This is a genomic window from Lewinella sp. W8 (assembly GCF_004375085.3).
Taxonomy (GTDB): Bacteria; Bacteroidota; Bacteroidia; order Chitinophagales; family Saprospiraceae; genus Neolewinella.
Genome location: NZ_SNAQ03000026.1, coordinates 1 through 57671 on the forward strand (window position 1 = coordinate 1; position 57671 = coordinate 57671).

General features: G+C 57.1%; 51 protein-coding genes (1 of these 51 running past the window's edge). 21 read left to right on the plus strand and 30 right to left on the minus strand.

The window, feature by feature from the left end; all coding sequences use genetic code 11:
- Positions 1–327: 327 nt before the first annotated feature.
- The 4 genes from E1J53_RS21890 to E1J53_RS21905 form a co-directional block, all read right to left on the minus strand.
- On the minus strand, positions 328–2037 hold the full coding sequence (locus tag E1J53_RS21890; protein WP_134274564.1) for a GMC oxidoreductase: 1710 nt from the start codon (positions 2035–2037) through the stop codon (positions 328–330).
- 269 nt (positions 2038–2306) lie between these two features.
- Positions 2307–2906, minus strand: coding sequence for a gluconate 2-dehydrogenase subunit 3 family protein (locus E1J53_RS21895; RefSeq protein ID WP_134274565.1), 600 nt, complete (start codon positions 2904–2906; stop codon positions 2307–2309).
- A gap of 1 nt (position 2907) precedes the next feature.
- Positions 2908–4635, minus strand: coding sequence for a GMC oxidoreductase (locus E1J53_RS21900; RefSeq protein ID WP_134274566.1), 1728 nt, complete (start codon positions 4633–4635; stop codon positions 2908–2910).
- 153 nt (positions 4636–4788) lie between these two features.
- On the minus strand, positions 4789–6051 hold the full coding sequence (locus E1J53_RS21905) for a lytic transglycosylase domain-containing protein (protein ID WP_173021601.1): 1263 nt from the start codon (positions 6049–6051) through the stop codon (positions 4789–4791).
- A 486-nt stretch (positions 6052–6537) separates the two neighbouring features.
- On the opposite strand from E1J53_RS21905, the gene ssb reads away from it, so the two are divergent.
- Entirely contained in the window at positions 6538–7017 is a 480-nt protein-coding gene (gene ssb / locus E1J53_RS21910; RefSeq protein ID WP_134274568.1) for a single-stranded DNA-binding protein, read from the plus strand.
- A 182-nt stretch (positions 7018–7199) separates the two neighbouring features.
- Here ssb and nadC read toward each other — a convergent pair whose 3' ends face one another.
- A complete protein-coding gene (nadC, locus tag E1J53_RS21915; protein ID WP_134274569.1) occupies positions 7200–8069 on the minus strand; it encodes a carboxylating nicotinate-nucleotide diphosphorylase in 870 nt (289 codons plus the stop codon).
- Positions 8070–8123: 54 nt separating this feature from the next.
- Here nadC and E1J53_RS21920 point away from each other — a divergent pair, with 54 nt between their 5' ends.
- Positions 8124–8753 (plus strand): hypothetical protein, encoded by a 630-nt coding sequence (locus E1J53_RS21920; protein WP_134274570.1) that lies wholly within the window; start codon positions 8124–8126, stop codon positions 8751–8753.
- Here the strand turns inward: E1J53_RS21920 and E1J53_RS21925 are convergent.
- The 12 genes from E1J53_RS21925 to E1J53_RS21980 all read right to left on the minus strand — a co-directional run bounded on the left by E1J53_RS21925 (position 8750) and on the right by E1J53_RS21980 (position 22776).
- Positions 8750–9445, minus strand: coding sequence for an SCO family protein (locus tag E1J53_RS21925; RefSeq protein WP_134274571.1), 696 nt, complete (start codon positions 9443–9445; stop codon positions 8750–8752). The genes E1J53_RS21920 and E1J53_RS21925 overlap by 4 nt on opposite strands.
- Before the next feature lie 281 nt (positions 9446–9726).
- Positions 9727–12255, minus strand: coding sequence for a M56 family metallopeptidase (locus tag E1J53_RS24560; RefSeq protein ID WP_134274572.1), 2529 nt, complete (start codon positions 12253–12255; stop codon positions 9727–9729).
- Positions 12252–12614 carry a BlaI/MecI/CopY family transcriptional regulator gene (locus E1J53_RS21935; RefSeq protein WP_134274573.1) on the minus strand — a complete coding sequence of 121 codons (363 nt, stop codon included), beginning with the start codon at positions 12612–12614 and terminating at the stop codon, positions 12252–12254. The genes E1J53_RS24560 and E1J53_RS21935 overlap by 4 nt, the downstream gene beginning before the upstream one ends.
- A gap of 94 nt (positions 12615–12708) precedes the next feature.
- Complete coding sequence (locus E1J53_RS21940) at positions 12709–14052, minus strand: PAS domain-containing sensor histidine kinase (RefSeq protein WP_134274574.1); 1344 nt, start codon at positions 14050–14052, stop codon at positions 12709–12711.
- An 80-nt stretch (positions 14053–14132) separates the two neighbouring features.
- A complete protein-coding gene (locus tag E1J53_RS21945) occupies positions 14133–14576 on the minus strand; it encodes an Hsp20/alpha crystallin family protein (RefSeq protein WP_134274575.1) in 444 nt (147 codons plus the stop codon).
- Between the two features lie 113 nt (positions 14577–14689).
- Positions 14690–16048: a sigma-54 dependent transcriptional regulator gene (locus E1J53_RS21950; protein ID WP_134274576.1), complete on the minus strand. Its 1359-nt coding sequence runs from the start codon at positions 16046–16048 to the stop codon at positions 14690–14692.
- A 30-nt stretch (positions 16049–16078) separates the two neighbouring features.
- Positions 16079–16471: a hypothetical protein gene (locus tag E1J53_RS21955; RefSeq protein WP_134274577.1), complete on the minus strand. Its 393-nt coding sequence runs from the start codon at positions 16469–16471 to the stop codon at positions 16079–16081.
- Positions 16472–16638: 167 nt separating this feature from the next.
- Positions 16639–17817, minus strand: coding sequence for an ABC transporter permease (locus tag E1J53_RS21960; protein ID WP_134274578.1), 1179 nt, complete (start codon positions 17815–17817; stop codon positions 16639–16641).
- A gap of 31 nt (positions 17818–17848) precedes the next feature.
- Entirely contained in the window at positions 17849–19177 is a 1329-nt protein-coding gene (locus tag E1J53_RS21965) for an ABC transporter permease (protein WP_134274579.1), read from the minus strand.
- Positions 19178–19225: 48 nt separating this feature from the next.
- A complete protein-coding gene (locus tag E1J53_RS21970; protein ID WP_134274621.1) occupies positions 19226–19891 on the minus strand; it encodes an ABC transporter ATP-binding protein in 666 nt (221 codons plus the stop codon).
- A gap of 133 nt (positions 19892–20024) precedes the next feature.
- Positions 20025–21521: a TolC family protein gene (locus E1J53_RS21975; RefSeq protein ID WP_134274580.1), complete on the minus strand. Its 1497-nt coding sequence runs from the start codon at positions 21519–21521 to the stop codon at positions 20025–20027.
- Positions 21522–21528: 7 nt separating this feature from the next.
- On the minus strand, positions 21529–22776 hold the full coding sequence (locus E1J53_RS21980) for an efflux RND transporter periplasmic adaptor subunit (protein WP_134274581.1): 1248 nt from the start codon (positions 22774–22776) through the stop codon (positions 21529–21531).
- 334 nt (positions 22777–23110) lie between these two features.
- Here E1J53_RS21980 and E1J53_RS21985 point away from each other — a divergent pair, with 334 nt between their 5' ends.
- Entirely contained in the window at positions 23111–23572 is a 462-nt protein-coding gene (locus E1J53_RS21985; RefSeq protein ID WP_134274582.1) for a hypothetical protein, read from the plus strand.
- An 8-nt stretch (positions 23573–23580) separates the two neighbouring features.
- Here the strand turns inward: E1J53_RS21985 and E1J53_RS21990 are convergent, their stop codons facing one another.
- Entirely contained in the window at positions 23581–24918 is a 1338-nt protein-coding gene (locus tag E1J53_RS21990; RefSeq protein ID WP_134274583.1) for a hypothetical protein, read from the minus strand.
- A gap of 137 nt (positions 24919–25055) precedes the next feature.
- Between E1J53_RS21990 and trmB the strand changes: the two genes are divergently transcribed.
- Entirely contained in the window at positions 25056–25796 is a 741-nt protein-coding gene (gene trmB / locus E1J53_RS21995; RefSeq protein ID WP_134274584.1) for a tRNA (guanosine(46)-N7)-methyltransferase TrmB, read from the plus strand.
- A gap of 359 nt (positions 25797–26155) precedes the next feature.
- Here the strand turns inward: trmB and E1J53_RS22000 are convergent, their stop codons facing one another.
- Complete coding sequence (locus E1J53_RS22000) at positions 26156–26704, minus strand: hypothetical protein (protein ID WP_216650087.1); 549 nt, start codon at positions 26702–26704, stop codon at positions 26156–26158.
- Positions 26705–27033: 329 nt separating this feature from the next.
- Between E1J53_RS22000 and E1J53_RS22005 the strand changes: the two genes are divergently transcribed.
- Complete coding sequence (locus E1J53_RS22005; protein WP_134274586.1) at positions 27034–28608, plus strand: glycine--tRNA ligase; 1575 nt, start codon at positions 27034–27036, stop codon at positions 28606–28608.
- Between the two features lie 115 nt (positions 28609–28723).
- On the opposite strand, the gene E1J53_RS22010 is transcribed toward E1J53_RS22005, so the two are convergent.
- The 5 genes from E1J53_RS22010 to pyrH form a co-directional block, all read right to left on the minus strand.
- Positions 28724–29980: a coproporphyrinogen-III oxidase family protein gene (locus E1J53_RS22010; RefSeq protein WP_134274587.1), complete on the minus strand. Its 1257-nt coding sequence runs from the start codon at positions 29978–29980 to the stop codon at positions 28724–28726.
- A gap of 1 nt (position 29981) precedes the next feature.
- Positions 29982–30593: a hypothetical protein gene (locus E1J53_RS22015; protein WP_134274588.1), complete on the minus strand. Its 612-nt coding sequence runs from the start codon at positions 30591–30593 to the stop codon at positions 29982–29984.
- Positions 30594–30698: 105 nt separating this feature from the next.
- Positions 30699–31565 (minus strand): twin-arginine translocase subunit TatC, encoded by an 867-nt coding sequence (gene tatC, locus E1J53_RS22020; RefSeq protein ID WP_134274589.1) that lies wholly within the window; start codon positions 31563–31565, stop codon positions 30699–30701.
- 36 nt (positions 31566–31601) lie between these two features.
- On the minus strand, positions 31602–32483 hold the full coding sequence (locus E1J53_RS22025) for an SDR family oxidoreductase (RefSeq protein WP_134274590.1): 882 nt from the start codon (positions 32481–32483) through the stop codon (positions 31602–31604).
- Between the two features lie 167 nt (positions 32484–32650).
- Positions 32651–33373, minus strand: a complete 723-nt coding sequence (gene pyrH, locus E1J53_RS22030; RefSeq protein WP_134274591.1) for a UMP kinase — start codon at positions 33371–33373, stop codon at positions 32651–32653.
- A gap of 259 nt (positions 33374–33632) precedes the next feature.
- Here pyrH and E1J53_RS22035 point away from each other — a divergent pair, with 259 nt between their 5' ends.
- Entirely contained in the window at positions 33633–34175 is a 543-nt protein-coding gene (locus E1J53_RS22035) for a hypothetical protein (RefSeq protein ID WP_134274592.1), read from the plus strand.
- A 523-nt stretch (positions 34176–34698) separates the two neighbouring features.
- On the opposite strand, the gene E1J53_RS22040 is transcribed toward E1J53_RS22035, so the two are convergent.
- A complete protein-coding gene (locus tag E1J53_RS22040) occupies positions 34699–37302 on the minus strand; it encodes a ligase-associated DNA damage response DEXH box helicase (RefSeq protein ID WP_216650088.1) in 2604 nt (867 codons plus the stop codon).
- 39 nt (positions 37303–37341) lie between these two features.
- The gene (locus E1J53_RS22045) at positions 37342–38691 is read right to left on the minus strand and encodes a cytochrome-c peroxidase (protein WP_134274593.1); all 1350 of its coding nucleotides are present in this window, start codon (positions 38689–38691) and stop codon (positions 37342–37344) included.
- A gap of 304 nt (positions 38692–38995) precedes the next feature.
- Between E1J53_RS22045 and dprA the strand changes: the two genes are divergently transcribed.
- The 4 genes from dprA to E1J53_RS22065 all read left to right on the plus strand — a co-directional run bounded on the left by dprA (position 38996) and on the right by E1J53_RS22065 (position 43466).
- Complete coding sequence (dprA, locus tag E1J53_RS22050) at positions 38996–40096, plus strand: DNA-processing protein DprA (RefSeq protein ID WP_134274594.1); 1101 nt, start codon at positions 38996–38998, stop codon at positions 40094–40096.
- A gap of 43 nt (positions 40097–40139) precedes the next feature.
- Positions 40140–41315, plus strand: a complete 1176-nt coding sequence (locus E1J53_RS22055; RefSeq protein ID WP_253932258.1) for an alkaline phosphatase — start codon at positions 40140–40142, stop codon at positions 41313–41315.
- 48 nt (positions 41316–41363) lie between these two features.
- Entirely contained in the window at positions 41364–42194 is an 831-nt protein-coding gene (locus E1J53_RS22060; protein ID WP_134274595.1) for a Spy/CpxP family protein refolding chaperone, read from the plus strand.
- A gap of 213 nt (positions 42195–42407) precedes the next feature.
- Entirely contained in the window at positions 42408–43466 is a 1059-nt protein-coding gene (locus tag E1J53_RS22065; RefSeq protein WP_154640275.1) for a fatty acid desaturase, read from the plus strand.
- A 115-nt stretch (positions 43467–43581) separates the two neighbouring features.
- Here the strand turns inward: E1J53_RS22065 and E1J53_RS22070 are convergent, their stop codons facing one another.
- Together E1J53_RS22070 and E1J53_RS22075 are read right to left on the minus strand one after the other, a co-directional pair.
- A complete protein-coding gene (locus E1J53_RS22070) occupies positions 43582–44820 on the minus strand; it encodes an FtsX-like permease family protein (protein WP_134274597.1) in 1239 nt (412 codons plus the stop codon).
- Between the two features lie 294 nt (positions 44821–45114).
- Positions 45115–45570: a MarR family winged helix-turn-helix transcriptional regulator gene (locus E1J53_RS22075; RefSeq protein ID WP_134274598.1), complete on the minus strand. Its 456-nt coding sequence runs from the start codon at positions 45568–45570 to the stop codon at positions 45115–45117.
- A 289-nt stretch (positions 45571–45859) separates the two neighbouring features.
- Here E1J53_RS22075 and E1J53_RS22080 point away from each other — a divergent pair, with 289 nt between their 5' ends.
- The 11 genes from E1J53_RS22080 (at position 45860) to E1J53_RS22130 (ending at position 56880) form a co-directional block, all read left to right on the plus strand.
- Positions 45860–46546 (plus strand): outer membrane lipoprotein carrier protein LolA, encoded by a 687-nt coding sequence (locus E1J53_RS22080; protein WP_134274599.1) that lies wholly within the window; start codon positions 45860–45862, stop codon positions 46544–46546.
- A gap of 111 nt (positions 46547–46657) precedes the next feature.
- Complete coding sequence (locus E1J53_RS22085; RefSeq protein ID WP_134274600.1) at positions 46658–48037, plus strand: NAD(P)H-binding protein; 1380 nt, start codon at positions 46658–46660, stop codon at positions 48035–48037.
- A 202-nt stretch (positions 48038–48239) separates the two neighbouring features.
- Positions 48240–49052 (plus strand): aldo/keto reductase, encoded by an 813-nt coding sequence (locus E1J53_RS22090; protein WP_134274601.1) that lies wholly within the window; start codon positions 48240–48242, stop codon positions 49050–49052.
- A gap of 26 nt (positions 49053–49078) precedes the next feature.
- On the plus strand, positions 49079–49561 hold the full coding sequence (locus E1J53_RS22095; RefSeq protein ID WP_134274602.1) for a GNAT family N-acetyltransferase: 483 nt from the start codon (positions 49079–49081) through the stop codon (positions 49559–49561).
- A gap of 50 nt (positions 49562–49611) precedes the next feature.
- Complete coding sequence (locus E1J53_RS22100; protein WP_134274603.1) at positions 49612–50145, plus strand: hypothetical protein; 534 nt, start codon at positions 49612–49614, stop codon at positions 50143–50145.
- Between the two features lie 282 nt (positions 50146–50427).
- Complete coding sequence (locus E1J53_RS22105; protein WP_134274604.1) at positions 50428–51726, plus strand: citrate (Si)-synthase; 1299 nt, start codon at positions 50428–50430, stop codon at positions 51724–51726.
- Between the two features lie 342 nt (positions 51727–52068).
- Positions 52069–52458 carry a glycine cleavage system protein GcvH gene (gene gcvH, locus E1J53_RS22110; RefSeq protein WP_134274605.1) on the plus strand — a complete coding sequence of 130 codons (390 nt, stop codon included), beginning with the start codon at positions 52069–52071 and terminating at the stop codon, positions 52456–52458.
- A gap of 27 nt (positions 52459–52485) precedes the next feature.
- Positions 52486–52875, plus strand: coding sequence for a VanZ family protein (locus tag E1J53_RS24485; RefSeq protein ID WP_134274606.1), 390 nt, complete (start codon positions 52486–52488; stop codon positions 52873–52875).
- A 50-nt stretch (positions 52876–52925) separates the two neighbouring features.
- Entirely contained in the window at positions 52926–53855 is a 930-nt protein-coding gene (locus E1J53_RS22120) for an energy transducer TonB (RefSeq protein WP_134274607.1), read from the plus strand.
- A 302-nt stretch (positions 53856–54157) separates the two neighbouring features.
- A complete protein-coding gene (locus tag E1J53_RS22125; RefSeq protein WP_134274608.1) occupies positions 54158–55510 on the plus strand; it encodes a deoxyribodipyrimidine photo-lyase in 1353 nt (450 codons plus the stop codon).
- 125 nt (positions 55511–55635) lie between these two features.
- Positions 55636–56880, plus strand: coding sequence for a hypothetical protein (locus E1J53_RS22130; protein WP_134274609.1), 1245 nt, complete (start codon positions 55636–55638; stop codon positions 56878–56880).
- A gap of 114 nt (positions 56881–56994) precedes the next feature.
- On the opposite strand, the gene secG is transcribed toward E1J53_RS22130, so the two are convergent.
- Together secG and E1J53_RS22140 are read right to left on the minus strand one after the other, a co-directional pair.
- On the minus strand, positions 56995–57246 hold the full coding sequence (gene secG, locus E1J53_RS22135; protein WP_134274610.1) for a preprotein translocase subunit SecG: 252 nt from the start codon (positions 57244–57246) through the stop codon (positions 56995–56997).
- A 6-nt stretch (positions 57247–57252) separates the two neighbouring features.
- Positions 57253–57671, minus strand: the final stretch of a protein-coding gene (locus E1J53_RS22140) for a hypothetical protein (protein WP_134274611.1). Its footprint extends 448 nt past the window's final position; the window shows 419 of its 867 coding nt (coding positions 449–867); the start codon falls outside the window, past its right edge — the gene reads right to left on this strand; the stop codon is at positions 57253–57255.

Consider the following 57671-nt stretch of genomic DNA (forward strand, 5'->3'; position numbering starts at 1 on the left):
ACAAGCAATCAATGCCGTACGTAACAAAATCATCAAAGTCCTTTATGCCTGCCTGGAAAAAGACACTATGTATTGCAAAAAGTATCATCAAAACTTGCAAGGACTATAGTAATCGGAGCAGCTCGTTACACTCGACAGCTTCGAGGAGCGCTCTGAGGAAGATCGTGAAGCCGGTCCTCGGAGCTGTCTTAGCGGGGCCATCGGCCCAGTTGCTGCTCAGAGGTCTCGGTTCTTGAAACAAGAAGCCTTGTAATTTTTACAAACTGAACAGCAATCAGCCGACAAGCTTCTAGCGCCTTCTGTATCCTTCAGCCTCAAACCTAAATCCTAAATCACCCCCTCCCGCTTCAACTCCTTATCCGCAAAGTCCACCGCCCGGGCCGTCAGGGCCATGTAGGTGATGGAGGGGTTCTGGGTGCCGGCGCTGGTCATGCAGGCGCCGTCGGTCACGAAGACGTTCGGTACGGCATGCACCTGATTCCACTTGTTGAGCACGCTGGTCCTGGGATCGCGGCCCATCCGGGCCGTGCCCATCTCGTGGATGCAGGCGCCGGGCGCCGTGGGAGCATTGTAGACGCTCACGTCTTCACAGCCCGCCGCCACTAGCATTTCTTCCAAACAGGCAATGCCGTCTTCGCGGAGCTTCCGCTCGTTCTCCTTCAAACTGGCGTCAAAGCGGATGACGGGAATCCCCCACTGATCGGTATTCTCGGTGAGGTACATCCGGTTTTCGTGGTAGGGCAGCAGCTCGCCGAAGCAGGTGATGTTGAGGCGCCATTCGCCCGGACTGGTGATGGCCTCCTTCAGCTCCGCCCCGGGGGCGGCGTTCGTGTTGATGCCCCGGGCCGCACCGCCCTGGTAGCCGAAGCCCCGTACGTAATCGTCGCGGCGGGTCGCCTCGTCGATGTTCCGGAAGCGGGGGATGTAGAACCCACCCGGACGACGGCCCTTGTAGTACTTGTCTTTGAGGCCCGTGAAGACCCCGGAACCACCCATGCCGTAGTGGTGGTCCATCATATTGTGGCCCAGCTCTCCGCTGTCGTTGCCGAGGCCGTTGGGGAAGCGCTCGGATTTGGAGTTGAGCATGATCGCCGTACTGCCGATCGTGCTGGCGTTGCAGAACACGATGGTGCTGAAGTATTCCCGGCTTTCCTTCGTTTCGGTGTCGATGACGTTCACGCCCGTCACGCGCTGGGTGGCGTCGTCGTACTTCAGGCTGTGCACGATGCTGTTCGGGATGATCGTCAGGTTGCCCGTTTCGTTGGCCACGGGAATGGTGGCCGAAACGCTGCTGAAGTAGCCACCAAAGGGACAGCCCCGCCAGCAGCGGTCGCGGGCCTGGCACTGCCCCCGCGAGCCCTTGTGCAGGTCGGGATTGTACTGCGAGAGGTTCGCCACCCGGCCGGGCGTCACCGTCCGCTCGGGGAAGGCCGCTTCCACGGCCTGCTTGAAGTGATCCTCCATGCAGTTGAGCTCAAAGGGCGGGAGGAATTCTCCGTCCGGAACCTGCTTGAGCCCCTCCTTCTTACCGGAAACGCCCACGAATTTCTCGACGTAGCTGTACCAGGGAGCGATGTCCGCGTAGCGGATGGGCCAGTCGACGGCGATGCCCTCCTTCATGTTGGCCTCGAAGTCAATGTCGCTCCACCGGTAGCAGTGGCGCCCCCACATGATGGATCGCCCGCCCACGTGGTGACCACGAATCCAGTCGAAGCGCTGGTCCTCCTCGTAGGGGTATTCATCGTCCTTGTTGATCCAGTGCAGATTATCGGCGTTGACCCACCAACTGAGGCGGTTCTGCTTTTTGTAGTGCGCCTGAATTTCTTCCCGCGGAACACTGCCCTGGAACTCAAAATCCCAGCTGTCCATATTGGCCGTTGGGTAGTCACCGTGCTTCACCATCCGGCCGCGCTCCAGCATCAGGACTTTGTAGCCCTTCTTGCAGAGTTCCATGGCGGCGAATCCTCCACTGATGCCCGAGCCAATCACGATGGCATCGTAGGTGACTTCCGCTTTTCCCTGGGAATTGAAATTCATGATCTGATTGACTTTAAGGATAATGTGTAGTAAAAAAATCAGGGCGACGACCCCGAGTTTTGCTTCGCAGCTACCTTCGGTGGTCGTAACTCGTCGGGGCCATCGATTCTAAATAGCATGCGACGGAGCGCAGGTGCCAGGGGACAAGGAATGAAGGAAAGAATGATTGAAGGATTGAATAATTCAGTCATTCACTCCTTCAATCCTTCAGTCACTTCCTTGGCACCTGCGCGCCGTCGCCCTCAGTAATCTGACAAAAGAACCGTGGCTTAAATCGCCCAGGCCTTACCGCCGGTGAGTTCCTGCAGATCACCACAGGGGATGTACTCACCCGGAACCGGCTCGTAGGCCAGCATTGTCGTGGCAACTTCCTCCGAACCGAAGTAGCTGCCGATCACGGAAGACTTGACCTCGAAGTAGGTGTCGCGAATGGCCTGTTCATTCTCCGACTTGGCGGCCCAGTCCGTGTCCCGATTTTTAAACATCTCGTCCATTTCCTGGAGATAGGCGAGTGCCTCATCGTCCGATTTTTCGGCGAACCCGTCGGCGTTCATTTTGGCCATCAGCAGACCGATGCCCTCGCGGGAGGCTGCCTGGGCTTCAGCGCCAAATACTTCGGCCACCATTTTGTCCATCGTAGCGGGTACACCGACGTCGAGCGCCCCCGGCGTGCCGTCGGAAGGAATCATCAGGTCGGCCACCCGGGAGATGAAACCGAATTCATCCTCACCAAAGAATTTTGGCGTGTAGGCTTCCGCCGCCATTGCCGTATCGGCCTTACAGCCCGACAACAGGGCCGAGGCCACGGGCGCACTGATGGCCGCCCCGGTCAGGTAGGCGGTGTAGCGTAGAATTTCTCTTCTGTTCATCTTAGATATTCATCTTTTTGAGCTCATTCACCGCGTGGTCCGCAGCGCGGGCAGTAAAGGCCATATAAGTTAAGGAAGGATTGACGCAGGCCGCCGAGGTCATGAAGGCACCGTCCGTCATGTAGACGTTGGGGGCCGCCCAGAGGCGGTTATGCTTGTCCACAACGCTGTTGCGCTTGTTGGTTCCCATACGGGCCATCCCCATTTCGTGGATGCCCAGTCCGGGGTAACTGTGCGCGTTCCAGGTGTTGACGTTTTTGAAGCCGGCGGCTTCCAGCATTTCGGCCGCGTCGTTCATCATTCGGTCCACCATGGCGTATTCGTTCTCCTTCCAGGAGGCGTTGAAGGTCAGCGTCGGCAGTCCGTCCTTGTCCAGTTCGTCGCGGTTGATCGTCATCCGGTTATCGGAGTACGGCAGCGTCTCGGCAAAGGCCGTTACGCCCATTTGCCAGGGACCGGGAGCTACCATGGCCTCCTTCAGTCCGGGACCAACCTTGACGTTGAGTTCCCGTACGGAGCGCATCCAGTTCGTCCGGCTCGCCCCGCCCTGGTAACCCCAGCCGCGCACAAAGTCCTTGCTCTTGCTGGCGGCGTCTCCGAGGTTCTGGTAGCGGGGAATGTACACGCCGTTGGGCTTCCGCCCCTTGTAGTACTTATCACCGTACTCGTCCAGCACACCCCGGGCGCCCACCCGGAAGTGGTGGTCCATGATGTTGCCGCCGAGTTCACCACTGACGTCCAGGGGCATTTCTTCTTCGTGCTCCGTGTTCATCACGATGTAGCTGGAAGGAATGGCCGAGGCGCAGAGGAAGACCACCTTGGCGTAGAATTCGAGGTCCTCGCCGGTTTCGGTATCCCGTACGCGGACGCCCTTGGCCTTTCCGTTCTCCTTGTCCATGATGAGGCTGTAGACGGAGGAGTTGGGGCGCAGGGTCATGTTGCCGGTAGCTTCGGCTACTGGAATCGTGGACGACACACTGCTGAAGTAGCCGCCGTAAGGACAACCACGGATACAGCGGTTGCGGTACTGACACTGTCCGCGGGTCCCCTTGTGGATGGCGGGGTCGTAGGCCGTCAGGTGAGCTACCCGACCGGCGGTGATGACCCGGCCGCCCATGTTCTTGGCTACTCCCTGGCGGAAATGATCTTCGGCGCAGTTCAGAGGCATCATGGGCAGGAACTTCCCGTCGGGAAGTTGCGGAAGTCCCAGTAATTCTCCACTGATGCCGGCGAAGGTTTCTACGTAGTCGTACCACGGAGCAATATCGTCGTACCTAATGGGCCAGGGAGTACCAAAACCATCCTTAGCGTTGGCCTCGAAGTCCATTTGGCTCCAGCGGTAACTGTGCCGGCCCCACATGATGGAGCGCCCACCGACGTGGTAGCCACGAATCCAGTCAAATCGTTGGTCTTCGGAGTAGGGATGCTCATCGTCCTTGACGAACCACTTCTTGTGGGCCTGGCGGACGGTGTATCCCGTACGAATTTGCTTGAAGTAATGTTTTTCAATTTCTTCCTGGGGGACCTGGTTGTTGTGGGGTAGATCCCAATCGTCGAGGCTGGCCGTTTCGTAGTCTGCGACGTGCTTAACCATGCGTCCCTTTTCCAGGACGAGGGTCTTTAACCCTTTCTCACACAGTTCTTTTGCTGCCCAACCTCCGCTGATCCCAGTACCCACCACGATGGCGTCGTAGGTGACTTCGTTGTCACCCTGAGAGTTAAACTTCATATTAAAAAGATGCTTTATGCTTTTGCGGATACGTTCACTAATGACGACGGCAATTTACGAATAAAGTTTTGTCATCCTAAACCCCATGGGTATGAATGACGGCCGCCCAACTTTAGGCACCGAAGAATTATTGGGAAACTCCCGTAGAATCACCTACTGAAACCAACTCCTTACCCGTTCCCATACACCGGGTTTCTTTACCCGTGCCCGGGCGGGCGGGACCGAAATCTGCAAATGGATAAATTCGTCTGTGAAACCCCGGTTGGGGATGGATACGGGTGCCGGAGGGTGATCATTCAGGATGGGCGCCGGTGGTGGTGTATCCCTTTTACGGGGATCTAGTGGGCGAAAATTGTCCACCCGGAAAAAATACAGCTGATCGTATTCCGCCAGGGTATCCCGTACGCCTCGGTTACTCCAGATGGCTAGCTGATCCACGGGAACCCCGTAAATGGCGGCGATCTGCTGCAGGCTGGTGTCGGCGTTTCCGGCTACGGTGCTGTACTGATTGTAGTGGCGGTCTCCGTTCAGTTCACCCCGGTCGAGTAGCGGCGAGGACCACGGGAGGTGGAAGGAGCTTTCGGGACGGTCAGCGGCATACGTTTTCAGGTACTCCTTCATGGCGGGCATTACCCGGCTGGGGAGCCGGAGGCGATGGCCCCCGCGCATCCCCGGAAGATACCCCTTCAGGTACTGGGGGTTGAGCTCGATCACGACCTCCGGCCGCAGGCCGGTCACCTGGGCCACCCGGTGCAGGCTGATTGTCCGGTAAACGGTGATGGCCTCCGTGATCTGGAGGTCCAGCTCCATGGACGCAGCCTGGATATCGTGCTCGTGAAAGAAGGTCATGAGGTAGGTGGCCGCAATGATGTTGGGCACGTAGTTGCGGGTTTCGCGCGGAAGGTGCCGACGTATTTTCCAGAAATCCCTGCTTCGACTCCGACGGAGGGCACGGTTGACGTTTCCCGGGCCACAGTTGTAGGCCGCCAGTGCCAGGGCCCAGTCTTCGTAACGTTCGTACTGGATTTTGAGGTATTCCAGTCCGGCGGCACACCCCAGCTCCGCATCCAGTCGCTCGTCGAGCAGTTCATTGACGATCAGCCCGTGCTCCCGGGCGGTTCCGGGCATCAGCTGCCAAAGTCCGCCCGCTCCGGCGTGGCTGGTGGCGTAGGGCCGCAGAGCACTCTCCTGCACGGTGATGTATTTGAGGGAGAGCGGCATACCCGCCGCCCGCAGCTGTTCTTCAAAAACCGGAAAATAGCGGATGGCCCGGGCGAGCAATCGCCGACTGGTGCGGGGCCAGTGTTCCAGATAGTTGATGATGCGGCGTTTGACTACGTCGTCCAGCCGGTGTTCCATCAGGGCGGTATCCAGTAAGGACAGACGGGCTTTGACCAGCGAATCGCTGATGGCCATGATGTGTGTTGCCTTAGCCTCCGTTGACATCCGCGCAAAACCCGTTCCGGTTAGCGTGGGTAAAACACAAAAACAGAAGCCCATCAACAGAAGAATCCGTTGGGGAGATCTCAAAGCTGGGGAAGAATAGTTCGGTGGACAAGATAACAAGGATTGGGAGAAGTAATGCTCCTCCTCCCGGTGCCGTCCCGGAATCTTTCCGAAAAAAGGTGAAATAATCATCAATTTCCGAAAAACCACAAATGCCTGATAATCAATATTTTGATGTTTCATTATCCGTTTTTAAACGTTTATATACGTATAAAAACGTAAGTATCCGTTTAATTGACGACTAGTGCTTGCGGCTGCCTTCACCTTTGCCATGTCACCAATGGGAAGGTTCTGATGCACTCAGATACCAACCGCTGGCGGCGCCTTCATCACGGGTCGCGTCAAAATGGATACCCACCCGGCGCGGCTATTAAATCATCGCATAATTCATTTATCATGCAAGTACGTAATTCCATCACCCTCATCGGCAACCTCGGCAGTGATCCCCAAATGACTACCCTGCCCTCGGGCACCCTGGTCACCGAATTCTCCCTGGCCACCAACGACTACTACCGGGACCGGGAAGGCAACCGCCAGACCCGTACGGAATGGCACCGCGTCAAGGCCTACGGCAAGTTGGCGGAGCTGTTTGACCAGTACCTGGAGCGGGGCTCCCAGGTGGCCATTGTGGGCAGTATGCGCTACAACAAGTGGATCGACAAATACGACCAGACCCGCATCACGGCCGAGGTAGTGGCCAATTCCTTCACCTTCCTGAGTCCGGGCAAAACGCAGGAAGCCGCCGAGCAGGAAGCGGCCCTGGTGGCCGAGCCCGAGCCCGCCAAGCCCGCCCCCAAGCGGGCTAAACGCTCGGCGACGAAAAAAGCCAAAGCCGTGGCTACCGCCCCGGCTGACGGCGACGATCTCCCCTTCTAAGCAACGGCTTGGGGGACCCCTTCTAACCTATTTTTTAACCCAGCGGTACTGGAAGGGACATTTTGCATCCGTTTGGTTCATCCGCCGCTACTTACGCCAAACTCAAACCTGGTAAGTCTTATCAACGTAAACAGCAGGATGGCCACACCACCGGTATTTTCCTTCGGGGAAATGCCGGTTTTTTATTTGACCACCTTGAGGCTAAGATCCAGGCTCGTGGCGGAGTGCGTCAGTGCCCCTACGGAAATGAAGTCGACCCCCGTCTGGGCGATCTCCCGGATGCTCTCCAGGGTGATGCCACCACTGGCTTCCACCTCATATTGTTTGTTGATGTGGGCCACGGCTTCGCGCATGATGGGCACCTCGAAATTATCGAGCATGATGCGGTCTACCTGACCGACCTGAAGGACTTCCATGAGCTCCACGAGATTCCGCACCTCTACCGTGATGGGGAGTTCCATATTGTTTTCCCGGAAGAACTTCTGCACCCCCTCAATGGCCGCAGTAATGGAGCCCGCCGCATCAATGTGGTTATCCTTGATCATGATGCGGTCGTAGAGTCCGTCGCGGTAGTTGTGGCAGCCCCCCAGGCGGACGGCCCACTTCTCCAGAAAGCGGAGATTCGGCGTTGTCTTGCGGGTGTCCAGTACCTTAACGGGAAGATCTTCCACTTCAAAGGCGTAGCGATTGGAGAGGGTGGCAATACCGCTCATCCGCTGCATGGTGTTCAGCACCAGACGTTCGGCCCGGAGAAGGGCGCGGGAATTGCAGGTAACGAAGAAGGCTTCGTCTCCCACGTGCATCAGGTCGCCGTCGTTCATCCGCTGATCGAATTCAGCGGTAGGGTCAACGGCCTGAAAGATCATTTTGGCCACTTCCACGCCGGCAAGTACCCCGACGTCCTTGACCAGCAGTCGGGCGGTATCCCGGTTGGTGGCGGGAATGGTGGCTTCACTCGTGAAGTCGCCGGGGCCGACGTCTTCGGCAAGCGCCTCATCGATGAATTGCAGGATTCGTTGGCGGAAGGTTTCTGATATTTGAGAATCTGACATAAGCACCAGCCGGTTTACTCGTATATTTATTTGGAAGCGCAAAGGTACGCGGAGATGAAGGAAGTAGCCGAATTTTACCAGGACGCCCGCCGCCAGTGGGGAGAGGCAATCCACGATCAGTGGCCCGCCATTGCGCGGGCCTACCGGGGACGCGCCTACCATAACCTGGAGCACCTCGGGGAAATGATTACCCACCTCACGGCCCTACCGGTTCTGCCGGCACCCGCGTCCTCGCCCACCTTTGCCATGGCCCTGATCTACCACGATTACGTGTACCGGCCCACCCGGGGAGATAATGAAGCGAAAAGTGCCGACGTTTGCGTGGAACACCTGAGCGGTACGGACGCTTCACTGACGCAGCTAGAGCGCTGCCGGCAACTCATCATGGCCACCAAAACCCATCGGCCCTCCGCCAGCGACGATGGCGGAGAAGCCCTCCTGATTGACTTGGACCTGGCGGTGCTGGCCCGTCCGGCCGAAAAATACCGGCAATACGTGAAGGCCATCCGCAAGGAATTCTGGATGTACCCCGGAGTGCTTTATCGCCCCGGCCGCATCAAGGTGCTGCGGCACTTCCTCGACCAGGAGCACATCTACAAAACGGCCTACGGCCGCGAACATTACGAAGCGCGAGCCAGAAAAAATCTGACCGCAGAACTCCGGCAACTCGGTGGGCAGCCCTAATTATTGAGCAGCAGTTCGATGTCCTTCATGAGGTAGTTTACTTCTTCCTCGTCCAGCCCGCTGGCGTAGGAGCGGACCCTACCCTCGCGGTCCAGGAGTACAATGTATCCACTGTGGTCAAATCCGCCGGGAGCCGCCGCGTTTTCCTCGGCGATGCTCATGTAGTCCTGATCCAGCTCGTAGATCTCGAACTTGTCGCCGTGCACAAAGCGCCAGCGATCCATGTCCGTAATGCCCAGTTTTTCGGCGTAGGCCTTCATCTTTTCCGGGGTATCCCGCTTAGGATCCACGGTGAAGGACAGCAGGGCAAAGTCGGGGTGATCGCCAAATTCCGCTTCCAGGCGTAACATCTGGCCCTTCACTCTGGGGCAAATCGTCGGGCAGGAGGTAAAGAAAAATTCGGCGACGTGTACCTTCCCGAGGAAATCTTTATTCGATACCGGCCGGTTGAGTTGGTCCACGAACTGCCAGTCGCGCACGGGTTGCGGGTCAATTTTGCCCGTTACGGGGTCCGTCGGGTGATTTCCGGGGAAGCCCAGCGAGTCAATCAGGTACTCTCCGGTTTTCGGATCCTGGGCGTGACGTCGGTAGTAGTCGGGCAAGTCGTTGTTTTCCCGGGTAATCAGGTTGCCGTCTCCGCACGCAAAAAACAGTACGGAAAAGCACAGGGGCAGGAATTGAGTAAGGCGCATGGTGGTAATGGAAGATTCAGTGCAAGAACCCCATTTTCCGGCAACTGGTTGTCAGGGAAACCTCATATCCTCCAACGGTTACGGATGGTCCATTATGGATTCGGACTTTTCCGGCGTCCCTACGGAAAACCACATGGAACCCTCTCCGAAATTTGCGTCCATCATTTTTCTGGTGCTGCTGGCCATTGTCCTTTGCCTGTAGCCCAAAAGACGAATGCACCGTCGAGTGTCCTCAACGGTGCATGCTTCCTAATAACTCAACAACAATTCAACGGTCGTGACTACCGCCCGTGAATTTTCATTTTAATGAAGTCCTCGGCGGAACTTCCTTTGTCTTTACGATTTTTGATGAACTCACCCGTCACGCCATGGATGCGCAGCTTGACCAGTTCCTTGGCGGTAACGTTCTTCAGGCCCGCCTCCTGAATGGACTGGGCGAATCGGGGAGTCACGCCATGAATTCTGGCGCTGATGAAGTCCTGCATCCCCATGTCGGTGTAGCCCAGTTTACGCAGACCGTCGATGAACTCACCGTCCACGCCGTGGATGGTCGCGCTCTTCACGTCTTCGAAATTGGTGACTTCCAATCCGGTGGCCATGATGGCGTCCAGGCGCCGCTGGCTCACCCCGTGGATTTTAGCTCCGACGATTTCGTCCACCGTCAGGCTGGTGAAGCCATTTTTGCGCAACATCTGCACGTATTCACCGTCCACGCCGTGGATGGTCATCTGCTTGGCCTGATCCAGGGTAAGGTCACCGAGACCGGCGGACTTCATGTCCGCAATCCGTCGGGTGGATACGCCGTGGATGCGGGCGGCAACAACCTCCTGGGCACTCAGGTTTTTGTAGCCCAGCTCATTGAGCTCATTCACGTAATCAACGTCAACGCCGTGAATGGACATCTCCAGTACCTGATCAAAATTGAGTCCCGTAAACCCGGCCTTGGCCATGCCTTCCAGGTAGCCGGGCTTAACGCCGTGGATTTTTGCCTTCACGAGGTCGTTCAGGCTCAGTTTCCCGAATCCGGCGTCGGCCATGTAGTTGATGTAATCTTCGGTGACGCCGTGAATCTGTAATTCCACCAGCTTGTTGAAGGGTACCTGTCCGTAGCCCCGCTGACGCAGTGCGGCCACCCGGCCCTGAATGTCCTTCAGGTCCTTGAAGAAGATGGCGGCTTCGAGCAGCGCCTCCTTGTCACCACCGTAGCCCTGGTTGTCGAGGTAGGTCAGGTATTCCTGATCCACGTCGGCCATGAACAGCAACATCATTTCCTGGTCGTCAAATCCGCGGTATCCGAGGCGGTCCAGTTCCCGGGAAAAGGTGGGACTGGCCGTCCAGGTGAAGGTGCCGAAACCTTCGTTGCCTTCAAAGGTGCCCTTCATGCTCATCTCACCGGCCGTACGCCGGATGGCAAAGGAACCCACTTCCCCTCCCCGGGGCAGCCCTCCGGAGATTTCGCTCATGGCGAAACAGCGTTGGCTGTTCCAGTTCCAGTTATTACCGTTGCTGCGGTTCTTGGACATGAACTGGATGCAAATCTCATTACCCTCGATTTCTGCCGTCCAACTGTTCAGGGCGGCGTTAACGTCGGTGATCCGGGGGCGTACGGGCATCGGTGCCGGAGCGGGTACCGGCACAACGTTAAGGGTTGGCGTCGGGGCAGGAGCCGGCACGGTGGGCACCCCGGGGCTGACGGGTACCGGAGGAGCCGGCGTAGCGTTCGGGGTCTCCGCCGGGGAAACGGTCGGAGCCGGAGCCACCGAGACCACGGGGGCGGGTGCCGGCACCGGAGCGGCCGTCGGCGCGGGCGGCACCGGTGGTGCCGGAGATTGGGCTACGGCGTTAAATTGCAACATCGACAGCAGGAACAGGGGCAGAATGCTCAGGTATTTCCAACCCGAGCGTAGGGAGGATCTTTTAGTTTTCATCATACTGATTCTTTTTTCCAGCAGCTTTTGGTTGTAGCTGGTGGTTAATCCAAGGGGTAAATTGGGAACGGCCACCTTCAGGAGGCTCATCTGATAATCAATGGGGTCTTCTCCCTGACGGAGGACTTCCGCGTCCGTCAGAAATTCCAGGTTGTTTTCAATCGCGGCGCGGTACCACCAGGCAAAGGGGTTAAACCACTGTACCACGACCAGGGCTTCGGCAATCAATAAATCAAGACTGTGTCGCTGGCGGACGTGCACGGCTTCGTGCTGGACGATCTGGTGAAAGGTATCCGGGTCATAGCGGTTGGGGTTGAGGAAAACCCGGTTCCAGAAGGAGTAGGGAGCGGCATCCTCATCGATCTCCACCAGGTGAAAACCTCCGGCGTCAAATCCGGGGTTGCGCAGCACCTTCACCAGGAGGTACCCCGCCTGGATGAGAAAATGTGCCCCAAAAACCACGAACCCGGCCAGATACACCCACCAAACGATGTTCCACCAGTCGACAGTCCGGGTGATCCGCTCCGCCGCGATGGGCGAAATGCTCGCCTCTTCGGCTACTTCCACCCGCTGGGCGGGAGGCTCAGCCCGTGCGGGCGCGTCCGTCTGCCCGGGGTTTTCCGCCATCGCCGCAGACTTTGCCAACAACTCGGCGGTAGAGGTTTCGGCGGGCGCCGTGGTCGTCTCCGCTTCCACCGAAACGATATGGTTCTTTAAGGACCAGGCCGCCGGCACCGTTACCAACGGCAGGGTGAGCGAGGCCGCCAGACAGGCCAGCAGGATGTAGCGATTGAGCTCAAAGTGGGTCTCCCGCCGCAGCAAAAGCCAGTAATAGGCAAAGGAGGCCGCCAGCAACAGACCGGCGTGAATTAAATACATCATTTCTCCTGACTTTTGATCATTTTGAGGATGCGTTCCAGATCCTGAGCGTCCAGTTTTTGCTCCTTGGCAAAGTAGTTGACTAGCTTCATCGGGGAATCGTCGAAAAAGCCGCGCACCACGTCGTCCACCACTTCTTCCTGATAGTCTTCCTTACTCACCACGGCGAAATAGCGGTAGGCGTTACCCAGCTTTTCGTGGTCGACGAAACCCTTATCCTCTAGCAGCTTTACCATCGTGGATACGGAGTTGTAATGGGGCTTTGGGTCGGGTAATTGCTCGACAATCTCCTTGATGAAAGCCTTCTCCAGATGCCAGATGGCCTGCATGATCTGGGCTTCTCTTTTTGCGAGTTTTCGCATAACTACTAATTGATTAGTACAAAGGTAGTCCTAATGAATTAGTATTGCAACTAATCGATTAGTATTTAACGTTTGACCCGCCTTTATTACCGTGCTAGAAGATCACCCGCAACCGCGTCCAACCGTCTTCCTCGGTCGCCAGCTGGTAAGTAGCTTCGTGCCCCTCTAGGATGTCTCGGGTGAGGGTCAGGCCCACTCCCTGCCCCGTGGGCTTGGTGCTGAAGAAGGGCGTAAAGACCTGATCCGCCACCTCCGCGGGGATCCCGGCTCCGTTGTCCGCAATGACGAAGCCGGAGGGGTAACTGGAAGAAGTGATTTTGATGAAGCCTCCCCGCCCGATACTCTCCCGGGCGTTGGTCAGGGCATTGACGACCACCTGTTCGATCTGGGCGGCGTCGGCCTCAATGAAGGTAGGCTCGGCGGAGAGTTTATAGGTCAATTCGATGTCGGACTCCCGAAGGACCGATTCCATCACCTCCCCCGTGCGGTGCAGAAGTTCGTTCAGGTCGATCCGCTTTTTATCCGGTGCTGGCAAGCGCACCACCCGGGCGAATTTGCGCATGAAGCTGGTCATGTTCTCGGCCCGGTTGATGACGACGGGTAAGAATTCTTCGGAGAGTTCCGTCAAATCCTGGGGCGTATCCCGCGCCGTATCCAACAGGGTGCGCAGCACGGAGGTAATCGCCGCGTTGGAATTATTGACCTCGTGGGCCATCATCCGGATCACCTTGCCGTAGGCCTCCCGTTCCGCCGCCAGGATGTCGGTGGTGACGTCCTGAACGATCAGAAATCCGCGCTCAAACCCGCGGTCAATAAAGGAAGAATACTCGACGTGATAGCGGCGGTTGCCGGGGCCGATGAAGACCCGCGTCAGGTTATCGCGGGGGGGCTGAACCGTGGTACCGGTGGGAGGAATTTCCTGACTTTCTGGAATATTCGTTTGGGGGGCACCGGTGTGCAGGTGCAGTGCGGGCTCGAGGACAGCCGTGCGAAAATCCAGCTGCTTGCACTGGTTTTCCATCCAAGCGTTCATGGAGCTGACCCGCCCCTCAAAGTCCAGAATGACCACCCCCACTTCGGCCGCGGCCAGCAGCTGGTCCAGAAATTCCTCCTGCTGCCGACTGCTCACCCGTTCGGCCCGTAGTTGGTCGATCATCCGGTTGTATACATTTACCAACCGGTCCATTTCGGCGCTTCCCGTTGGGGAGAGCTTGACGGTGAAGTCCTGGTCCGCCATGGCCTGTGCCCCCCGGCTCAGCAGGGCCACGGGAGCGATGATGGACTTGTACAACTTCATGGCCAGGTAGGCCGAGAAAAAGACGACGATCTCGACCAGCAGAAAGGAAAATCCGGTGGTGTCCAGGGCCATACTGACCGCAACGGCCAGGGCAACGTGAAGCACCAGAAGGTAAATGATATACTTAGCCGCGGAGGTCATTACTATTCTCTTTTCAGGATCAGGCCTCCGCAAGGTACGATTCCGTTCGTGGCGGAATCGTACCTGTACTCAGCAACCGATCATTCTACGGTTACGCGTTTAACGGGCTTTTCTTCCTCCGGGGGAAGGTCCCGAATGCTTAGGGTCAGCAGGCCGTTGGCAAACTTAGCCTTGATCTCTTCCCGATCAGCTCCCGGCTGCAGCAAGAACCGCTTCTCAACGGTCTCCATCCGGAATTGCTGGACGATGTATTCGCCTTCGGACCGCTCCTCTTCCTGTTTCTTAGCGCTGACGATCAGGGTGTCGTTACGAACTTCCACCGTGATGTCCTCGCGGGAAAAACCCGGAAGTGCGATGTCAAAGGAAAGCAGGCCCTCGCTTTTGCGCACGTTTACGGGGGCATCGTCGGTATCGTGATAAAGATCAAAGACGGACTTACCCAAAAAGTGGCGGCTATGGGCATCGGGGTTCATCATCGGAAGACGACGATCCTCGCGGTAGGTTTTGATATCTGGGAATGCCATGGTTCGATGGTTTTGGCTAATGCATTATTGCACCCGGAACCTACACCCTACCCTGCGCTATCGCGCTGATTTTCGTCACGTCAAAAGATGATTTCCACTACTGGACGGCAAGCTCAAAGGTTGAATTTTTCAATTCTCCGGTAGAGGGCCGCCCGGGTCAGTCCGAGTTCACGCGCCGTTGCGGTGATCTCCCGGTCGTTTCGTTCCAGCGCGTTTTTGATCATGCGCACTTCCATTTCTTCGAGCGTCATATCTCCGGAAAAAATGCTGTTCGGTTGCTTCTTGTTCCGCGACTGCATTTCCAAATCCTCTACCTGGATAACGGAGGTCGGTGCCAGGATGGTGACCCGCTCGATCAGGTTCTGGAGTTGGCGGACGTTTCCGGAGAAGGATTGCCGCTTCAACCAATCCTGAGCCGCGTTGCTGAAGGCCATTTCGGGTCGGTCGTAGCGCTTGCGGGCGCTGATCAGAAAGTGTTCCGCCAGCATCACGATGTCGGAGGGCCGCTCCCGCAGGGGCGGCAGGTGCAGGTGGATCAGGTTGATCCGGTAAAGCAAATCCTCCCGGAAGGTTCCGGCGGCGACCATCGAGTGAAGGTCCCGGCTGGTGGCACTCAGGATTCGCACGTCGGTCGGCCGGGGTTTGCTTTCTCCCAGGCGCTCGTACTGTCGTTCCTGGAGTACCCGGAGTAGTTTGACCTGGGCGGCAGCGTCCAGGTCGCCGATCTCATCCAGGAACAGGGTGCCTCCCTCGGCCAGCTCAAAGCGGCCGGCCCGGTCGCTGCGGGCGTCGGTGAAGGCACCCGCCTTGTGCCCGAAGAGTTCGCTTTCGAAGAGTCCGGCGGGTACTCCGCCGAGGTTGACGGCCACGAAGGGGCCACCCCGTCGCTGGGAGCTTTGGTGAATGGCTTCGGCCACCAGTTCCTTGCCCGTACCGCTTTCTCCGGTGATGAGCACGGAAGCCTGGGTGGCCGCCACCCGCCGGGCCTGATCCAGGACATCCAGCAGGGCCGGAGATTGACCGATGATGCCTTCGAAAGGATCCTTGGCCTCACCCGAGCTTCCGGCACCTGCGGCCACGCCACCAAACGAAAAGGGAATCTTGTCAATGAGCATGCCAATGGCGTTGAGCAACTCATTATTGTCCCAGGGTTTAGCGATGAAGTCCCGGGCACCGGCCTTCATGCCTTCCACCGCCAACTGCACCGTGGCCCAGCCCGTCATCTGGATGACGGCGAGGTCCGGATAATTTGCCAGGATGGCCCGGAGCAGTTTCATCCCGTCTTTCCCGCTGGTATCAATGGTGAAGTTCATGTCCAGGAGCACCAGGAGGGGCTTAAAGTCCTGGATGGTCTCCATGACGTCCGCGGGGTGATGGACGCTCCGGGGGCGGTAGCCGGCCCGCCGCAAGATCAATTCCAGACTCTTGCAAACGGTACGGTCGTCGTCGATGATGAGGATGGGATGGCTCACGGTGAGGGGGTTTAGGGGGCGAGGCAGTAACTATTGATGGGGGGTAGCCGGAGGCGGCGGAGGCGTCGGTGCATCCTTTTTCAGGCGTTCCTTGATCATCCTCCCCCAGGCTTTCGCTTTGGCGGTGGCGGCCGCAGTGACGGCCGTCTGTTCAATGGAAAGTCGGTTACGTCGCACGTCCAGTTGCATCGTCAGGCCTTCCTCGGCGGAAAAAACGAGGATGCCTCCCGTCTGCTTTCCGTAAGCCGGACCCGCAACTTCCAGAAAGGCCGCCTTGAGCTCGGACGCATAGTTGTCGGTGGCCCGGACGGTGAATTCATACTGGTCGTTTTTGGTGGATTCATTGATCTTCAGCGACGTCCGCTGTGCCGACAAAGAAACTCCGACAACAAGTAGTAATAGGGTGAAGAATAAAGAACGCATAGGAAGGTATTTTTTAGGGGAATTGGGAAGATAGAAAAAAGGGAGCTAGCGGAAAGATTGGCGTAAGGTATCCCGCCAGCTCCCGGAGAGGTCATCGTTCGGTACAACTCTGCCGACGATCGAGACTAGTAGTAAAAAGACTCAACATCACCTCCTCCATAGAGAGGCTATTCTTCGTGCAAAACGTTGGCCGGGTGCAGGCCGGCGGCCTGCCGACTGGGCACGATCGAGCAGACGGTTACGATCACCAGGATTGTGACGATCGCTGCGACGATGCCCCAGTAGAAAAATTTATCGGGAATCGGCGTCAAATCCAGCAGGGGTACCTGTACGGCAAAGAAGACGCCCAGCAGAAGGGCCGCACCGGCCACGATCAGGACTTCCAGGACAAACTGGGTGGTGACCAGGCCGGAGGAGGCCCCCATGGCCTTGCGCAATCCGATTTCTGCCCGGCGCCGACTGATCTGGGTGAAGAGGACGCCGAAGAGACCCAGGGCAATATTGATCAACAGGAAACCCGAAATCACGATCAGAATTACCATAGGGATCACGATGGACCGGTTGGCCTTTACCCGGTCCTTGGCCATGTCCCAGATCACCACGTCGGTGTTCTTGGTATAGTTGACCAGCAGATTGTAGATTTTCTCCTCGGCCGCGGCCTTCTGGCCGGGCGCCATCCGGAGAATCATCATCTCGAAGGGATCATCATCTTCGAGGCGATCAATCTGAGGGTAGAAAGTCAGCGGGTAGTTCTCGGAGAAGTTGCTCTTGTACTTGAAGTCGCTGGTTACCCCGATGATCTGGTGCTCTCCCCCCAATTCCATGATGGTATCGATGATGGAGGCCGCATTGGGGTAATAACGATCCTTAAACTCCTTATTGACCACCATGGGACGGTACTTGGCGTTCTTGTCTTCTTCCGTGTACCAGCGACCGTCGATCAGGTCAACCTCCATGGTTTCCATGAAGTGTTCATCGACGAACATCATCTGGGTACTGATGTTTTGTCCGTTGATCAGGCTGTTGGTTTGCCAGGTGCTGCCACCGAAGGGGTTGACGTCTCCCAAAAAGGTAGCGTCTTCCACTTCGGGCATGGCCAGCAGATCCCGGCGGATGAGTTTCTGCGTTTCCAACACCACCAGGGAGTCCATATCATCCTGAAAATCCAGGCGGACCCCGATGGTGTCTTCGTAGTTGAAGCCAAGGGGAGAGCGGTAGCGCTCCAGGTTGTAGCTGATGAAGGTGTAGACGCCAAAGAGCACGACGAAGGCCAGCAGGATTTCCAGGAAGATCATTCCGTTGGCCCGGCGCTTATTCCACATCAAAGTAAATAGATGGCGAAACATAGTTTGATTATTTATTGGATGAGGAAATGGCTTAGCGGAGGGAATTGGCAACGTTGGTGCGGCTCATGCGGTAGGCCGGTAAAATGCCCGACAGGAAGCCAAACATCAGTACCACCAACAGGAAGTAGAGGAATACCTCCGGCGAAGAAGACAGGCGGGTGATGCCCAGGACGTCCTGCTGGTTGACGTAGCTGATGAGCCCCAGGGCCAGGGCCATGCCGATCACTCCGCCGATGGCGGTCAGTACCAGGTTCTCAAAGATGAACTGCAGGAGGATATCGCGGGAGTTGGCCCCGAAGGCCTTGCGTACCCCGATTTCCGATCGGCGCTCCTGCACCCGGCCGTTGTTCAGGTTCACCAGGTTGATGAGGGGCAGCGCCACGAAGAGCAGAATCAGCACAATGATGGGAATGAAGAGGGTGCGGGTGGCCACTTTGGGGTCCCGTTCTCCCAGCAGGCCCATCGCGTAGCCCTCAAAGAAGGTAGAGTTAAACATCTCAATGGCGTCGTGGTAGCTGTCGGCCGGCATCTGATAATTTTCGGCGAAGCTGTTGATCTCATCCATGATGGCTTGCCTACCCTCCGGACTTTTGGCCAGAAAGACGGCGCCGAAACCACCATAAACTTCCGTAGAGGAAAGCTCGCGGGGGTCGGTGGTCGTTACGGGCATGTAGATATCGCCGGCAAACATGGGGCTGTCACTCAGGGGACGTTCCACGATCCCCCGGACGGTAAAGGTTTTTTCACCGAGGACCATCTCCTGGCCGATCACGCCTTCGCTCACTTCTCCGAAGTATTCCCTGGCGGCCTTATCCGTAATGACCACCACCTGATTGGCGGACTCCACGTCGGCCTCGTAAAATTCCGTGCCGTGGCGGAAGTTGAAGTCGAATATCTCCCAGTAGGTGTGGGTGACGTAGTAGGAGTTCAGGGTAAACTTCCGCCCTTCCAGATAACCATCGATGTGGGTATTATCGTTGTAGAAAGCGTAGTTCACTGCGCCGTCCAGGTTGGTGAAGTGTTTTTCCAGGAAGGGATAGGCGATGGGGCCGTTGGACGTAGAGACGATGTCGTCTTCGTAGGTGTAGGAGGTATCGTAGCGCATCTCCCCGCCCTGCATGGCGATGGTGTCAATCCGGAGGATGGTGTCGGTTTCGGTGCGGGTCCGCTCGATCATGGGCATGATGACCAGCTGGTCCCGATCGGTGAGGGGTTTATTGTTGCCCAGGATCGCGTCAAAGAGCGAGGTAAGCACCATCAGGATCATCAGCGTGAAGCTGATGCCGAAGAGGCTGACGAAGGTGTAAAATGGCTTGCGCTTGAGCACCTTCAGGGCGAGTAAGAAATAATTCTTGATCATGATAAATGGATTTCTTGGTACGGGAAGAAAGGTGGACGATTTCCAGGCTTAGCTTACCCGTTCTCCGTCGCTGAGGCGAATCAGGCGGTGCGTCTTTTTGGCCATCCGTTCGTCGTGGGTCACCATCACGATCGTCGTACCGAGGTCTTTGTTGAGTCGCAGCAGGATGTCCATGATCTCGTCGCCCATCCGGCTGTCCAGGTTACCCGTAGGCTCATCCGCCAGGATGATCTTGGGCCGCCCGACGATGGCCCGGGCAATGGCCACGCGCTGCTTCTGACCGCCCGACAGCTGGTTCGGGAAGTGAGACATACGGTTGCTCAGCCCTACGTGCTCCAGAGCCTCCTGGGCCAGGCGACGGCGTTCCTTCCCACCCACTTTCCGGTACAGCAGGGGAAGCTCCACGTTGTCGACCACCGACAGGTCATTGATCAGGTGAAAGCTCTGGAAAATGAAGCCCAGTTGTTCGTTGCGGAAACGGGCGATGTAGGAGCCGTTGTAATCCGTAATCCGCTCCCCGGCGAGGGTAACCGTTCCTTCGCTGGGCTCGTCGATGAGGCCCATGATGTTCAGCAGCGTGGACTTACCGCAACCCGAGGGGCCCATGATGCTCAGAAACTCTCCCGTCGGCACGGTCAGGTTCAGCTTGGAGAGGGCCAGCGTTTCGATGGTTTCCGTGCGGTAAAATTTACTTACTCCGTTGAGTTCGATCATGGGCATGGATGCCGCGGAGGGCTTCATGGCCGGATCGAGGGAGGTGGAGGTGGAAGTAGACATGGCGTGATAATTTATGGTGATGTTGCGGTGAAGGAAGTGGTCTTATTGGGGTATTGGGTTGAGGTATAATCTATTCTTCGCCCAGGGGCTGGTTATTGATGAAGTCCCACAGGGTCAGTCGGGCCAGCCGGGCGTAGGTGAGCCAGTAAGCCCGTAGGGTTGCGGCGTAGGCGCGGGTATTTTCGTCGCGGTTTCGCTGGGCCAGCGTCAGCTCGGTCAGGGGGATGGCCCCCAGGGTGTAGCTTTCCTGGCTGATGCGGAATCTTTCGTTGGCGAGGTCCTTGATTTCGGTGGCCAGCGCCAGTTCTTCCTGCACGATTTTCCACTGCTCCAGCAGCTGGAGCAATTCGGAGGTAAGGTTCATCTCTACGCGCCGGCCGATTTCTTCGGTGAGGGCCCGTTCGCCCTTGGCGCGCTTGGTCAGTGCCCGGCGCTCCCCCCAGTCCAGGATCGGCATGGTAAGGTTGACGCTCAGGATGCGTTCGCTACGGGGGTCGGAGTAGATGGGCGCCAGCTCCAGGTCGTTGCGCACCAGTCCGAAACGGGCCTCCAGGTCGATGCGTGGCCCCAGGTCGCGCTTGATCTGATCGGCGTCCCGCGCGGCCTCCCGGTTGGCCAACCGGGCCCGCAGCAGCTCGGGGCGGCGGTCTTTGAGGAGGCGCAGGGCCTTCTCCGTCGTGATGGCGCTCTCCACCTCTCCTTCGGGCAGGGCGGGTTCGAGGAGCTCGTTTCCGTAGGTTTTACCCAGCAGCTGAAAAATGGCGGCGGACGCTGCGGCCACCAGTCGCTCGGAACGGCGCAGGTTCTGTTCGGCGCTGGCCAGCTCCAGCCGGAGTTGCACCAGATCGCCCCGGTTAATTTTTCCCAGCTCAAACCGCTCCTCGGCGATGGAGTAGAGCCGTTCGTTCGCCGTTTTGTTGGTCTCGGCAATGCGGCGCTCCTGGTCGGCGGCGACCAGGTCAAAAAATCGGTCCGTTGCGATCAGCGCAGCTTCGGCCCGGGCCGCTTCCAGCTCCCGTTCGGAGACCAGTTGCCGCATGGGGAACAGCTCGCGGTTCCACTTCAGGGGGTTGAAGGCCAGAATCGGCTGCAGGTAAGACAGGCGAATCGGCGCGCCGTTGTAGCTCTTCATGTCCAGGGCCAGGTTATCGGTCCGCTGCAGCCGGCTTTCCAGGGTAATTCTTCCACCCGTGGAGGCGATTTGCTGACTGGCGAAAAGACCGACAAAGGAGTTGTTCAGCTCGACCTCCCGGAAGGCTACCGTTCCGTCTTCCTGGATCACCTCCGTGGAGGTTTGAAAGTAATTGGGGAAGTTGGCCACCAGGTCCAGCCGGGGCTTCAGCCCGGCGCGGAAGGCGTCCGCCTGCAGGCTGGCACTGCGCAGGTTTTGCTGGGCGATGAGCACGTCCGTGGCCTGTTGCGCCGCTTCCTTCTGGAGCATTTCCAGGGTCACCAGGTCGTCTTGGGCGAGGACGCAGGTGCCCAGCAGTACCGTAATCAGCAGGGTTAATCCGTAGCGCAGCATAGTATTATTTGGGCGTTCAAAATTTTTCTTGTGCTTACTCATGACGTGATTATTCCTTGAGGCTGAAGCGGTTCATGGTTTCGTATTCCTCGGTGTCGGAGATGATGATTCGGTCGCCGGCCTTGAGGCCGTCCACGATCTCGACGAAGTCGCCGTTCCGCAGGCCGATGGATACGTCCCGGCGGTAGGCTTCCTGGCCGTTGAGCACGAAGATGGACTGCCGTTTCCCGCCCCGGAAGGCCGGTCCGTTACGGACCCGCAGGACATTCTCGCGCTTTTCCGTGATGGCCGAGAGTTCCGCCCGCATGTTGGGGCGCAGGGCCTCGTGGCTGGGGTTGTCCAGCTCCACGCGGAAGCGCAGGGTGTTGTCATTGACTTCGGGGAGGATGGCCGTTACCGTGCCCATGATGCGGTCTCGGGGCAGGCGCAGCTCCACGGGCATGCCGATGGTCAGCTGGTCGGCGTAGCGGTCCGAGCAGGTTCCCTCCACCCGGAAGCGGCCCAGGTCCGCGATGCGCGCCAGGGGCGCGCCTTCCTGCACCTGCTGCCCGATATTTTCGTTTACCCAGGTGACCACGCCGGCGCGGGGTGCCCGGACTTCGGTCTCCTTCATCCGGCGACTCAGCTGGGCTACTTCCTTTTCTTCGATCCCTACTTCAAGCTCCAGCGCCCGCTTGCGGCCGGCAATGCTACTCTTGCGGTAGTTGAGCTCGTTTTCCAGCTTACTGTATTCCAGTTCGGTGATTTTCACCTTCAGGTCCGCGGCTTCCACCTCTTCGGCGGTGGCTCCGCCAACTTCGAGCAGTCGCCTGGCGTCGGCCAGCTGGGCCCGGGCGGCGGCCAGCTCCAGCTTTTTGATGTCGGTGTCGTAGGTGAGTTCCTTCAGGTCACGATCGTACTCCATCTTGAGCAACTCGACGCTGTTTTCCCGCACGGCCAACTGGTCGCGACGGCCCTCCAACTGCAGACGCACGTAATCGCGGTCCAGCGTCATCAGCAGGGCACCTTCTTCCACTTCCTTACCGGCGGTCAGGTATACTTTTTCGATTTCGGTGGCGACCGGAGCATTGAGTTGTTCCTCAAAGGCCGGCAGGACCGTAGCCTGGGAGTTGATGGTGTTCAACACCTCCCCTCGTTCAACGGTCGCCATGCGCAGCGTATCCTCATCCATGGAGGGCCGCAGTGCCCGCAGACCCAACCACACCAGGGCAAAGGCGCCAAGTACGATAACTAAGTAGCGGAGAGCTTTGCCGCGCTTACGTTTACTGACTGTGCTTTGATCAATTGTTCGGTCCATGCCCACAACCCAGCCAGAATCGTGCCAAAAAATTAATCCACTAATAATCAAACACTTTTACATTAAAACTATTACGTAATTGTTCGATATCGGACAGTCTCTCGTGCAAAAACGAACATGAAGGGCTTCCGATGGGGTTTCAAAGAAGCTACCCAGACACATGGCCAAAGGGAAAAACCGTGGCACCCCGGCTGAGCACGAGGGTTCCATTTCATTGCACCTGCACGCCGTTGCGATGATCGGCTGACCACACCCAACACTCCATCTTTGGTGACGGAGCTTCCGCTAGTGACCATGCTTCCGGTATAATTCAAAATTTAAATAGTCAGGACAAATGAAAACCATTGCCATCCGTTACGGTCTCTACTTTTTCGCCAGCCTCGTCGGGCTGTTTCTCATCAGTTATTTTGCGGGCATTGCCAGCAATCCCGATTTCCGGGTGATCAACGCCACCGCTCACCTCGTGATACTGTACTACGCCATTCGCAGTCTGAGGAAACGGTCACCGAAGACCCTGAACAACTACGTCAGTGGCGTAGTGCAGGGAATGTACGTGGGCTTCGTGGGCACTTTGCTCTTCAGCATTTTCATGATGTTCTTCCTGATCCTGACGCCCTCCTTCCTCAGTGAACTGCAGGCGGCCACCAGTCTTGACGGTGCCCTCAGCCCCTTCACGGCGGCGGTCATCATTTTCATGGAAGGAGTGGGCATCAGCCTGATCGGCTCCTACCTCATGACGCGTTACGTCGACATGCGCATTGAGCGCAAGCGCGCCAATCCCGTTTACGCCCGCTAAACCAGGGTTCAGGGAATGATGGAAAAATAGATTTCCCTTCCCGGAAACCATTGCATGCGATCTTGCGACAGTCGGTACCGGTCCACCATCAGCTGGTGTTCTCCCGGTGGTAGGTGATATACGGGGATGATGCCCCTCAGTCCGTATTGTTTGCGCTCCGGGTGATAATAGAACCGGAGCGGGACTTCGGTATAGGTAGAGTCATTGATCCGGATGCGCCACAATTGCTGCATGCAGCCGAGAAGCTGCCCGGCATCGGAATCAAAGTTGACAATTTCACCCAACCGAAAGGCTCCCCTAAGCTTGGGCCCCGAATACTTTCCGGGTTCCAGCTCCGGGCATACTTTTTGGATGTTGGGATCGTGAAAGGCGGGTAGGTAGGGTAAGAAAACCGGCAGTAATCCATTATCGACGAACTGGGTGGGCACACTGGGGCGCTCCAGGTTCACCTCATCCACCTGGTCTTCATACACCTCGCTGCGATACCAGTATCCGGGCTCTTCATCCGGATTGTAGGCCACGTAAGATTCCCCGACGTACTGGAAAGACATGGCGGTGAGTACCAGCAACAACAGGGGGATGGCCAGATAGGCCATTTTCCGGCCGAAGGGGTTATCCACCAGATTGTAGTAGATGGGCCGGTACACGTTAGCCAGGGTGATGAAACTCACGAGGCGGTAAAAGGGGTAGTAAATCTTGGCCGTCCAGCGCCAGCGCTTCAGGGCCCCCAGGGTGATGAAGTCAATGAAGTACAGTATCCCCAGACCAAGGAAAAAGGCCACCACCGGATTCGCAAAGGGCGATTGATTCGTTAGTGGGGTGCCCAGGATAAACTGTAGGAATACCCGAAGAACAGCCACGAAGATTACGTACAGCAACATGCTGATGAGGCAGAACACCAGTAGGAAAACGTAGGCAAAAAGTACGCTACACAGATTTTCCAGCCTTTCGATGTACCGATCGAAAGAGCCAATTTTTTTCGCGAGATGATCCGCGAAACCCGATTGGAAATTCAACGCTGAGATGTCAATATCTCCGGAAACGGACCGCAAGCCGACGCAGGCGATCCAGAGTCCGCGGAGGGCGACGTGAATGATGAGTCCGGCCAGCAAAACGTAGTAGGCCGCCCGGAAGGTTTGGTAGGGCAAGACCAATAAATCAAAGGCCAGGCTGGTGTCCATCAGACGATCAACTTCGGCCTCCAGGGCGTGGTAGGGCTCCAGACCGGCGATGAGCAAAAAGACGGTAAAGCCGGAAATCAGCAGTTCCAACTGCCAGCTTTCCTGCTGCAGGTTATCCAACCACTTCGAGAGTGAGTTGGCTTGACGTTCACCGGGTCCCTCCATGATTTAAAGGTAGAAGTTTCCGCTTTGATTTGGAAGCAGTCCCTTGGGCGTGCTCGCCTCTCCTTATCTTTGCCCGCCCAACGCCAGTCCGGTCTCACGTGCTTGGCGTCCCTTAAATTTTTCGCAGTCCAGTTTTTATGGCTACCCGCAATAAGCTTCAAAAATTTGCCGAGCTTCTACGCTTACCCAACGTATACGAAAACTTTGACCCCACCCGGCCCGCGCTCGTCGGCCTGAACGGTGCGCCGGTGGAGATGAAAGGAAAGTGGGCCAGCGATCACTTCAAGAACGACCACCCCATCACCCTGGAGCTTGCCTGCGGGCGGGGGGAGTATACCCTGGACCTGGCCCGTCAGTATCCCGACCGTAACTTTATTGGCGTAGACATCAAGGGTGCCCGCATCTGGCGGGGTGCCAAAAATGCTCAGGCCGAGGGCCTGGATAACGCCGCCTTCCTCCGCACCCGTATCGAGGTCATCGCGGCCTTCTTCGCCCCCGGCGAAGTGGACGAAATATGGATCACCTTCCCGGACCCCTTCCTCAAAAAAGGCAAAGAGAACCGGCGGCTTACCGCCGCTCGCTTCCTGCGGCAGTATCGCTACCTGCTGCGTCCCGGAGGCCTGGTACACCTTAAAACGGATAGCCGCGAGCTCTACGACTGGACCCAGGAAACCTTCGCCGACCAGCCGGCCGTAGAGGTCCTCTACCACGATAACGACATCTACAGCAAACCCCTCCCCATCCCGGAGCTGAGCACGGAAACCTACTACGAAAAACTCCACAAGGGCCTGGGAAAAACCATCACCTACACCCAGTTTCGCTTCCGCGCCGAAGGAGACATTGTCGGTGGCAAGGGGATTCCGGGGCTGGAGGTGTAGGAGAAGGCTGAGGCTGAGGAGAAGGAAGAATAAAGAGGGAAGAAGGAAGAATAAAGAAGGAAGTGGCACTGCACCCTCGGAATAGGCTTGCTCCACAAGCCGGTCTAAAGGGCCTAACCTAGTAATGATACGCTGTAAAAAGTCACCGTGCCGCCTAGACTCGGCGACCGGCTTGCGGAGCAAGCCTGGTCCATTACTTTTCCAAAAACGGAATGCCCACGCTGCTTGAGGATTCTTTGTTTTCGGTGACACCCCATCGTCGACCTGAATTGGAGGAAAAGACAGAAGCGAAGGAGAAGGAAGTAGCGCTCATCGGGTGCGTCGGAGCGAAGCGTAGCTCATCCTATGTGTCGCGAACATTATTCTATGTGATGGATTCGAGCTATCCCAATGTAGTCATATACGCTTACGTCTATTGCAGTGATAATTGTTCCATCAGCATCGCGGATGACGTTATAATCATGGTCCCTGAAAAAGGGATGGTCAAGGAAACTATGCAGATTCAAACCCAGAAAATAGAGCTTGCCGACGTGATGCTCAACGGTGTAGTCTTCCGATAGGCCCAGGTCATTTAATTGCTCCTGAAGAATGGCCCGAAAAAGTGCGGCGTATCCGATGCAGTTGGCTCGTTCATTGTTCCAAACGGACTCAGGATCCTGATCCGATTGGTCAAAAGTGAAGCGGAGGCGAGCGGCCGTCAGGTCTTGGGCTTGATCAATGAGTTCGTCGATATCCGCTTGACGAAAAGTGGTCGTTTCGTCAGCCATCACTGCCCCGTGAACGTAGGCAGACATTTGGTACTCACGTTGTCCAACAGAGGTATATGAGATCGTCGCACGGAAAAGCATGCCTTTAGCCAGTACTAGAATGGCCAAAATAAACAAGGCTCTTTTCAAGATTTTATTCACGGTCTCTACATCATCTACGGTAAGGAAACGACCCGGAGTTTATTTATTGCCCTTCTTTGATCCAACTCTCTACGTTAAGGTACAGTTGGTGCAAAAAGTCGAACACCGTTCGGCGGACGAGCCGCTAACGGCGAAGCCGTTTTTGCCTCGGCCGACGAACTCCCCAGCAACCAGTAACTAGCAACTCGTCAACCAGCAACCAGCAACCAGAACATTCCTTATCTTTGCGCCTTCCAAAATGATCGCGGGGGAGATGCTGGTCCATTCGCAACTTTTTTCGCTGGCCATCACCTTTCTACGCACTACAGTATTCTGAATTTTCCCACCCCATGTCTACGATTGCCGCTGACTTTAAGAAGCTAACCGCCCACGCCAAGGAGTACGGTTTTATTTACCAGAGTAGTGAGATCTACGATGGTCTGGCCGCCGCCTATGATTACGGTCCGAACGGGGTCTTGCTGAAAAACAACCTGAAGGAGTACTGGTGGCGAAGCATGGTGCAGCTGCACGACAACATCGTCGGTATTGATGCAGCCATCTTCATGCACCCCAAAACCTGGAAGGCCAGTGGTCACGTGGATGCCTTCAACGATCCGCTGATCGACAACAAGGACAGCAAGAAGCGCTACCGCGCTGACGTGCTGATTGAGGACTTCATGGACAAAATTGAGGGTAAGATCAATAAGGAGATCGCTAAAGCGAAGAAACGCTTTGGCGACGACTTTGACGAAGCCCAGTTCCGGGAGACCAACCCCAACGTGCTGCGCTACGCCAAGCAGCACAACGAGATCGGTACCCGCCTGGCGACCGCCATGACCAATGGCGATATGGCCGAGTTGAAACAAATTATCGAAGACCTCGGCATTGCCGACCCCGACACCGGCAGCAAGAACTGGACGGACGTCCGTCAGTTCAACCTGATGTTCTCCACCCAGCTGGGTAACATCGCCGGCGAAGAGGGCAAACTTTACCTCCGTCCCGAAACCGCCCAGGGTATCTTCGTCAACTTCGTCAACGTACAGAAGACCACCCGTCAGAAGCTTCCCTTCGGTATCGCTCAGATCGGTAAGGCCTTCCGGAACGAGATCGTCGCCCGACAGTTCATCTTCCGGATGCGGGAATTCGAGCAAATGGAGATGCAATTCTTCATCCAGCCCGGCACCCAGATGGAATGGTACAAATACTGGAAGGAAACGCGCCTGAAGTGGCATAAGGCTCTTGGTCATCCCGCCGAAAAACTCCGCTTCCACGACCACGAAAATTTGGCCCACTACGCTGATGCGGCCGTAGACATTCAGTTTGAATTTCCCTTCGGCTTTAAGGAACTCGAAGGTATCCACAGCCGCACTGATTTTGACCTCGGTGCCCACCAGGAGCTCTCCGGCAAGAAGATGCAGTACTTCGATCCCCAGACGAAGGAAAGCTACGTTCCCTACGTACTCGAAACCTCCATCGGTGCCGACCGCCTCTTCCTGGCCACCATGAGCCACGCCCTGCGCGAGGAACAGGTGCCAGGTCAGGATGACCCGAACAAGCGCCGTGACGTACTGGCCCTGCACCCCGCCATTGCGCCCATCAAAGCGGCCATCATGCCCCTGAAGCGCAACGATGAGCGGTTGGTGAACATGGCCAAGGACATCTTCAACGACCTACGCTACCGCTTTGACGTGCAGTACGACGACACCGGTGCCATTGGTAAACTCTACCGTCGTCAGGACGCCGTGGGTACGCCCTTCTGCATCACGGTCGACTTCGACTCCCTCGCCGACGGCGAGGCCCCCGGCACCGTCACCGTCCGGGATCGCGACACCCTGGAACAGGCCCGCGTCAAGATCGAAGATTTGGCCGGCTTTATCGGCCCCAAGGTCGACATGGCCACGCTGCTGGCGGAGGCGGGGAAGTAAGCTGGTTAAGACGCTATGCGTCGAAAATGCCCCCTCTGCGCAATAGTCTCTCAGGTTAAGACGCTATGCGTCGAAAATGTGAAAAGGCCGACGCACAGCGTCGAAACCAAGGTCTTCACACCCAAAACGCATCCGCCGCAATCCCGTCCGCCAGTTTCCAACCGGTACGGCTGAGGGCGTAGACGGGAGCGGAGGGATCGATGGGCCGGAAGTAGCCGGCCGCCACGTTTTCTCGCTGACTCTTGACGAAGTGGGCCCGCTTTTCGGGGCCGAAGCGGTCTTCCAGGTTGGCGAGGGGAATCCCGACGGCCCGGCGCAGGCCGGTCATGACGTATTCGTTGTATTGGTCGGTATCGGTGAGGTGTTCCTGCTCGTAGAGCAGGCCTTCGGCCGCGGCGTAGGCCGCGGGGGAATCAATCTCGGGCCAGAGTTTAGCGTAGCGGTTGTTGTTGGCCACGTTCCAGCGCCGGCGGCGCTGCCCGTTAAAGCTGTGGGCTCCGGGACCAACGCCCAGGTAGGGCCGTCCGCTCCAGTATCCGCTGTTGTGGCGGGATTGCTGGCCCGGCAGGCAGAAGTTGGAAATTTCGTAGTGCTCATAGCCGGCCGCCGTGAGGCCATCGACGAGCATATCGAAGTGGCGGGAGAATTTGGCGTCGTCGGTATCGGCCACCTCACCGGTGGCTACCTGATGGCCGAGGGCCGTTTTGGGCTCCACGGTCAGGGCGTAGGAGGAGATGTGGTGCACCCCAAGGTCGGCGGCGATCCGGAGATTGTCGGCCCACATGGCGTCGGTCGTGGTCTGTCCGCCGTAGATGAGATCGATGCTGGAGTTGTGAAAACCAGCGGCCACCGTAGCGTCGATGGCCCGGCGGGCCTCCTCGGCGTTGTGGGCGCGGTTCATGAAGCGCAGGTCCTCCTCGAAGAAGCTCTGCACCCCGATGCTGAGGCGGTTTATCGGGGAGGCGGCCAACAGCTCAATGGTGGCCCGATCAAGATCGTCGGGATTGGCCTCGAGGGTGATTTCCGGGAAGCTTTGCTCCTGACCGGAATCCGTGGCACCCGCACTTCGCTGCATTCTATCAAGAATCGGCGATCCCGACGAGCTGAACGGAACTCGGGACCGTTGCCCTAAATACTCCATCTCCACCAACACGGCAAAAATACGTTCGAGTTCCTCCGCCGTTAACAAGGAAGGCGTTCCGCCGCCGAAGTAAACGGAAGACACGGGCCCGGGGGGCAGTTCCTCCCGGCGTAAGCGCAGCTCCATTTCCAGGGCGTCGAGCACGGCACGGCGGGGCTTCAGGTTGGTGCTGAAGTGGAAATTACAGTAGCTACAGGCTTGTTTGCAGAAGGGGATGTGGAGGTAGAGCATCCTACTGGTTGCGGGGGCGACGGCGCTTGCCGCTGCGGCCCATCATCCGGTGGCCCTGCTTGCCCATCCGCTGGGCAGCCTTCATCTGACCGGACTGCTTGAGGGCCTGGTCCAGCATGTCCATCTGTTCCCGGATTTGGGGAATCTTGATGTTGGCCTCCTTGGCCTTTTTGAGGTACTTCTTGGCGGCAGAAAAGTTCTTCCGCTGAAATTCAATCTGGGCCAGCTGGAACTGGAGGGTCGCCCGTTCGGTGGGCGTAGGAATCTCGATGCTTTCCGCCTTGCGGAGCCAGGCTTCCCCGGCCACCATGTCCTTGCGGCTCAGCGCGATGTTGCCGCGCATCATGTAGTAAAAGGCCTGGTTGGCGCTGTAAAGCCAGGAGGGCTTGAGCGTCAGGTTCAGAATTTTTTCTGCTCCGTCAAAGTCCTGCACCTGAATCTTCTTTGCCGCCGGGGCTACCGTGCCCAGGAAGATGTAGCCGCCCAGCAGGATGAGCCCGGTGAGGACAAAGAAAATGCCGTACCAGATACCCATACTCACCCAGAGTGCAATGCCGCCCAGCAGGCAGACACCAATCAGGGCAAAGCGCAGGTAAGGAGGAATGACAACCATAGTTTCTATTTTTTTCGCGGAGGCCGCGACTTGTTTTCAGTTGGGAAAAGCAACAAAGAGGATAGTCCCCTTCCGAAGTAAACAGTTTCAGCGCGCAAAGTTTTGCTACGCTACTTCAGCTTCATATTTCTTTTGGGCCCGTTTCGCGACAAAGACGGACAGCTCGTAGAGCACGTAAAGCGGCAGGGCAATCAAAATCTGAGTCACCACGTCCGGCGGCGTCAGCAGGCTGGCCAGCACGAGAATGCCGATAAAGCTGTGCTTGCGGTATTTGCGCATGCCCTCGGCGGTCACCATCCCGAAGCGGGCCAGAAAGTGGATCACGATGGGCAGCTCGAAAATCAGGGCCGCCGGCAGGGTGAACATGACCATGAAGCTGATCATGGAGCCCATCTGCGGTTGGTTGACGGCTCCGCCCACTTCAAAGCCCATCAGGAAGTTGGTGCCAAAGGGAGCAATCACGAAGTAGCCAAAAGCTACCCCCATGAAGAACAAGACCGAGCAAATGAAGATTACGCCACGGGTGGCCTTCTGTTCTTCCTTATACAGTCCCGGACGAATGAAGGACCAAATCTCGTAGAAAACGTAAGGGAAGGCAATCACAAAACCGCCCACGAAGGACATCTTGACCGCCGTGATGAACTGCTCGCCAAACTGTACGGCCTGGATGGGCACGTTGGGGCCCGTCATACACAGGGCTTCTCCGGCGTTCAGCTGGCCGGACAGCCAACAAAAAAACTGGTAGCTCGGAAAATCATCGTAGTTGGTGCCGAAGAGGACGTAACGGAAATACCACTCCCGAAAGATGAACAGGACTACGCCGGCAATCGCAATCGCGATCAGGCTGCGCATGACGTGCCACCGAAGTTCCTCCAGGTGGTCCACGAAAGACATCTCCTTTTCTTCGGGCAGGACGGGCTTACCGTCGTCATCAAATTCCCAATCGTCAACGTTATGCTGGTCGAGTGCCATAGCGCGAAGGTAAGGTCTTTTTTAATCCTGCGTACGTCATATTTCGCCCTGCATCCCCTGGACGAGATAATCCGCCACGGCGCGCTCGCTGTACTCCCACAGTCGGCGGGCCAGCTGCTCGTTGCGGGCAATGGACGAGGGCTTGCGCAGGCACTGGTGTTCGTCAAAGTAACGGCCGGAAACCTCCCGGACCTCCGGGCTCGAAGCCAGGTACACCGAGGTATTGGCGCCCTTCTCCGGGGAGCTGGCGAAGGGTTTGTACATCGTCCAGACCGTACTCGTCAGCGCACCGGCTTTTTTGTTGGCCAGGCGGGTGCCCACCACGCCGGGATGGAGGCAGTTGGTGGTCAACTCCGTGCCGTAGCGGCGGTCCAGTTCCATGGTAAAGAGCACGTTGGCCAGTTTGCTCTGGGCGTAGGCCGCCGATCCGTTGTAGTTACGGGAGCCCTTTTCGCCCCGAAGATTTTCGAAATCCAGTACCCCCTTCTTGTGGAGGGCGCTCGAGACGTTGATCACCCGGCTGCAAAGACGGCAGCACTGCAGGGCCGGCAGAAGGTTGAGGGTCAGCAGAAAGTGCCCGAGGTGATTGACCCCGAACTGGAGTTCGTACCCTTCCTTGGTGCGTTCCAGGCGATCCGTGTACACCCCGGCATTATTGATCAACACGTCCAGCTTCGGGTGCTCGGCCAAAAACTCCTGGGCGGCATCCCGAACGGAGGATAGATCCGCCAGATCCAGCGGCAGTGTGTCGATGTTTTCGTTGCCCGTTTTTTCCGCAATTTGCTGGGCCGTGCGTTGGGCCTTCACGTCGTCGCGGCAGGCCAACACCAAATGAGCACCGCGCGCCGCTAGGCGCTCGGCCGTCGCCCGCCCGATTCCATCGTTCCCTCCGGTAATTAGGATGGTTTTGGTGTCCATCTGCGTTTCACCTGGGGCCGTTTTAGGTCATCCACCGGATGCCTGTTGCCCCTCGGCTTTCACTTAACGCAGACAGGGGGGTAAAGGGTTGAATCCGAAGGCTTAAGTTCTGGCGGACCCACCCAAAGTGGGAAGGGGGAAACGCCAAGATTGTCGGCCGACCGCCCTTATCCCTTCTCGTTGGTTACCAGCGTGCCGACGTTCTCTCCGAACATGATTTTCCGCAGGTTCGTGGGTTCATTAACGTCAAAGACGATGATGGGCATATTGTTTTCCGCACAGAGGGCAAAGGCCGCCTGGTCCATGATCTGCAGCCCCTTGCGCATCACTTCCTTAAAACTGATCCGGTCGTACTTCACCGCCGTGGGATCTTTCTCGGGGTCGGCGGTGTAGATACCGTCCACCCGGGTCCCCTTCAGGATGATGTCCGCGTCAATTTCGTTGGCCCGCAGGGCGGCGGCGCTATCGGTAGTGAAGTAGGGGTTACCCGTTCCGGCGCTGAATATCACTACCCTCCCCTTCTCCAGGTGCCGGATGGCCCGACGCCGGATGTAGGGCTCGGCAATTTGCTGCATTTCGATGGCCGAAATCAGTCGGGTGAAGATGCCCTGCTGTTCCATAGTGCTCTGCAGTGCCATCCCGTTGATCACGGTCGCCAGCATGCCCATGTAGTCTCCTTGGGTACGCTCCACGCCGGATTGGCTGGCCGATAGGCCGCGGAAAATATTACCGCCACCAATGACCACGGCCACTTCCACGCCAATGTCAATCAGCTCCTGAATTTGTTGGGAATAATACTGCAGCTTCTTGGGGTCAATGCCGTATTGCTGGTCCCCCATCAGGGTTTCACCACTCAATTTCAGCATTACCCGGCGATATTTCAGGGCCATGTCAGGGATGATTTGGCGCGAAGATAGGAACGGGGGAAGGAATGAGGGGCCAGTGCCCGCCCAACGTTTAAATTTCTGGTGGTCTGCTGCTGGAATTCGTGGTCAAACGAAGGGATCAGGTAGAAGTTCTCCCTGACCGCAAAAAAGGGGGGCGATCACCGCAGGTGCCGGGACGTGGGTAGCGCCAAAAAAATGGGGGATTAAGCTAAACTACGCGCTGGCTTCGTTTAGTTAGTCCCAGTAAAATCCCCCGCTAATTTTGCGATTACTACTTTTCTCCCTCTCGGTTATTCTCCTCGCCTTCGGCTGTCAACGCAGTACCGACGGTACCCGCCTGCTGGAAGTCACCTACCCACCCATCGATTTCGTCATCCCCGCCGGCCAGCCCAACTTTCAAACCCTCGTCATCGCTCAGGACGGACTGGCCACCCGCTTCGTCGAAGAAATGATGGCCAACAACGTTGACCCCAGCGACATCGACCTCGTGGGAGGGCTGCGGGGCCGCGTCACCAGCCTCGACGGGCAGGACCTCGGCGAACTCGAACGCATCGAGCTGCGGGCCTGCCCCATCGGGCAGCCCAACGGCTGCAATCAGTTTGACATCCTCTTCAGTGTCGATGATCTCTTCCGTCGCCGCGATCAGGTCGTCAACCTCAACCCCGGCCTGAGAAACTTCCGTAACCTCTTCGTGGGCAACGATAACATCCGCATCGAGATCGTCCTGACTCCCGGACTGACGACCTCCATCACCGTCGAGGCACGACTGGAATGGTCCGTCACCGCCATCGGGGATCTGGATTAGGATCAAGGCTGTAGGATGAAGGATGGAGGACTTTGGTTTCGGGATAAAACGTTCATCGATTGCAACTCCCTAGAGTGTTCGGACGCCATTTCACTCAGCTACGCCTTCGCGAAACAGGCTTCCGACCACCTTTCAACCCTGGTCGGAATAGTAAACTGTGCGGACATTGGCCGGACAGTTTCTGGTCCGAACAGTGGAGTTAATTGTTTAAAGGCCAAGTATTCCGGAGCTCGTCCGCCCAGGCGCGAGGAACGAACTGACTGGCCGGCCGAGCGGAGGCAACGAGTGCCCCAGTCGGTGGGCTAACCCCTCATTGCTCGCGTTCCGGCCAACGACCTGGTGTCGCTTTTCCCCGAAAAGCGACCATACCAACCATGAGGATTCCGCTACTCTATGATCTCTAGTCTTCTTTTCCCGGTAAATATTGAACCCGCAATCCTTTACCGGTTGGGTTGCCTTTCGGGCTTGTCCGGCTGGCCAGACGGAAAAAGGAAACTCCATTGATGGGCAAAAGAAACCCCACCTACTTCACCAAGGACAGCTTCATTCTTTTCACCCGATCCGCCAGCTTTTCGCTGCTGATGCGTTCGCGCATCCGGTCCACGATGAGCAAGAAACTGAAGGGAGTAGCCTTGGGGGGCCGGGTGAACAGGATGTTGAGTTGCTGGAGCCGGGCCAGGGCCTCCCGTAACCGGGCCTCCTGCAATTGGAACGTCATGATCTCGTCGTAGGCCTGGCGCAACAACAGATTATCGGGCTCGTAATCAGTGAAGACGTCAAAGAAGAGTTGGGAACTGCTCTGCAGGTGCTTATCTTTTTTCTTCTTCCCCGGATACCCCTTGAAGATCAGTCCGGCAATGGCCGCAATGTCCCGGAAGCGTCGCTTGGCCATTTCGGTGGCGTTGATCCCCGCGTTGAGGTCCGTCATCAGGTCATTGTCGTCAAACAGTCCACTGCCCAGCGCCTCCTCCACGGGGATGGACTGGTCACTCAGCAGTTCAAAGCCGTAATCGTTGATCGCGATGGTGAAGGTCAGCGGCGCAAACTGACTGATCCGGTAGGCAAACAGGCTGGCCAGTCCTTCGTGAATCCCCCGTCCTTCGCAGGGGTACATGATCAGGTGATAGCCCTCCACATCCTGGAAATATTCGATCAGCAATTCATCCGTTCCCGGCATGGCGGAGCGTTCCACCTGAAGATCCCTCAGCGGGGCCAGTTTGAGCAATTCATCGTCGTAGTAATCTTCGCGTTTCAGCGCATCCATCGCCCGGCGCAGCTGGTGAGACAACTGGCTGGACAGCTGAATCCGCCCACCCCGCCAGGTGGGAATTTTTCCCTTCTTCGCCCGGCTCTTGCGCACCAGTGCTTCGGTACCCTGCACCTTCACGAGCTTGAGGGCCCGCCCGGCAAACCAGAAGGTGTCCCCTACTTTGAGGCTGCTGATGAAATATTCCTCCACCGATCCAATGTATCCGCCCCGGACGTACTTGACCATCAGCACCTGATCGCTTACGATGGCACCGATACTCAGGCGGTGCATCATCGCAATCCGGCGGCTATCGACCCGATAAAGGCCATCCTCCACCACCACCTTATGGTATTCATCGTAAGCACCCAGGCTGTCACCTCCCGTAGTAATAAAGTTGAGGCACCAGGAAAATTCCTCCTCGGAGATGGAAGAAAAACAGTAAGTCTGACGAATTTCCGGTAGGATGTCCTGCGGACGGAACCCCTCCGACACCGCCAGGGTCACCAGGTACTGTATCAGCACGTCGAAGCTCCGCAGATAGGGTAACCGGCTTTCTACCACCTTCTGCTCGATGCAGGTCCGAAGGGCGGAGGCTTCCAGGATTTCCAGACTGTGGGTCGGCACGAAGTAGATGGTGCTCCGGGCCCCGGGCCGGTGGCCCGACCGGCCGGCCCGCTGTAAAAAGCGCGCCACTCCCTTCGGGCTGCCAATCTGCACGATGGTCTCTACCGGCCGGAAATCCACCCCCAGGTCCAGGCTGGACGTACACACTACGGCTTTGAGGGTCCCGGTGTGGAGGGCATCCTCCACCCAGTCCCGGGTTTCCCGGGCAATGCTGCCGTGGTGCATGGCAATGGCGCCCGCCAGATCGGGGTCCGCCTCCAGGAGGCGGTGGTACCAGATTTCGCACTGGGCCCGGGTGTTGGTGAAGATGAGGGTAGACCCGGAGTCGTAAATGATCGGAATCACCTTTTCCAGCATCGTAATGCCCAGGTGACCGGCCCAGGGAAAGCGCTCGATTTTATCGGGCATGAGGGTGATCACCTCCGTGTTTTTCTCGTGCCGGGCCCGGATGATCCGGCCGGGATTGGGGTGCTTCTTCTCGGGTAGATGCCCCAGCAACACGTCCCGCGCTTCCTCCAGGTTGCCGATGGTGGCCGAAATTCCCCAGGTGCGGAAGGCGGGGCCGCGCAGCCCCCGCAGTCGGCTCAGCGCCAGCTCCAGCAAGACGCCCCGTTTGGAGCCCAGTAGTTCATGCCATTCGTCAGCCACCAGTACCCTCAAATCCGCGAACAGCTTTTCGTAGCCCTTGCTGGCCAGCAGCAGGTGGAGGCTTTCGGGGGTGGTGATCAGGATTTGGGGCGGCGTCTTTCGCTGTCGGGTCCGCTCTTTGGTGGAGGTGTCTCCGGAACGGATGGCGATGTCCCAGTCGAGGCCAAGCTCGGTAGCGGCGCGCTGCGCCGCCGCCTGGATTTCCCGCGTCAGGGCACGGATCGGCGTAATCCAGATGGCCCGCAGGCCGGGTGGTTTTACTTTGCGCCCTGGTGAATCCTGGCGCCCCGCGCGCCGTCGCCCGTCCGACTGCGTCAGGCCGGGCAAGCCCGTCTCAGGCGTTAAGTCCGCCCCCACCGTCGAGTCCACTGGTTCGGTTGGCCGCGTCTGCTCCCCCAGATATTCCAGGAGAATGGGCAGCATCAGCGAATAGGTCTTTCCGCTTCCCGTCGGGGCGTTTACCAGGCCGCTTTCTCCCTCCAGGTAGGCCCGCCAGGTCGTTTTCTGGAAGGGGTATGGCGTCCAGCCCTGGTCCGCAAACCAGCGTTCACCGCGCGCTACGAGCGCGTCAATCGGACTTGATGATGGAGGTACTTTCGGGGGCACAGTATCCCCGTAACGGCTTCGGGCGGACTTAGGTTTACCCTATTCGCAGCCCATATCCTCTTTGCTCTGTTGATCGCTGTTGGGGAAGCAGTTTCCGCTCAGCACGGACTCCGGAACGTAGCGCTGGAGATTGGGGTCATAGAGCCCCTCGGCCAGGAATTCCGTCAGGTCGTCAATTTCCGCTTCCGTCATGTTGAGGGGGTGGAAATAATCGGAAATATTAGCCAGGGGCACCCGGTTGTTTTCCGGCACGCCATCGTTGAAGTATTCCACCACTTCCCGGAGGCTGGTTTTGCTGCTTCCGTGGAAATAGAAGGGCATGTCCTTGGTGTTGTAGACCTGCGGCACCTTGAATTTATAGTAGTCTTCGGCCCGGCGCGTAAAGTCGCCCCGACCGAGGTTGCGCGTATCGTCGATGCTGGTCCGCAGTCCCCCGATATCACAAAGGTCGTTCACTCCGATGGCGTGGAAGACGTTGCCGTTGAGGGCCGGTCCGTCGTGGCAGCGGTAGCAGCCCGCCTTACCGAAGAAGAGCAGAGCGCCGCGTTTTTGTTGTTCGGTCAAAGCCAGCTTCTCGCCCCGGAGCCAGTCCTGCCAGGGTGCCTGGTTCGGCAAGAGGGTACGGAGGTAGGCCGATAACGCAAAACTGACGGCAATCCGTCCGTAGCGGGCATCCCCCTGAAAATCCGGAAAGGCCCGGTCGAAGAACCGACGGTAACCGAGGGTATCCAGCAGGTAATCGTCCGTGCTCATGCGGTGCGTAACCGTTCCTTCGATGTTCTGGGCTTCCAGTCCGTCCAGGCCCAGGTGATTGACTTCCGTGGCGGGGTCAAATACCCCCCAGACGTCTTCCACCTCGGCGTTGGCGCCGTGGGCGCCGAAGCGGCCCGCCCACATGGAGTTGGTCACGTAGGCCACGCCCAGCATCGAAAGGGGGCGAGCCCCCTGTGCGTCGATGTCTTCTTCGTCAAAGTTAGCGTCGTCCATGATGCGGCCAGTCCCCTTTTCCCCGAAACCGATTCCGCCGTCGGCAATCCCCTGAGCGGCACCGGCTGTGAAGGCCGCGTCGGCCACGTGGCAGGTGGCACAGCTGAAGGTGCGCAGGCTGCCCTCCGTCAGCGCGTCCCGGCCCAGGGCCGTTTCGTGAAACAAGAGTTTACCCAACTCCACTTTCTCGGAGGTCAGCGGATTTCCGATGCCGGCGGGTATTCCCCCCAGGTTACGACTGTCGGGGAGCATGTAATAACTCAAATCCCCCTCGGGGCTGAGGCGCAGCAGGGTGCGCTCCAACTGGTTGTCCAGGGACGAGACGGTTTCATCCTGCGTACAGGAAGTTACCAGCACTACGGCCAGTATCGCGATTAGTAGTTTAGGGGAAGTGGAAAACATCTGAGATTACGAATTCTTAGGGGAACCGGGGAAAAAACAAAGGTCGTGACTGCAAATGCCCAGTTGAGGGCGCCATGGGCACACAAATATAATCATTATGTCAGGGCGTTGCGTCATGTTCGAATGTTTAACAAAGAATCAATAAAAAACGTGATTCCTTACCCCACAATTTGTTTTTTATGTACATTGTCAGCCCTATGAGTTGAACAATTGTTGGCAACTCCGTCGCCTTCCCCCGCTTTTTTACGCCCTCCGCTCCTTTATACCCCTTCCGCGACATTCGTTTCCCCTTTCCCGATATTTTATGCATCCGGACACTTATTACCGGTTGGTGCTCAGTCGCGTCCCTAACGTAGGCCAGAAGCTTTTCCGTCAGTTAATCGATCATTTTGGTAGTGCGCGTGATGCGCTGGGCGCGGACGCAGGTGCCCTGTGTACCCTGGAGGGCATTGCCGAAGTCACGGCCGCCGGCTTTGCGGACTGTAGCGCTTACGAACGCGAGGCCGAGGAAATTCTGCACTTTGCCGACGCTCACGATATTGAACTGCTCTGCTGCCTGGACGAGCACTACCCGCACCGGCTCCGCGGAGTCACCGGCATCGCTCCCTTCCTCTACCATCACGGCACCACCGATTTCAGCAATCCCCGTAGCCTGGCCATCGTGGGCACCCGCCAGATGAGCGGGCCCGGGGCCCGCCAGGTCGACCGGCTGCTCGATCCCCTCGTGAACTTTTCTCCCCTGATCGTCAGTGGACTGGCCTACGGCGTGGATGCCTACGCTCACCGTCGGTGCCTGCAGATCGGCTTGCCGACCCTGGCGGTCATGGGCAGTGGCTTCCAGCACGTATACCCCGCCGCCCACGCCCGGCTGGCCCGGCAAATGGCCGACCAGGGCGGCGGGGTACTGACCGCCTATCCCCACTGGCGCAAACCCGAGCGGGAACACTTCCCGGCCCGTAACCGGATCGTCGCCGCACTGTCCGACATGACGGTGGTCGTGGAGTCCGCCCAGCAGGGTGGTTCCATGATCACCGCCCGGATGGCCCATGAACTCGGCCGGCCGGTGGGGGCCTGCCCCGGACGGGGCGGTGACCCGCTGAGCGCGGGTTGTAACGACCTGATCAAACGGGGGAAGGCCCACCTGGTGGAATCCGGCGAAGACCTCACGGCGCTGCTTTCCTGGAAGGGGGCGGCCGCCGGCCGCCAACGACGGCTATTCGACGACCTGGAACCCGATGAGCTGCAGCTCATCGACGAATTGCGCGACCGGGAGGCCGTAGAAATTGACCAACTGCGACTCTCCCTACAATTCCCCCCCGGAAAATTGGCCGGATTACTCCTCGGACTGGAAATGAAGGGACTGATTGCCGGACTCCCCGGACACCGCTACCGGCTTTCGGGATAACGCAGACAACCCCCCATCCGGTTCGCTCCGCTATCTTTGCGCCATGAGTAAGCTGATCATTCCACGACTACTGATTTTATCCCTGATGGCTACGTTGCTGGTCGCCTGTCCACCGGCCCCCCAGGGAACCGTCAGTTCACCCGCTCCCACCCCCTCCGTAACGACGCCCACCGCACCGGCGACGCCCGATCCGGCGGCACCCCGCCGCCCGAAAAACATCATCCTGCTCATCGGGGATGGCATGGGAGTAACGCAGATTTCTGCGGGACTCTACATGAACAACAATCACCTCAACCTGGAGCGCTTTCCGTTCATCGGTCTGCACAAGAGTTACAGTTCCGACAATCTGGTGACGGATTCTGCCGCGGGGGCAACCGCCTTCAGTGCGGGCATAAAAACCTACAATGGGGCCATCGCCGTTGACCCCGATACGCTGCCCGTACCCACCATTCTGGAGATGGCTGAAGAACGGGGCCTGGCGACGGGTCTCGTGGCCAGCTCCTCCATCGTGCACGCTACGCCGGCGAGCTTCATTGCGCACAACCGCCTGCGCAGGAACTACGAGGAAATCGCCACGGACTTCCTTAAAACGGAAATTGACTTCTTCGTGGGTGGCGGCCTCAACTACTTTGAAAACCGCAAGAGCGACGAGCGCAACCTGAGTGAGGAACTGCGGTCACGTGGATACCGGATCGAAAACTTCGTCAAGTCGGACCTGAAGAAGATTCGCCCCAGTACGGCCACCAATTTCGGCTTCCTCACCGCCAATGCGGAACCCCTGCCCAAAGCCCAGGGCCGCGACTACCTGGTGCCCGCCGCCAAGATGGCCGTGGACTTCCTCAACGCCCACGATCGTGACAATAAGGGCTTCTTCCTCATGATTGAGGGCTCCCAGATCGACTGGGGCGGCCACGCCAACGACAGTCCGTACATCATCTCCGAGATGCTGGAGTTCGATGAAGTCATTGGGGAGGTTCTCAACTTTGCCCAGCGCGACGGGGAGACCCTCGTCATCGTCACCGCCGACCACGAAACGGGCGGCTACGCGATCAATACCGGCTCCACCATGGGAGACATTCAGGGGGCCTTCACCTCCGATTACCACACCGCTGACCTGATCCCCGTGTTCGCTTACGGTCCGGGGGCCGAGCGGTTTTCGGGCATCTACGAGAATACCGCGATTTTCGAGAAGATGAAAAATTTATTTGGCTTCGATTAAACCAGCCTTGTTCGCTGGCATCCAATGTCCGCAACAAAAAATGACAAGATGCAAAGATTATTAATGACCCTGCTGGCCGTACTGGTGCTGTCTACCGCAGCCATGGCTCAACGGGGAAAAGGAGGTATGGACCTGCGCCAACTGGACCTCACGGAAGAGCAAAAAACGGAGATCAAGGCCATCCGGGAGGCGGCAAAGGCTAAAGCCCAGGCCCTGCGCCCCGCCGAGGGTGAGGCTCCCGACCGGGAGGCATTACGGGCCATCAAGGAGGAGACCCAGACGGCCATGATGAAGGTACTGACCGCCGAGCAACGCGCCCAACTGGAAACCCAACGGGCCGCCCGCAAGGAAGCCTGGGAACAGGTGGACAAGAAAGCCATGCGCGCCGAGCTTAAGGAACACCGCGAGGAAGAAGTGATGCCGGTGCTGCGCGCCGCACGCGCGCAACTGGATGCCTTCATCGACGCGGAAGACAAAGTAACCATCGACCGACTACGGGAGGTGTTCGCCGACCGGGCGGGCAAAAAAGCCATGCACCCCCGTGGCGGCCACCGTGCGCCGGCCCAGGGAGAAAAGGCGGAAGCACGCCGCGAAAAAATGGAAGCCTGGCGGGCCGAGCACGAAGAAGATATTGCCACCCTGAAGGCCCTGACGGAAAAGTACCGGGAAGACATTTCCCGCATCCGCGAGCGACTCGCCCCCCAAATGAAAACCTGGGGAGAGGAGAAGCGTGCCATCGTAAATGAATACCTCCCAGAAGAACTCCAGCGGGGAGAGAAGCCCCGCAGAACCCGGGAGAACGCCCGGGAGAAGAAGGGCAAAACCAGGGAGCGCCGTGGTGGCAAGGGAGCTGCCGGATTCCTGCTGATGAAAACCTAACCACCCCCAACGGCGTTTTCATTTCGCCCCCCCTTGCTGGCTCTGATGCCCGGTCTTCATGACCAGCCGAAACTGACCCCGCCGCGAACTTTTTGGGTTTGCGGCGGGGTCAGTGTTTTGTAAAAAGGGAATATTTTAAAATGGCATGCCGCCGCTCTTTTTGTACATTCGCATCCGTGTCAAGGCACGCCCCCTAACTCATCAAAACGTTTCATGCAAGTGCAAACTTCCATTCAAAACAGCGCTGAAGAGCTCAAACAATCTCTCCGGAACTGGAAAGCTATCGTTGCGAAGTACCAAAAAGCCAATACCGGCCGGGCCATCGGCCAGCTGTTCAGCAGCTTCGGGCCCTTCATCGCGCTTTGGGTTGCCATGTACTTCAGCGTCGATTATTCCATCTGGCTGACGATGGGTCTCGGGGTGATCAATGCCTTCTTCCTGGTCCGCATTTTCATCATTCAGCACGACTGCGGCCACTACTCCTTCCTGAAAAAACGTAAAGTCAACGACGCCATCGGCTTCGTTTGCTCCTTCTTCAGTTCCATTCCCTACACTTACTGGGCACGGGTGCACAGTTTCCACCACGGACACACCGGGCAGTTGGAGCACCGGGACATTGGTGACATCGACTTCCTCACCGTAAGCGAATACCGGGAGCTGAGCCGCTGGGGCCGCCTGAAGTACCGCATCTTCCGTCACCCCGTCGTGCTGTTCGTAATCGTACCCATCATCTACCTCGGGGTTGCGCTGCGCGTTCCACGGATCAATTTTGAGGGTTGGAACCCCATTCACCGCAAGCAGCACATCAACAACATGTTGATCCTCGCCGTATACGTTGGCCTGGGCTTTCTGCTGGGCTGGAAGGCCTTCCTGATCGTTCAGGGGTCCATCATCTTCTTCTTCGGCATCATCGCCTTCTGGTTCTTCTACGTTCAGCACCAGCACGAGCACACCTACATGCAGTGGTCAAAAAACTGGGACTACCTGACCGCCGCCATCAAAGGGGCCACCTTCTACAAGCTTCCCCGCTTCATGCACTTCCTGACGGGCAACATCGGCTACCATCACATTCACCACCTGAGCAGCCGGATTCCCAACTACAACCTCCGCCGTTGCGCCAAGGAAAATCCCATCCTGCAGCGTTATGTAACCAAGATCTCTTTCGTGCAGAGCCTGCCCATGATGTTCAACAAACTGTGGGACGAAGAAAAGCAGCGCATGATCACCTTCCGCGAATTTTACCGTTCGGAGGCAGCCATGGTTCGCGCCTAAGGACCCTGCTTAAGAACGCATCACGGGGCGCCGAAGCGCAGGTGCATAGCTATAACCAAATAGCCATGCACCTGCGCTCCGGCGCCCTTCTTTTTTGCGGAACCCCGAGCAAATATTATTCCTCGTGGATGGACGCCTCAATCTGTTGCGCCCGCCAGGCCGGCAGCAGGGAGGCCAGGAAGCCGATGATCAGTACCGTGCCGGCCACCACCGGGAAATCAAGCCAGCGGAAGGAGATCGGATAGGCCTCCGTCATCATTCCCGGCAGACTGATGAGACCGTAATTTTTCTGCAGAATGTAGAGCCCCGCCGCCAGTAAAAAGCCCACCCCGATTCCCAGGCTGCAGAGTAAGAGGCCGACCCGCAGGAAGATGCCACGGATGTCTCGCCGCGTCATGCCCAGGCTCTTGAGGATGGAAATGTCCCGCTTCTTTTCCAGCACGATCATCCACAGCGCCCCGACCAGGTTGAAGCTGATCAGGATCATCATCAGGCAAACGATCGCGAAGCCGACCCACTTTTCCACCTGCATCAGTTTCAGGATACTGTTTTCCTGCTGGTAGCGATCCTTGACGGTGAAGTCTGCCCCCATGTACTCCTGGATGCGGTCGTAAGTGTCCTGAATGTCGTAGCCGGGCGCAAGCCTTATTTCCAACGCGCTGACGATTCCTTCCTCCACCGACAGCAATTCCCGGGCCTCCTCCAGGTCAATCAGGACCGCCTGGTTTTCGAAGGCTTCCTGGCTGCGGATGATCCCCGCCGGCTGAAAATTTCGGCGGATGTAGGGCGCGCGCCCGGAGGTCAGCATCCCCCCGCCCCGCGGGCGGGGCTTGGACATCAGCACCGTCAGTGGAGAGAACTCATTCAAAGGGTCAATGCCCAGGACGATGGAGAGCTGGTTACCGACGATGGCACCGGAGATTTTTCGGCTCGGCAGGTGCAGGTCATAGCTGCCATCCTGGACCATGGTGTCAATGCCGTTGATCTCCGCATAACGGTGATCAACCCCCTTGACGCGGCCAAACGCCTGCTTGTCATCGTAGAGAAAGCCGGCCGTTTCCTCCAGCGTCTGGGACACCACCAGAACACCATCCAGGGCGTACAAACCCCGTAAGGTCTCCTCATCCATCTCAAAGGTTTTGCCTTTGGTGGTGGTGATGCGCACGTCAGGGTTGAGGTTATTGAACAGGCCAAGGAACAGATCCTCAAAACCATTAAATACACTCAACAGCAAAATCAATGCTGCGGCCCCGATGGCCACGCCGAAAGCCGCAATCAGGGTAATGATGTTGATTGCGTTCGTTGACTTACGGGCAAAGAGGTAGCGCCAGGAAATCCGTACCGGAAGGTTCATGGAGGTAAAGGTAGTTGATTTGTCCGCTTCCCCACGGGAAGCCGGTGGGTCATTTAGCGAAAAGAAGCTAACGACTATTTTACCGAAGCGGAACTAAATTTTACCCCTTGCCTCTACTGGCCAGGACGCCAGCACGACCTTTAGTGCTAGGCCGTTCCGTGAATTAATCCTTTGGCTCTCAAGTCCTTGAATTTTTCAGTAGCGGCAAGGCATGCCTTGCCGCTACCATTTGCCCCTCTGAACTGCCGCGATTCCGCAGGAATCGCTTATGAAACCGCACGGAAAAGCCTACCTTTAGTGCAGCCGTCCCAGCAACTCATTGAGCTGTTCCACTTCTTCCGGGGTCAGACGCTCACTGATGAGGTGATCCAGCCGGTTGCGGGTTTTGCCAATGCGTTCGAAGAGTTGCAGACCTTTCGGGGTGATGCGTACCTGGTTGCTCCGGCGATCCACCTGAGAAGGAGTTTTCTGCAGGAGCTGCTTTTTCTCCAATCTTTCGATCAGACGGCTGGCGTCGGACATCTTGTCGGCCAGCGAACGCCGGACTTCCAGAATGGAGAATGATCGATCTTCCTGTTCGGCCAAAAACCGCAGGATGGCGTACTGTTTGGGCGTCAAATCAAACGGCTGTAAGAATTGACGGATTCCGTTACTAAGCCAGCTACAGGACTGGAGGAGGTTATGGCGCAACAGCGTGTAGGGATCGGTGTCCTGCGACGCCGAGGCGAACCTCATACTATGCTTGCTCATCGAGAAATGATTAAAAAGCTTGTTGGTTAGTAATACGCTGAGCTTGGCTAATTCAAAAAAGCAAAACACAAAACTTCAAAAAGCGTGCCAAAATGTTTTAAACGTGTTCTAACAACTGGTTTTATTTAATCAATACTCTCGCTGGATTGGTAGGCAAAGAATAAAGTTAGCTTGCAAATTGTTGTACCTACCGCATAAATTTCATCTGGTTTAACGTCCCATTAACGATAAGGTATTACACCTATTCTGCCCCCGGAGCGTTTAGTGGAGGAACGTAAAGAACGATCCCATGCACAAACTATTTTTCGTTTTGCTACTGGTGGTAACGACGGCTTTCAGCGCGAACGCCCAAACCAATTACTACACTTCCGCCAAGGATAGTGATCCGGAAGCCGTGAAACTGCTCAGCAGTATCCGGGCCAAATACGACGGCTTTAGCTCCATGAAGGCCAACTTCCAACTGGACATTGCCATCCCGGGCCAACCGGTGGAAAAGCAGGCGGGCGTCATCAGTCGGCAGGGAGAAAACGTTCGCTTCGTGCTGGGAGACCAGGAGGGCATCATTAACGGCGAGGCTGCCTACATCATCATGCACCGTAACAAAGAGGTGCAGATCAACGACCTTCCGGACCCCGAAGAAACCACGGGAGTGCTTACGCCCCAGACCCTGTTCAACTTTTACGAAGGTGATCAGTACGTTCTGGCCGTTCAGGGAACGGAAAAAGTGGGCAACCGGAGCCTGAAAATCATTGAACTGAAGCCCCTGGACCGGGAGAACAGCGAGTTCACGAAGCTCCGCCTCCTGGTGGATGCCGCCAAAAAGGAGCTGGCCGTAGTGAAGGCCTTTTCCCGCGACGGCACCAATTTCACCTTCACCCTCGCCGAAACTCAGGGCAACGTGAACTTACCCGCCAAAACCTTCGTGTTCAGCAAAACGGATTTTCCCGGCTACCACGTGGAGGACCTGCGGTTCTAGCCATCGGCGCACGTAAAGACCAACCCCAAAGACGGGGGCGACAGCAAACAATGTCGCCCCCGTTTTAATTACAGCATACGGGAAGCGATTCTTTTCCCTAACCCTTTTCGTATGCGTCCAACAATCGTAATCGCCGGAGCTACCGGTTTCATTGGCCGATGGTTCATTGAGCGGTACCACACCAAATACCGCATCATTGCCCTCAGCCGGGATGAGATGGAACCCGACCCCGATTACGATAAGGCGGAGTGGCGGCAGGTGGAGCTGTACTCGCTGTCCAGTACGGAGGCCGCACTGCGGGGAGCCGATCTGGCCATCTATCTGGTGCATTCCATGCATCCCTCCACCCGGCTGCACCAGGGGGCCTTCGAAGATACGGACCTGCTGCTGGCCGACAATTTTGCGCGGGCGGCCCGCGCCAACGGGCTCCGCCAAATCATCTTCATGGGCGGCATTCTGCCGGGGGAGGAAGACGATTATGAGCTCAGCCGGCACCTGCGGAGTCGGCGGGAAGTTGAGATTACGCTGGCCAGTGCCGGCGTGCCCGTCACGGCCCTGCGGGCCGGCATCATTGTGGGCAAGGGAGGTTCCTCCTTCCGCATGATCCGGAAACTGGTGGAACGGCTGCCGGTGATGATTTGTCCGGCCTGGTGTACTTCCGAAACCCAGCCCGTCGCTCTGGAAGACGCTCTCAAGATGATCGATTATTGCCTCGATCGGCCGGAAGCCTTTGACCAGGCCTACGACATCGGCGGGCCCGGGCAGACGACCTATATGGACATGCTAAAAACGGTGGCGGAACTGATGGACAAACGGCGGATCATCCGGCCCGTGGGAATGTTCAGTCCGGGCTTGTCCAAGATGTGGGTCAGTTTCTTTACCGACAGCAGTCGGGCCCTCGTCTCTCCCCTAGTGGAGAGTCTGCGCCACACCCTGGTGGCCTCCGACAATGAATTACTGCGGGCGTTCCCCGACCGGATCGGTTTTCGCAAGGCCGCCCACCGGGCACTATACGGCAAGGAAGACTTTCCCGAAGTACCCAGGAGGAAAAAATCTGCCCACCGGGAAAAGAATACCGTGCGTAGCGTGCAGCGGCTGCCTAATCCCGCCGGGCATACGGCTACCTACGTTGCGCGCATCTACCAGCGCTGGCTGCCCATCCTTTTCCGAACGCTGATCCGCGTAAAAACGGAAGGAGATTTATCGACCTTCTTCCTGTGGGGTATTCCTTTGCTTCGCTTGCAGTTCATTCCGAGCCGGAGTGACGATGACCGCCAGCTGTTCTACATCATTGGCGGTCGGCTGGTGCGGCGGAAAGACTACGGCTGGATGGGATTCCGGCGAGTACTGAACGGGGAGTACATTATTTCCTCCATCCACGAATTTGTGCCGGCACTTCCCTGGTTCCTGTACGTGCTCACCCAGGCAAACGCTCACCGGTGGGTGATGTATCGCTTCGGGCGGTACCTGGAGCAAGGCAAGGCAGAATAGGCGCTGACCGCCCACCCATAATGAGTACCCATAGTCCGGCGACAACCGATAATGACGGTGCTCCAGCAGAGCACACGGATTCCATTACATTGCATCCCGGCAGAGCACGGGGATTCCGTTGCACTGCACCTGCGGTGATCGCCCAAATTGGCTTCCGACCCCACCAACACAACCCAGGGCGGGCAAATGCGTTTCATTGGGCATGAAAAACATCCAGCTAAACAACGGACTTCACATGCCCCAACTCGGTCTGGGCGTATGGCAAAGTGACAACGGGCAAGAAACCATCAACGCCATTCACTGGGCCCTGGAGGCGGGTTACCGACACGTGGACACCGCCAAGATTTATAAAAATGAGGAGGCCGTCGGGAAGGCCCTCAAAACGGCTTCCGTACCACGGGAAGACGTGTGGCTGACCACCAAGGTGTGGAACGACGACATCCGGGCCGGACGTACGATCCAGGCCACGGAGGAATCCCTGAAGCGGCTGGACACCGACTACGTGGACCTGATGCTGCTCCACTGGCCGGTAGATGGCTACGAAACCGCCTGGCGAGAGCTGGAAAGCCTGCTGGTGGACGGTAAGGTGCGCGCCATTGGGGTGAGCAACTTTATGCCCGAGCACCTGAACGACATCCTGGAACACGGAGAAATTGTTCCCGCAGTTAACCAGATTGAATACCATCCCTACCTGGTACAGGCCGACGCGATCAGTCTTTGTGATGAGCACAAAATTGCCATTACCGCCTGGAGCCCACTGATGCAGGGCAACTTCAAGGATGAGCCCTTATTTGCCAAAATTGGGGAAGCGCACGGGAAAACCGCCGCCCAGGTAGTACTGCGCTGGTGTTTACAAAACGACATCATTGTTATCCCCAAAAGCACCAACCAGGGACGGATTCAACAGAACGCGGATCTCTTTGATTTTGAGCTTACGGAAGAGGAAATGGTGGCCATTGATGAGTTAGAACGCGGCAAGCGTTTTGGTCCGGACCCGAGAAATTTTGATTTTTAGCCGATTTTTCCATTCAAGCCTACCAAATGAACCTCACTTTTCATTTACTCGAGAACACCACCACGCCCTTTTTTCACGAAATCTTCCATTCTTCCTTTTACGTTCCCCCCGGTGAGCCGGCCCTTCCCATGGAGGCCATCCATCAACCGGAACTGCGGCGCTACTATGAATACTGGGGACGGGAGGGAGACCTCGGTTTTGTCGTGATGCTGGATGGAGAGCAAATCGGGGCCGTATGGTCTCGCCGCTTCCCGGACGAAGCGCCGGGTTACGGTTTCGTGAGCAACGACATTCCGGAGCTGGGCATTGCCATCAAACGGGGCTACCGCGGACGTGGCATCGGCGACCGCCTGCTGGCCCACTTCCTGGACGCCCTGCGGGAACGGGGAGATAAACAGGTATCCCTCAGCGTGCACGGAGACAACCACGCCGCGCAGTGGTACCAGAGAATGGGCTTTCGCACCGTTGCCTTCGACGGCAAGACGATGACGATGGTGCTGGACCTGTAAAACATCGTGGGGCGAAAGTGGGTATAAAGTAAAAACCCATTTCGACCACCATGTCCAGACAAAAACCCAAAACACTACTAAAATTCGCCGTAGTGGGCGGCTGCATTGCCGCCCTGGTAATTTTTGCGGGCATTTATCTTCTGGGCAGCATCAGCCAGGTGGAGAGCCTGGAAAACATGAAGGAAATTCGTCCGACCTTACGGTTTACGGCCAACGGAGTCATTACGGTATCCGCCACCATTATGGCGCTAATGCTGACCCTGCTTTCCTTCAGTTCCGACACCGATAAACAACTCAAATCCTGGCACTACGACCGCATCCACTGGATCACTCGCTTTGCCGTAGGCACCTTCGTAATGGGGTTGGTTCTGCTCATGACGCTCAACCTTCCCCTGGTCAATGCGAAAGAATCCTTACGGGGTTTCTACACCACGATTTATTATTTGAGCATTGGTTATGTGTCCCTGCTCGGGGGAGGCATCGTCTGCGTAATCTTACTGTTATACCAGGCGACTACCGACATCATTATGCTCAAGCGCCCCAACGACGAGGGGGAACATCTCTTCCGGGAAGAGTCCAGCTAGCGCCCGGCGGGATGGATGCTTTCCTTCCTCCGTATTGCCCAATTCTTGCCTACCTTCTCCTGGCCGGGGCAAACGGTAATTGGCCCAGGGGCCCCATTCGGCAAATAATGGCGGCGAAAATGTGGTTTCAACGTCATAATTCCCGTTATTTGCCGGCTAATCTTCCTCCCTCTGGAGTCGCTCGTCAACAGTGCGCCCCGGAATACGTTAGAGAAGCTAATGGTTTCGTAGATGAAACCTGCCAACAATCCACAGAACACAACCTAACCGCTGACTAAACCAATGGATTCCCTCAAAAAGAAGTTTGCCGAAAAAGCCCTTGCTCTATTTACCGAATTACGCGCCATCAATAAGGAGCACGGAGAAACCAAATTAGACGAAGTAGTACTTCGGCAAATCACGGGCGGTGCCCGTGGCATCAAGATGATGCTCTGGGAAACCAGTCAGCTGGACGCCCAGGAGGGCATTCGTTTCCGCGGATACTCCATCCCCGAGATCAAGAAGCTCCTGCCCAGCGGGCCGCAGGGAGAACCCAAGCCGGAAGGCCTGTTCTGGCTGATGCTTACCGGCGAAATCCCCACCGAAGAGGAAGTCAACGGACTGACCGCCGAATGGCACAAGCGCTCCGAGGTGCCCCAGCAGGTGTTTACCACGCTGGACAGCATGCCCACGGACACCCACCCCATGACCCAATTTACCATTGGCATCATGGCCATGCAGCCCGAGAGCGTCTTTGACCGGCGTTACGCCGAGGGCCTGCCCAAGACCGAATACTGGGATGCCGTCTACGAAGACAGCATGAATCTCATCGCCCGCCTTCCCCGCGTAGCGGCCTACATCTATCGCCGGACCTTCAAGGGAGGAGAACACATCGCCCCCGATCATAGCCTGGACTGGAGCGCCAACTTCGCCCATATGCTCGGCAGTGATGACGAAGATTTCCGCAGCCTGATGCGCCTCTACCTGACCATTCACGCCGATCACGAGGGCGGTAACGCCTCGGCCCACACCGTTAACCTCGTAGGGTCCACCCTGAGTGATCCCTACCGTTCCTTTGCCGCGGGCATGAACGCTCTGGCCGGTCCCCTGCACGGTCTGGCCAATCAGGAGGTGATCAAGTGGATCTTTGAGATGATTGACAACCTCGGCACCAAGACGCCCACCAAGGAGCAAATTGCCGACTACGTCAACGACACCCTCGCCCAGAAAAAAGTTATTCCCGGATACGGACACGCCGTACTGCGGGAGCCCGATCCCCGCTTCGTGGCCCAACGCCGCTTCGCCGAACAATACATCAAGGACAGCGAACTCATCGAGACCGTCTGGAAAATCTTTGACGTAGTGCCGCCGATCCTGCAGGGTCTGGGGAAAGTCAAAAATCCCTGGCCTAACGTTGACGCCCACTCGGGTGCCCTACTGGTGCATTACGGCTTTTCCGAATACAGCTACTACACCGTACTCTTCGGCGTGAGCCGGGCACTGGGTGTACTGGCGGCCGGAATCTGGAGCCGCGCGCTGGGCATGCCGCTGGAGCGGCCGAAATCCGTCACCAGCGACTGGATCAAGCAGCAGCTGAAGTAGGTCTTTGTATAGGCTGTTCCGTAAGGTTTCATCAGCGATTCCTGCGGAATCGCGGCAGTTCAGAGGGGCAAATGGTAGCGGCAAGGCATGCCTTGCCGCTACTAGGAAATTCAAAGACTTGATGGCCAAAGGGTTAATTCACGGACCAGCCTAGGCCTTAGTACTAGGCTGTTTACTGTGGTTTCAGTAGCGGTCCCCCGGGTGAACATTGTTTAGGTCCGAAGGGGAAAAACAGCTCCCGGAAACACGATTATTCCCTTACATTTGGCCGAGAATGGAGGGCTGGCCGCTTTCGTGACCAGCCCTCCATCACTTTGCGGAACTAATCAGATAAATTGCCTTATGAATATTCCCGATCATCTACTGTACACCGAAGAGCATGAGTGGGTGCTGATTGAAGGAGATACCGCTACGATCGGCATCACCGATTACGCTCAGGATGCCCTGGGAGAACTGGTCTACGTGGAAGTGGACACCGTAGGGGAAGAACTCGCCCAGAACGACGTCTTTGGCACGGTGGAAGCGGTTAAAACGACCAGTGACCTCTTTATGCCCGTAGCGGGTACGGTTAAGGAGTTTAACGCCGAGCTCGACGAATCCGATGGAGACAATCCCACCATCATCAACGAAGATCCCTACACCAAGGGATGGATCGTCAAGGTTGCCCTCGCGGACCCCGAAGACCGGGAAGGATTGCTGACCGCGGAAGAGTACCGGGCTCTGATTGCATAATTTTTTTGTGGACGTACACCACAAATCATGCCAGGCGCATCTAACTCCCGAAAGCGCCAGCCACAACGGTGGTTTGCCATAATTTATGGACTCCTGTTGGTCGTAGTTAGCCTCGCTCCCAGTGACCGCTTGCCAACAATACCCGACTGGAGTAAGCTTTTTTCCCCAGATAAGGTAGGTCATTTTGGTGCTTACGCCCTTTTTGCCCTATTATTGTCAGTCTCTTTTCCCGCCGAAAGGCAAAAGAGGTTCCTTTGGTCTTTCCTGATTGCGGTCGCCTTCGGCGGCGTCATGGAGATTGCCCAGGGAATTTCGGGAACGGGAAGACATCTCGATCCGGTAGACATGGTGGCCAACACCCTGGGTGCCGGTCTGGGAACGCTGCTGGCCTACTGGTGGTGGCGCAAACGACGATAACTATACCGCTTCGGCGGTAAACGAATAACTTTTTTAAAATCCCCAAAGTCATGGATATATCAGTATCTGGTGGCACTCTGGCGATAGTCCTCGGTTTGATTCTCGCGGCTATGGTGGGCTTGATCTTCTTTATGAGAAAGGTCTACGCCAACCGGACCGAGAAGGCACTTTCCGGAGCCTATAATGAAGAGGATGCGGAAAACACTTCGTACATCGCCAACCGTGCTAAGTACGAAAGTCTGGACGTATTCGGCCTGAGTTCTACTTTCTTCAATTTTGGTTTAGCACTGGCTGTGGGGCTTTCCCTCCTCGCTTTTGGTTGGACGCAGTACGAAAAGGCAATCTACATTCCTGACGGCGCGCTTGAACTGGAAGAAGAGATTGAGGTAGAGCCTCCCCGCACCGCAGAGCCCCCTCCCCCACCACCTCCTCCCCCACCACCGGTGATTGAAGAGGTTCCCGAAGAGGAGCTCATTGAAGAAGACCCGCCGGAATTTGAGGATATGTCCGTTGACGAAGAAACCGTGATGGAAGCCCCACCCGAAGTAGTGGAAGAAAAGGCTCCGCCACCACCTCCTCCCCCACCACCGCCACCACCGGCGCCTGAGGTAGAGGAAATCTTCAAGGTCGTAGAGCAGATGCCGTTGTTCCCCGGTTGTGATGACCTGGGCAGCTACGCCGAAAAGAAAGCCTGCGCCGACAAAAAGATGCTCGAGTTCATCTACGGTAACATCAAGTACCCCGCCATCGCCCGCGAAAACGGCGTCGAAGGCATGGCCGTTGTTTCTTTCGTTGTGGAGAAAGACGGTACGGTCACCGACGCCAAGGTGGTGCGCAATCCCGGTGCTAAAACCGGTGAGGAAGCGCTCCGCGTGGTAAACCTGATGAATTCCAAAGGTCTTAAGTGGACGCCCGGCAAGCAGGGTGGACGGAACGTACGCGTTCAGTTCAACCTCCCCGTGAAGTTCAAGCTTGAGTAGTACTACTGTACTTACCTCAACCCGGAAAGCCGGAGCGTCGCCTCGTCGATGCTCCGGCTTTTCTTTTGCTCTTACTTCCCACCGTGAATAAGTCAAAGCATCACTTCCCGCTTCTCCCGGGTTCTCCGGTACTTAGGGAGTGCACTGATGCTGGCCGGAGGCAGGTGCCAGGCAGCGCAGTAGGGCCGTGTTTATGCCCCTACTCCGGCCTGCTTGCTCCCGGACCGAAACCCGAATTCTCCCCTTCCACCTTTTTCCCGCTCCACGGGTGAACCAAAGCCCGACTCGGTCATTAGGCTTCCATGGAAACGAGCTGTAGTATTTTCTGGCACCGTCGCGATTTACGGATTGAGGATAACGCCGGTCTTTATCACGCCCTGAAGGGGGACGCCCCCGTGCTTCCCATCTTCATCTTCGACCGCAACATCCTCGACAAGCTGCCCAATCCTCAGGATGCTCGCGTGGAGTTCATCCACGACAGTCTGGTCGCCCTGGCGGAAGCATACCAGGAACACGGCGGAGATCTCCGGGTGTTTTACGGGTTTCCGGAAGAGATTTGGTCCAAGCTACTGGAAGAATACAGCCCCACGGCGGTGTACACCAACCGCGACTATGAGCCCTACGCTAAAGAGCGCGACGCTGCGGTTGCCCGGCTATTGGACGATGCCGGCATCCCCTTTAACACCTACAAAGACCACGTCATCTTCGAAAGTGAGGAAGTCTCCAAAAACGATGGCGGTCCCTATACCGTCTACACCCCGTACATGCGCAAGTGGCGCACACGCCTGGAAGACCGGAAAAGCACCTACGAGGGCCAAACCATATCCTACTTTCTTAAACCCTACCCAACGGAGAAATACCTCCGTAATCTCCTGCTGGGAAAAAGTGAGGTAAGCATCCCTGGTCTGAAAGATATGGGTTTTGCCCCCACCGAGCTTGAAATACCACCAACAAGCGTTCCCCGCTCCCTGATCCGGCGGTACGACGAGCAGCGCAACTTCCCGGCCATTGAAGGAACCAGCAGGCTGGGACTACACTTCCGTCACGGTACCATCTCCATCCGGGAAAAGGCCCTCCGCGCACGAGGGCTGAACGAAACCTACCTGAAGGAACTCATCTGGCGAGACTTTTACTCCAATATACTGCAGGCCTTTCCCCGGGTCGCCCACGAGGAGTTCAAGCGGGACTACGCGGGCATACCCTGGAGAAATGACCCCGATGAATTTGCCGCCTGGTGTGCGGGCAAGACCGGAGTTCCCATCGTAGATGCCGGTATGCGGCAACTCAACCAGAGCGGCTTTATGCACAACCGGGTAAGAATGATTGTGGCCAGTTACCTTACCAAACACCTGCTCATTGACTGGCGGTGGGGAGAGGCCTACTTCGCCGAAAAACTGCTCGACTTCGATTTGGCCAGTAACAATGGCGGATGGCAGTGGGCCGCGGGTTGCGGAACCGACGCCCAGCCCTATTTCCGGATTTTTAATTACGAGAGCCAGCAAAAAAAGTTTGATCCCGACTATACCTACGTCAAAGAATGGGTGCCGGAATTCGGCACTCCCGAATACCCCAAAGCCCCCCTGGTAGAACATAAGTTCGGCCGCGAACGCGCCCTGGAGGTTTACAAAAAGGCATTGGCGGAAGCGCGGGGTTGAAACCAGAAAAGGTACCGCTCTTCCGGGAAGTGGTTGAGACGAAAAAAACCAACCAATGTGGCTTAGTGTGGGGTTGACACTAAGGAAGGAGCCCCTTACTTTCGTCTTCCCATATCCAAAAAACCATGAAGCTCCTTTTTTCCGCGGCCCTTCTGTGCCTTGTCGTAACTTTTTTGCCTGCGCAACAACGACTCAATCTGTTCACCGACTGCGAGTGTAACCGAACCTTGCTCATGCAGCAAATTGACTACGTCAACCACACCATTGATCCGGCGGGAGCGCAAATCAATCTCTTTATCGTCACCAACCGCCTGAGCAACGGTGGCCGGGTCTTCAACCTTCGGTTCAAGGGACAGGAAGAACTGGAGGGTAATACCCTCAGTTTTGACGTTGCCACCACTCCGGTAATGACCTCCCTGGAAATTGATCAGGTCCTCACGGACCGCATCGAGCTGGGCCTGGCGGGCTTTCTCGCCGGGACCGAGTACGCCAACCTCATCACACTGGAAGCAACGGCCCCCGAAGCCGTTCCGGATACCGCTGCGGTAGCCGATACGGAAACCGAAGACAACTGGAATAACTGGATCTTTGAAATCTGGAGCAACTTCAGTACTAATGTGGAAAGTCAGCGGAGTAACAGTTCCCTCCGCCTGGGTTTTGAAGCAGACCGCACCACACCTGAGTGGCGTATCCGCTTTCGGCCTAACTTTTTCTACCAAACCCGTTCCCAAACCGTTACCGACTCGGATGGAGAAACGGAAGTATTGACCTCCGTTCGCAGGGACGCCTGGTTCAATGCCTCGGTGGTGCGGAGCATCAGCGACCATTTCTCCGTTGGGCTGTTTAACAGTATGACCTCTTCGACGTTCCGGAATATCGACCTTGGCGTGTGGGTAGCCCCGGCCATTGAGTACAACTTCTTCAGCTACGATGAGGTCCCCTTTAAGGAATTCACCATTGCCTACCGGGTCGGTTGGACGAGGAATGTGTACACCGAAGAAACGATATTCTTCGAGACCGAAGAAAGCCTGGCCCGGCAGGTAGTGGACCTCGATTTACGGGTACGCCAGCGTTGGGGACAAATCTTTGCGGGCGTTTCCGCCGGCAACTTCCTCCAGGATTTCAGTAAAAATCGCCTGGCGTTGAGTGGACGTGCTAACGTAAGGCTCATCAAGGGACTGTCCTTCAACGTCGGTGGTAGCTACGAGATCATCAACGACCAGATCAGCCTGCCCCGGGGGGAGGCTAGCGTTGAGGACGTATTACTGGGACAGGCGCAACTGGCCACCAACTTCAGCGCCGATGTCCGCTTTGGCCTCAGCTATACCTTTGGGTCCTTATTTAACAACGTGATCAATACGCGCCTCTAGTAGACGACCATCTACCCTCCCCTCCAGAGGGATACACGTAGAAAAGGCCGAAATTTCTTCAGTGAAATTTCGGCCTCCGTATATCCCCGGGATTACGGGGTAGCTCCGCGCGGATTAAAGTCCTCCTGCGCCGGACTGAGAAGAAACGGCCAGTGCCGTCATGATGCAAAGGGCAAACAGCGCTGCGGCGAGGCCCCAGGTAATTTTTTCAATTACGTCAGTTGAACGGGACGCACCCAGCATCTGGTTGGCCTGTGAGCCACCAAAAGTAGAGTCGATGCCACCACCTTTGGGGTTCTGGATAAGCACAACGAGCATGAGCAGCAGACAAACAACGCCGGTCAGGATAGTTAAGAGATTGACCATGGGGACTTAAAGTTTTTCCTTCAATTCATTAATGAGGCCCGCAAAGATCGTCTTTTTCTCTGGATAAAGCAACTCCAGACGTTGGTACATCTTAATGGCGTTCTGATATTGCCCCTGTTGGACGAGAAGTTTGGCCAGGGTTTCGCTGGCTACGGCTCCGTGAGTCGTGACGCTATGTCGGGCGATTGCGGTAACCTTTTCTTCCGTGCTCATGGTCTGCTGCTGTTTCAGCCTGCGCAGTCTTCTCAGCCGGTCCGATAAGGTGGAAGGCATACCGGCCGGTGGCTGGTCGGTCAAAAACCGTTCCGGTCGCTCGGGACGTATTTCTCCGGCAACCCCGGGGCCCTCAATCGGGAAGATCGGTGTAGCATCCATGAAACTGACCGCCAGGTTGACCCAGTCATCAATACCCGGAGTGTCCGGGC

Bases quoted from the DNA above. Each gene is read 5' to 3' on its own strand.
- E1J53_RS21890 (WP_134274564.1), bottom strand. From the start codon at position 2,037: ATGAATTTCAATTCCCAGGGAAAAGCGGAAGTCACCTACGATGCCATC.
- E1J53_RS21895 (WP_134274565.1), bottom strand. From the start codon at position 2,906: ATGAACAGAAGAGAAATTCTACGCTACACCGCCTACCTGACCGGGGCG.
- E1J53_RS21900 (WP_134274566.1), bottom strand. From the start codon at position 4,635: ATGAAGTTTAACTCTCAGGGTGACAACGAAGTCACCTACGACGCCATC.
- E1J53_RS21905 (WP_173021601.1), bottom strand. From the start codon at position 6,051: ATGGCCATCAGCGATTCGCTGGTCAAAGCCCGTCTGTCCTTACTGGAT.
- ssb (WP_134274568.1), top strand. From the start codon at position 6,538: ATGCAAGTACGTAATTCCATCACCCTCATCGGCAACCTCGGCAGTGAT.
- nadC (WP_134274569.1), bottom strand. From the start codon at position 8,069: ATGTCAGATTCTCAAATATCAGAAACCTTCCGCCAACGAATCCTGCAA.
- E1J53_RS21920 (WP_134274570.1), top strand. From the start codon at position 8,124: ATGAAGGAAGTAGCCGAATTTTACCAGGACGCCCGCCGCCAGTGGGGA.
- E1J53_RS21925 (WP_134274571.1), bottom strand. From the start codon at position 9,445: ATGCGCCTTACTCAATTCCTGCCCCTGTGCTTTTCCGTACTGTTTTTT.
- E1J53_RS24560 (WP_134274572.1), bottom strand. From the start codon at position 12,255: ATGATGTATTTAATTCACGCCGGTCTGTTGCTGGCGGCCTCCTTTGCC.
- E1J53_RS21935 (WP_134274573.1), bottom strand. From the start codon at position 12,614: ATGCGAAAACTCGCAAAAAGAGAAGCCCAGATCATGCAGGCCATCTGG.
- E1J53_RS21940 (WP_134274574.1), bottom strand. From the start codon at position 14,052: ATGACCTCCGCGGCTAAGTATATCATTTACCTTCTGGTGCTTCACGTT.
- E1J53_RS21945 (WP_134274575.1), bottom strand. From the start codon at position 14,576: ATGGCATTCCCAGATATCAAAACCTACCGCGAGGATCGTCGTCTTCCG.
- E1J53_RS21955 (WP_134274577.1), bottom strand. From the start codon at position 16,471: ATGCGTTCTTTATTCTTCACCCTATTACTACTTGTTGTCGGAGTTTCT.
- E1J53_RS21960 (WP_134274578.1), bottom strand. From the start codon at position 17,817: ATGTTTCGCCATCTATTTACTTTGATGTGGAATAAGCGCCGGGCCAAC.
- E1J53_RS21965 (WP_134274579.1), bottom strand. From the start codon at position 19,177: ATGATCAAGAATTATTTCTTACTCGCCCTGAAGGTGCTCAAGCGCAAG.
- E1J53_RS21970 (WP_134274621.1), bottom strand. From the start codon at position 19,891: ATGATCGAACTCAACGGAGTAAGTAAATTTTACCGCACGGAAACCATC.
- E1J53_RS21975 (WP_134274580.1), bottom strand. From the start codon at position 21,521: ATGAGTAAGCACAAGAAAAATTTTGAACGCCCAAATAATACTATGCTG.
- E1J53_RS21980 (WP_134274581.1), bottom strand. From the start codon at position 22,776: ATGGACCGAACAATTGATCAAAGCACAGTCAGTAAACGTAAGCGCGGC.
- E1J53_RS21985 (WP_134274582.1), top strand. From the start codon at position 23,111: ATGAAAACCATTGCCATCCGTTACGGTCTCTACTTTTTCGCCAGCCTC.
- E1J53_RS21990 (WP_134274583.1), bottom strand. From the start codon at position 24,918: ATGGAGGGACCCGGTGAACGTCAAGCCAACTCACTCTCGAAGTGGTTG.
- trmB (WP_134274584.1), top strand. From the start codon at position 25,056: ATGGCTACCCGCAATAAGCTTCAAAAATTTGCCGAGCTTCTACGCTTA.
- E1J53_RS22005 (WP_134274586.1), top strand. From the start codon at position 27,034: ATGTCTACGATTGCCGCTGACTTTAAGAAGCTAACCGCCCACGCCAAG.
- E1J53_RS22010 (WP_134274587.1), bottom strand. From the start codon at position 29,980: ATGCTCTACCTCCACATCCCCTTCTGCAAACAAGCCTGTAGCTACTGT.
- E1J53_RS22015 (WP_134274588.1), bottom strand. From the start codon at position 30,593: ATGGTTGTCATTCCTCCTTACCTGCGCTTTGCCCTGATTGGTGTCTGC.
- tatC (WP_134274589.1), bottom strand. From the start codon at position 31,565: ATGGCACTCGACCAGCATAACGTTGACGATTGGGAATTTGATGACGAC.
- E1J53_RS22025 (WP_134274590.1), bottom strand. From the start codon at position 32,483: ATGGACACCAAAACCATCCTAATTACCGGAGGGAACGATGGAATCGGG.
- pyrH (WP_134274591.1), bottom strand. From the start codon at position 33,373: ATGGCCCTGAAATATCGCCGGGTAATGCTGAAATTGAGTGGTGAAACC.
- E1J53_RS22045 (WP_134274593.1), bottom strand. From the start codon at position 38,691: ATGTTTTCCACTTCCCCTAAACTACTAATCGCGATACTGGCCGTAGTG.
- dprA (WP_134274594.1), top strand. From the start codon at position 38,996: ATGCATCCGGACACTTATTACCGGTTGGTGCTCAGTCGCGTCCCTAAC.
- E1J53_RS22055 (WP_253932258.1), top strand. From the start codon at position 40,140: ATGAGTAAGCTGATCATTCCACGACTACTGATTTTATCCCTGATGGCT.
- E1J53_RS22060 (WP_134274595.1), top strand. From the start codon at position 41,364: ATGCAAAGATTATTAATGACCCTGCTGGCCGTACTGGTGCTGTCTACC.
- E1J53_RS22065 (WP_154640275.1), top strand. From the start codon at position 42,408: ATGCAAGTGCAAACTTCCATTCAAAACAGCGCTGAAGAGCTCAAACAA.
- E1J53_RS22070 (WP_134274597.1), bottom strand. From the start codon at position 44,820: ATGAACCTTCCGGTACGGATTTCCTGGCGCTACCTCTTTGCCCGTAAG.
- E1J53_RS22075 (WP_134274598.1), bottom strand. From the start codon at position 45,570: ATGAGCAAGCATAGTATGAGGTTCGCCTCGGCGTCGCAGGACACCGAT.
- E1J53_RS22080 (WP_134274599.1), top strand. From the start codon at position 45,860: ATGCACAAACTATTTTTCGTTTTGCTACTGGTGGTAACGACGGCTTTC.
- E1J53_RS22085 (WP_134274600.1), top strand. From the start codon at position 46,658: ATGCGTCCAACAATCGTAATCGCCGGAGCTACCGGTTTCATTGGCCGA.
- E1J53_RS22090 (WP_134274601.1), top strand. From the start codon at position 48,240: ATGAAAAACATCCAGCTAAACAACGGACTTCACATGCCCCAACTCGGT.
- E1J53_RS22095 (WP_134274602.1), top strand. From the start codon at position 49,079: ATGAACCTCACTTTTCATTTACTCGAGAACACCACCACGCCCTTTTTT.
- E1J53_RS22100 (WP_134274603.1), top strand. From the start codon at position 49,612: ATGTCCAGACAAAAACCCAAAACACTACTAAAATTCGCCGTAGTGGGC.
- E1J53_RS22105 (WP_134274604.1), top strand. From the start codon at position 50,428: ATGGATTCCCTCAAAAAGAAGTTTGCCGAAAAAGCCCTTGCTCTATTT.
- gcvH (WP_134274605.1), top strand. From the start codon at position 52,069: ATGAATATTCCCGATCATCTACTGTACACCGAAGAGCATGAGTGGGTG.
- E1J53_RS24485 (WP_134274606.1), top strand. From the start codon at position 52,486: ATGCCAGGCGCATCTAACTCCCGAAAGCGCCAGCCACAACGGTGGTTT.
- E1J53_RS22120 (WP_134274607.1), top strand. From the start codon at position 52,926: ATGGATATATCAGTATCTGGTGGCACTCTGGCGATAGTCCTCGGTTTG.
- E1J53_RS22125 (WP_134274608.1), top strand. From the start codon at position 54,158: ATGGAAACGAGCTGTAGTATTTTCTGGCACCGTCGCGATTTACGGATT.
- E1J53_RS22130 (WP_134274609.1), top strand. From the start codon at position 55,636: ATGAAGCTCCTTTTTTCCGCGGCCCTTCTGTGCCTTGTCGTAACTTTT.
- secG (WP_134274610.1), bottom strand. From the start codon at position 57,246: ATGGTCAATCTCTTAACTATCCTGACCGGCGTTGTTTGTCTGCTGCTC.